Origin of the sequence: Curtobacterium sp. VKM Ac-1395, from assembly GCF_015350975.1 — a bacterium.
Taxonomy (GTDB): Bacteria; Actinomycetota; Actinomycetes; order Actinomycetales; family Microbacteriaceae; genus Curtobacterium.
The window spans coordinates 270077-326291 of record NZ_JADKRX010000004.1 but is presented as its reverse complement, the minus strand read 5'-3'; the positions used below and the strand labels follow the sequence as shown (position 1 = coordinate 326291).

The following is a 56215-nucleotide window of genomic DNA, read 5'->3' as shown; positions in this document are numbered from 1 at the left end:
GGGCTCCACGCGGTCGACGTTCGTCGTCCGGTCGCCGAGGTCACGCAGGAACCGCTGCACCTCGCCCGGCCCACGGACGCGCTCCACGAGCAGGTTCGCCGCGGTGTTGTCGCTGGAGCGGAGCATCGCGTCCAGGAGCGCCCGCACGGTCATCCCGGTGTCGACGGACTGACTCGTCACGGGGGCGTGGGCCAGCAGGTCTGCTCGGTCGTAGTGCACGACGGTGTCGAGGTCGGCGTCCGAGGACCGTGCGAGCAGTGCCGCCGCGACGAAGACCTTGTTCGTCGAGGCGAAGGCGAACCGCTCCCCCGCACGCCAGACGACCTGCCTGCCGGTGCCGGTGTCGATCGCCACGACGCCGAGCCGTGCGGCGTGGTCGCGCTCGAGCGTGCGGAAGGCACGGTCGGCCTCGGGCGACGAGGTCGCGACGGACGTCGGCGTCGCGGGTGCAGCACTCGACGTGGTCGTCACGCCGGACGTCGGCGACACCGTCGGGGACGCTGTGGTCCCACTGCACCCGGCCAGCGCGAGGACCACGGCCGCAGCGGACGTCGTCGTCATCGATCGCATCCCGCCGTCCTCCCGCGCACCGTGTGCGCTGCTCCTCCCCGTGCGGGGTTGCCCACTCGGTGCGAGCCCGTCACGCCGCACGACGTGGACGACCTCGCACTGAGCACCGAGCACCGAGCACCGCCCGGGCCTCGCCGCACCGCGCCCCACGACGTGCAACCCGCGTCAACCGCGTGACAGCCGCTCCACCGTGGCGTGTGCACCGTCGCGGACGAGCCCGTCGAGGGCGTCGCGGTACGCCGCGACGAACCGCTCGTCGTCGACGAGGTCCCCGAACACCTGCCGGTTCGCGATGAAGGCCAGCGGGTCCTCCCGCTGGGTCAGGGCGATGCGGTTGAGGGACTCGGCCAGGCGGTCGACGATCTCGATGGGCTCTCCCGACTCGTCGGTGCCCTCGGCGTAGCGCGCCCAGGACGCGACGATCCCGGCCGACAGGGCGACAGGTCCGCCCGACCGGAGGTTCTCACGGACGACCGGCAGCAGCCACTTCGGGATCCGGTCGCTCGACTCGGCGCAGAGCCTGGCCAGCGTGTCGCGGACCTCGGGGTTCTGGAAGCGCTCGATGAGCGTCGCCTTGTAGTCCTCGAGGTCGATGCCCGGCACCGGCTGCAGCGTCGGGGTGGCCTCCTCGTCCATGTACCGCCGGAGGAACGTCGCGATCGCCGGGTCCTGGGTGGCCTCGTGGGCGTAGCGATGACCGGAGAGGTACCCGAAGTAGCACAGGCCCTGGTGCGAGGCGTTGAGGAGCCGCAGCTTCATCAGCTCGTACGGCTCGACGTCCGCGACGATCTGCACGTCGACGTCCTCGTACGCCGGGCGCCCGGCGGGGTGGTCGTCCTCGAGCACCCACTGAAAGAAGGGCTCGGCGACGACGGGCCAGGCGTCCTCGATGCCGAGGTCGTCGCGCACCGCTGCCCGGTCCTCGTCGGTGGTGACGGGGGTGATCCGGTCGACCATCGAGTTCGGGAAGGAGACGTGCTCGTCCATCCACTCCGCGAACCGCGGGTCCTGCAGGCGGGCGAAGGCGGTGAACATCGCCCGGGCGACGTGGCCGTTGCCTTGGATGTTGTCGCACGACATCACCGTGAAGGGCTCGAGACCCCGGTCGCGTCGCCGACGGAGGGCCGCCACCACGAGGCCGAAGACGGTGCGCGGCGGGGTGTCCCCGTCGACGTCCGCGACCACGCCGGGCTCGTCCTCGACGAACGCGCCGGTGACGTGGTCGAAGTTGTACCCGCCCTCGGTGATGGTCAGGCTGACGATCTTCGTCTCCGGCGACGCCATCTTCTCGACGACGGCGTCCGGGTCGTCCACGGCGAGCAGGTAGTCGACGATGCTGCCGATGACCCTGGCTTCGCGGGTGCCGTCCGGGTGCTTGAGGACGAGCGTGTAGAGCCCGTCCTGTGTCCGCATCGCCTCGGCCATGCGGCGGTCCTGCTCGAGGACGCCCACGCCGCAGATGCCGTACTCCCGGGCCTCACCGCGCTGCAGGAGCCGGTCGATGACCATCGCCTGGTGCGCCCGGTGGAACCCGCCGACGCCGAAGTGGACGATGCCGGCGGTGATCCCGGTGCGGTCGTAGGTCGGGACGGCGACCCCCGCCGCGGCGATCTCGTCGAGTGTGGCCGGGGACAGGGGGACGGACATCGGTACTCCTTCGTACGGGTCGGTCGGCCGGTGACGCTGGCCGTCCCGCCAGTCTTCCACCGGCTGCGGGGGACAAGACTGAGCGTCCGCTCCGCTTCGGTGCACTGAGTGCATCGTTGCACCTAGTGTTGCCTCCGTGACCCTGTCGATCGACCGTCGTGCTGCCCTCAAGGCGAAGCACCGTGCTGCGATCCTCCAGGCCGCGCGTGACCTCGTCGACGAGCGTGGCGGACGTGGGTTCAGCGTGGACGAGCTCGCCGCCCGCGCCGACGTCGCCCGTCGCACGGTGTTCAACCACTTCTCCTCCCTCGACGAGATCCTGCTCACCGTCTGCGAGGAGGTGCTGTCGGTGATCATCGACCGGTTCCTCGGCGACATCGCCAACACCCCGGTCGGGGACGGCTCCCGCTCCTCGATGTTCGACGAACTCGAGTCCGCGGCCCGCGGCGCCGACCTGGCGCCCGCCATCGCCCGGATGGCCACCATCCTCGGTGAACCGGACGAGGAGACCGACGCCAAGGCCGCGATCCTCACCCAGACGGCCTTCGCCCGGGTGACCGACCGCCTCCGTGTCGAGGTCATCCGACGCCACCCCGCCGCCGACGAACTCGATGCGGCACTGCTCGTCGACTCGCTCATGAGCGGCATCGTGGTCATCGCGGAACACTGGCTCACGACGACCGGGCCGCGACTCGACCAGGACGCCCTCGACGACTGGGACGCCCTGCTCGCACGGCTCGTGCACAGCGTCCGCAGCGGGTACCTGCCCGCGCACTGACATCACCTCCAGGGGTCCACCGGCGTACCCCACTCCGCACGCACCACCCACTACGAAAGGAACGGGGCACCCATGGCCGGTCTGCTCTACCGCCTCGGACGATTCGCCGCCCGACGGCACTGGCTCGTGATCATCGCCTGGATCGTCATCCTGGGGATCACGGGCGGCACCTACGCCCTGTTCGCGGGGACGATCTCCTCGTCGATCACGATCCCGAACACCAAGACCAGCCAGGTGCAGGACCAGCTCGCGGACAAGTTCCCGAGTGCCAACGGCGGGAACGGCACGATCGTCTTCGAGACGACCGACGGCAAGGCCTTCACCAGCGCGCAGAAGAGCGGGGTCGACGACTTCCTCACGGACCTCGAGGACCTCAACGGCGTCAAGGGTGCGACCTCGGGGTTCAGCACGCAGGACCGGCTCGACGACCAGCGCCAGAAGATCGTCGACGGTCGCAAGCAGATCAGCGACGGCCGCCAGCAGATCACGGACGGCCAGGCGCAGCTCGACGCCCAGAAGGCCCAGCTCGAGTCCGGCAAGCAGCAGATCGCCGACGCCCAGGCGAAGCTCGACGCCCAGAAGCAGCAGCTCTCCGCAGCGTCGGCCTCCGGTGCAGCGGCGACCGGCGCAGCAGCCTCCGGCGCAGCGGCACAGGCCCAGGCAGCGCAGGCTCAGGCAGCGCAGGCGCAGCTGGCGCAGGCCCAGGCGCAGATCGACGCCCAGCAGGCCCAGCTCACGTCCGGTGAGCAGCAGCTCACCGAGGCGCAGCAGAAGATCGACGACAACACCACCAAGCTCGACGACAACGCGAAGGAGCTGGAGCAGGGGTCCGACCTGCTCGACCTGTCCAAGGACATCCGCTTCGTCTCCTCGAACGGCAGCGCCGCGATCGGCACCGTGCAGTTCACCAAGTCGACGTACGAGGTCCCGCAGAGCACCAAGACCGCGATCTCCGACAAGGCCGAGGCGGCGAAGATCGACGGCGTCCGCGTGTACGTGTCGAACGACATCGCCCAGGGCGTCCCGTCGATCCTCGGTCCGGGTGAGATCGCCGGTGTGATCGTCGCCGCGATCGTGCTGTTCCTGATGCTCCGGACGCTCGTCGGTGCCGCGGTGCCGCTCGTCAGCGCCGTGCTCGGCATCGGGGTGGCGTCGCTCGCGGCCCTGTCGTTCTCCAGCCTCGTCGAGTTCATCTCGGTCACGCCGGTGCTGGGGGTGATGCTCGGCCTGGCGGTCGGCATCGACTACTCGCTGTTCATCCTGAACCGCCACCGCACCCAGCTGAAGCAGGGCATGGGCGTGCACGAGTCCATCGGGCTCGCCAACGGCACGTCCGGCAACGCCGTCGTGTTCGCCGGCGCGACGGTCATCGTCGCCCTGCTGGCGCTCAACATCACCGGCATCCCCTTCCTCGGCCTGATGGGCACGGTGGGCGCCGTCGCGGTGTTCTTCGCCATCCTCATCGCCACGTCCTTCACCCCGGCGCTGCTGTCGATCATCGGCATGCGGATCCTCCGGGGGAAGGAACGGACGCGGATCGGCAACACCGGTTCGACCCGCGTCCCGAACAAGCCCATGTCGACCTGGCGCGCGGTCATCACGCTCGTCGCCGGCGTCGCCGTGCTCGGCACGATCGCGCTGCCCGCGACGCAGATGCGCCTCGGACTGCCGTCGGGCTCGTCGGAGGCCGTCGACTCCAGCCAGTACAAGGCGTACAAGACGCTGAGCAAGGAGTTCGGCGCCGGGCAGAACGGCCCGCTGCTCGTCGTGGCCACCCTGCCGAAGGCGGTCAGCAAGGAGGACGTCACCGCGACCGAGGTCACCATCGGCCAGGCGATCGCGAAGAACGACGACGTCGACGCCGTGCTGCCGATCGGCGCCTCGAAGGCCCGCGACATCATCGCGTTCCAGGTGAAGCCGAACGGCGGCCCGGACAGCATCTCGACCGAGGACCTCGTCAAGGACCTCCGGACGCAGAACGTGACGGTCGACGACGGGAAGGCCACGCTCGGCGTCGCGGGCAACGCGTCCGCGAACATCGACGTGTCCGAGAAGCTCTCGAACGTGCTGCCGCTCTACCTGGCGGTGGTGGTCGGACTGTCGCTCATCATCCTGATCGTCGTGTTCCGCTCCTTCCTGGTCCCGATCACGGCCACGGCGGGCTTCATCCTGTCGGTGCTCGCGGCGTTCGGTGGCCTGACGGCGATCTACCAGTGGGGGTGGCTCGGCAGCGTCTTCGGCGTGCACGACCCCGCGCCGATCCTGAGCTTCCTGCCCATCATCGAGATCGGCATCCTGTTCGGCCTGGCGATGGACTACCAGCTGTTCCTGGTGTCGGGCATGCGCGAGGCGTACGCCCACGGTGCGAGCGCGAAGGTGGCAGTCCAGCGCGGTCTGCACGCCGGTCGAGCGGTGGTCACGGCAGCGGCGATCATCATGATCTCCGTGTTCGCCGGGTTCATCTTCTCGGACTCCTCCACGATCAAGCCGATCGGGTTCGGTCTGGCGTTCGGTGTGCTGGTCGACGCGTTCGTCGTCCGCATGCTGCTCATCCCGGCCGCGATGCACCTGCTCGGCACGAGCGCCTGGTGGTTCCCGAAGTGGCTCGACCGCATCGTGCCGGACGTCGACGTCGAGGGCGCCAAGCTCGAGCGGTCGCACCCGGGCGACGGACGCAGCGCCCAGGAGTCCACGCACACGGGCACCCACGCGCTGCCGGTGGAGCCGGACGCCAACCCGCACGACTCGGGCCACGTGCCCGCCCACCGCGCGGAGTAGCACCCGCCCACCCCGAGATCGCAGTCCGTGTCGCCTCCCCCGTTCCGGAGGCGACACGGACTGCGATCTCACGTGGTGGAGGCAGGCGGACGCGCGCGGACCCCGTGCCGCAGGTCCTTCGCGCACGAACGGTATCCTGGGTGCATGGCCTCCACTGAGCTCGACCCCCTCACCCTCGACCGGCAGCTGTGCTTCGCACTCGCCGCCACGAGCCGCAGCGTGATCGGGCTCTACCGCGACCTGCTCGACCCGCTCGGTCTGACACACCCGCAGTACCTCGTGATGCTGGCCCTGTGGGAGCAGGACCCCCGCTCCGTGCGCGCCATCGCGGACGAGCTCCGCCTCGACTCGGCGACGTTGAGCCCGCTGCTGAAGCGCCTCGAGGCCGCCGGGTACCTGCGCCGCACCCGCAGCGCCGCCGACGAACGGCAGCTCGAGGTGTCGCTGACCACGGCCGGACGAGCCCTCCGCGAGCGTGCCCGAGCCGTGCCCGTCGCGGTGGCCGACCGACTCGGGTGGCCGGTCGCCCGACTCGAGGCCCTCAAGGACGAACTCACCGCCCTGCTCGACGTCGTCGACACGGTCTAGATCGTTCGTGCGACAATGATGAGTGGACGAACGAAAGGCAGGACCATGGGACGCTTCAGCGGGTGGTACCAGCGGTGGAACACGACGCTCATCGAGAAGATGGGACCGTCGCAGATCGGCGCGGGGCATGACGAAGGTGTCGACGACCGCTCCGTCGACCGCGGATGCCCCATCTGCCACAAGCCCCTGTCGCGACACCAGGTGATCCGCCCCGAGGGCCAGGTCCGGTCCTCCACGCTCGTCTGCCCCCGCGACTGACGCCGACCGACGCCCCGGCCCGCGCGACGGACGCCGGCCGGCCCCCGCGACTGAGAAGAACCTCCGAGCGGCACGAGCTGTGGAATTGCACACGGCAACAGTGCGTTGACCCGCACGTGAAGCTCTTCGAACCCACCTCCTTCGGCGCCATGCGCCTGTCGAACCGCATCGTCATGGCCCCGCTCACGCGCACCCGTGCCGGCGAGCACGGCATCCCGAACGACCTGTTGGTCGAGCACTACCGTCAGCGCGCCGGCCTCGGCATGATCATCACCGAGGGCACCTGGCCCGTGCAGGAAGGCCGCTCCTACCCCGGCCAGCCCGGCATCGAGACCGACGAGCAGATCGCTGGCTGGCGCCGCGTGGCCGACGCCGTGCACGCCGAGGGCGGCACCATCGTGATGCAGCTCATGCACGGTGGTCGCGTCTCGCACCCCGACATCTCGCAGACCCCGCGCATCGTCGGCCCGAGCGCCGTCGCCGCCCCCGGTCAGACGCACCTCGCCGACGGGTCCAAGGCCGACATGCCGGTCCCCCACGAGCTGACCACCGACGAGGTCGCCGAGGTCGTCCAGCAGTTCGCGCAGTCCGCTCGCAACGCCATCGCCGCCGGGCTCGACGGCGTCGAGGTCCACGGCGCCAACGGCTACCTGGTCCACGAGTTCATGTCCCCGGTGTCGAACACCCGCACCGACCAGTACGGCGGCTCCCCCGAGAACCGTGCCCGCTTCGCGGTCGAGGTCGCCACGGCCGTCGCCGAGGCCGTCGGCGCCGACCGCACGGGCATCCGCCTGTCACCGGAGCACGGCATCCAGGGCGTCCTCGAGGACGACGCCGTCGAGACCCGCGCCGTCTACACCGCGATCGCCGAGGGCCTCGCGCCGCTCGGACTCGCCTTCATCGACGTCCTGCACGCCGACCCGACGGGCGACCTCGTGCAGCACGTCCGTCGCACCGCGGGCGCGCCGTTCATCGTGAACTCGGGCTTCTCCTCGCTCACCACGCGTGACGAGGCCGTCGTGCTGGTCGACACCGACCAGGCGGACGCGGTGGCCGTCGGCCGTGCCGCCATCGCGAACCCGGACCTCGCGTACCGCTGGGAGCAGGACACGGAGCTCAACGAGCCCCGCCCGGAGCTCTTCTACGGCCAGGGCGCCGAGGGCTACACCGACTACCCGACGCTGGCCGACGTGCGCGCGTCCTCCGTCGCGTAGTCAGCACCACGGACGAACGGGAGGCTCGGTGCCAGCTGGCACCGAGCCTCCCGTCGTTCGTCCGGTCGCCGAGTCCGCCGCCGTCCCGCCCGCACCGGCGGAAGCGACACGCGCCGTGCGGATGCGCCGCGCGCCCCTCCGCAGCGTGTCGCCCGATGCGCGCGCATCAACGGATGCACGACACTGACCCGGCGGTCGCAACCCGACCGGCAGCACGGCGCCGGGCCCGTGACCGGCGGACAGGAAGGCGCCTGCTGCCGCCGGTGGAAGCGACAGGCGCAGTGCGGATGCGCCGCGCGCCCCTCCGCAGCGTGTCGCCCGATGCGCGCGCATCGATGGAGGCACGACACCGGCCCGGCGGTCGCGACACGTCCGGCGGCGCGGCGTCGAACGGCGCCACGGACGAACGGGAGGCTCCCTGCCAGCTGGCAGGGAGCCTCCCGTCCGTAGGGGGTCGGCGAGTCAGAGGTCGACGCTGGCGAGCGTGAGCCCGCCGTCGTGCAGGCGGACCTGGACGCCGGAGATGTCGGCGCGCCGGATGTCCGTCGTCGCGGCCAGACCGCTGGCGTCCTCCCCCGCTGCCGCCCACGTGCCGACCGTCTGCGTCCTGCCGTCCGTCCGGACCACCACGAGGTCGTACATCACCGACCCGTCAGCGGCCCAGTCCTTGCCGCCGTAGGAGCAGCCCCAGTCGAAGCGGGTGCCCCACGAGGCGTCCTGCACGGTGAGGTCCACCGTGAAGCCCTGTCGACCCGACATCGCGTACCGGTCGGCCCCGGGACCGGCGGTCGTGGTCGGTCCGGCCTGCACGGAGCCGCGGTCGGCCGCGGTCCCGACGGCGAGACCCCCCAGCACGGCGACCACGACGGCGAGGCCGGCCGTGGCGGCGACCCACACCCGACGACGGCGCCGACGGTGGCGGACGCGGTGCGCGACGGCGGCGAGGGTGCTCTCGGAGGCCGGGACGAGCCTCCAGTCCGTGTCCGCGATCTCGACCGCCTGGTCAGCGGGGAGCTTCCCGAGCAGTCCGGGCAACCCGGCGAGCTCGGCGACGGCGTCCGCACAGCGGTCGCACGTGGCGAGGTGCCGTTCGTACTCGAGCCGCTCGTCCTGCGGCAGCGCGCCGAGCACGTACGCGGCGTCCCACTCGGTGTACCGGTCCTCGTTCATCGGGTCACGCCTCGTTCCTGCAGTGCGAGCCGGAGGGCCCGGAGCCCGTAGTGCAGGCGCGACTTCGCGGTGCCCTCGGGGATGTCGTTCCGCCTGGCGATCTCCGGGACGGTGTGGCCGAGCCAGTAGGCGTCGACCACGACCCGCTGGTGTTCCGGCGACAGGGTCGTGAGCGCGTCGGCGACCACGATGCGGTCGAGGACGGCGTCGGTGCGGTCGGCCTCGACGCGGTCCACGGGGTCGTCGCTGCCGTGCTCCCGCCGGTTCCTGGCGGAGCGGGCGTCGTCGACGACCAGGTTCCGCGCCACGGTGAACAGCCACGCGCGGACGCTGTCCGGCGACCGTTCGAGCACGGCCGGGCGCTGCCAGGCGCGCACCATCGTCTCCTGGACGACGTCGTCGACGGTCGAGCCGTCCCGCGTCAGGTGCCGGACGTACCGGGTGAGCGCGTCGCCGTGCTCACGGTGGAGCGTCACGAGCAGTTCGTCCGCGGACCGGCTCGCCACGGTCACCGTGCCAGGTCGAGGGAGAACTCCACGGAGCCCTTCCCGTCCACGGTCACGAAGCCGAGCGAGGGAGCCGTCACGCCGTAGTCGGCGAAGGTGACCGGCACGGAGCCCGCGACCTGCACGGTGCCGTCCTCGCCGACGGCGACCTGGGCGTCGGCGGTCACCGGCTTCTCGACCCCGTGCAGGTCCATCGTCCCGGTCAGGGAGACGTCCTGCGTCGTCCCGGCGAGCGCCTGCGACACGTCGACCGGCTTCGTCACGGTGAAGGTGGCGGTCGGGAACTGGTCCGTCTCGAGGGCCTTCGAACGGAAGTAGGCGTCGCGGGCTGCCTCGGGCGTGCTGATCTTCGCCACCTGGACGGTCACGGTGGCCTTCCGGAGCTGCCCGCCGTCGACCGTGGCGTCCGCCTCCACCTGCTTCGTCCGTCCGACCACGTCGACATCCTGGCCCTGCAGGACCTCGTGCACCCGGTAGCCGGCGTACGACGTGTCGCGGCTGGTCCAGGTGCCGTCCGCGTCGGAGGCGTCGAGGGTGGCGGACGAGCTCGGCGCGAGGCTCGGTGCGGCGGCGGCCTCCCCGTTGACGACGTTGGCGTAGATGAGCGGGCCGCCGATCAGGGCGGCGGCGCCGACCACGACGACGCCGGTGGTGATGCCGATGATGACCTTGGTGCGAGTTCGGAGTCCCATACCTGGACGACGAGACAGGGCGGCGGATCGTTCAAGGGCGTCGGCACACAGACAACCGAGGTAGCGTGCGCAGGCAACGTCGTTGCTGGTCCCGCCTTCACGCATCTCTGCGGCGCCTCTCCCCCCTGGTGCGTAGAGGCGACAGCATCACCACAGAGCGCGACACCGAATCCCGTCCGACCGAGGACGACGTCGTCCTGACGCAGTACTGGGCGCACGTCACAGCACACGTCCGGTTCATCCTCGACACCCACCCCGTCGGCAGCACGGACGACGTCCGGAGGATCGCCACGCGGTACCTGGAGTCCGCGGCGAAGGTCGTCCCCGCCGGCCTCCGGCGCGACGTCGACGAGCACGAGGCGCCGCGCACGGTCGGCCGGGCCGTCACGTTCATCCGAGCCAACCTGCTCCAGCACGTCACGGCCGTCGACATCGCCGCGGCTGCCGGCACCTCGCCGCGTGCGCTCCAGCTCGCGTTCCGCCGCGCACTCGACCTGACGCCGATGGAGTACGTGCGTGACGCGCGGCTCACCGCGGCCCACGCGGAGCTCCTGGTCGACGGCCACACGTCGATCGGGCAGATCGCGCTGAAGTGGGGGTTCTCGAACCAGGGTCGGTTCGCGGCGGCCTACCGCCAGCGGTACGGCGAGACGCCCATCCAGACTCGTGGTCGCCTCGACCACACCCAGGACGGAGGCTCGGACGCTCGGAGGCCGCGTCCGACACGGAGGCGCTGACGGCCTGACCGGTCTGCCGCGTCATTCGGCCTGACGGCCGGTCGCTGGTGCCGGGCGTCGCTGGCTCAGCGGCGTGTGTCGGGGTCCCGCGTGCTGTCCTCGTCGACGGTGACCTCCTCGTGCCGGAGCACCGCGTCGACCGGGTGGTCCTCGGTGACGGTGTGGACCGTGAGCGTCACGCGCTCGACCGGCACGATCCGCTTGGACACGACGACCTGCTCCTCGTGCAGGACCACCACGACCGGTTCCCGGGCCGGCGCCGGGCTGTCCGCGGGCAGGGCGGGACCGTCGGCGAGGGGTTCGCGGACGAGCCGGACCTCCTCGCGGCGGACGTCGACGGTGATCGTCCGCTGCTCGGTGACGATGAAGCGTTCGAGCCGGACCCGCTCGGTGGCGTGCACCTCGGTGCCGACGAGGAGGCGTTCCTCGTGGCGGACCACGGTGGCCTCCTGGTCGTCGTCACCGGGGGCGGGCTGCGGGACGTGGTGGTCGGTCATGGTTGCTCCGATGCGCGGCGGGGTGGTGCGGGGACGCGCGACGGCCCCGCTCGTGGGAGCGGGGCCGTGGCACGGGTGTGCTGGTCAGCGGGCGCGGTGGGCGCTGCTGGTCGACGACTGACCGGCCTGCTTGGCCGTGGCAGCAGCCTGCTTGGCCTGCTCGGCGACGGACGGCGCGTTCTGCGCGTGCTGCTGGATCTTCGGCGCCTCGGCCTCGGCCTTCGTCAGGATGGACTCCCAGCGCTGCTGCATCGGCTTGATGAGCCCGCCACCGGCACCGACGATGATGACGCCGGCGACGATCGCGAGGACCGCGATGAGGATCGGGGTCGTGACCGTCGTGGCGATGCCGACCTGGTTCAGCGCGGCGGTGGCCCCGAGGAACAGGATGAAGACGGCGGCGACGTTGGCGAGGACCTTGCCGTAGGACAGGCCGCCGAGGGTGTTCTGGATCAGGCCCTTCACGCCGGCGGCGATCGCGGCGGCGATCACGATGATGATGATCGCGACGATGATCTTCGGCAGGAAGCCGATGATGCCCGCGAGCAGGTCGCTGACCGGGTTCCGTCCGAAGACACCGAACGCGAACTGGAGCACGAACAGCACCAGCGTGTAGTAGATGATCTTCGACACGATGTCGGAGGCGTCGAGCTTGGAGTTCGCGAGTGCCTTCTTGATGCCGCCGCGCTCGACGGCGCGGTCGAAGCCGACCTTCGTCAGCAGGCGCGACAGGCCCTTCTCGATGAGCTTCGCGACGATCAGGCCGACGACGAGGATGAGCAGGAACAGGAGTGCGAGCGGGACGAACGCGATGACCGCGGCGAGTCCGTTCTGCAGGGCAGCGGGGAAGTTCATGGGGATGGCCTCTCGGGCGCAGGGCGCATGGCGCGGGGCGTCGCGTGCGGGTGCAGCGAACGGGTGGTGCAGCGTGCAGGGAGGCGGGCGACCGGCCGGAGGGTGCGGGCCGGTCGCCCGCGGTCAGTGCCTAGGAGCGGGCGTCACGGTCGACGGCCGAGGTGTCGGTCGTCGTCGTGCCGTCGGTGCCGGGCTCGACGAGCTCGATCTCCTCGTGCGCGACGTCCTCGTTCACCGTCTGCTGCTCGGTGACGGTCTCGGTGCCGAGGCTGACGCGCTCGACGGGGACGGTCTCCTTCGCGGTCACGACGCGCTCCTCGGTGAGGACGACCTCGTGCTCCTCCTCGCTGAGGTCCGGACCGGCGAGGGCGTCGGCCGCGTTGGCGTCGGTGATCGGCTCGCGGGAGAGCGTGACCTCCTCGTGGCTGACCGGGACGTTCGTGGTGACGTTCTCGGTGACGATGTGCTTCCGCAGGCGTGCGCGGCCGGCCTCGACGCGCTCGGTGCCGACGTGGAGACGCTCCTCGGAGCGGGTCATCGCGTCGTCGGTGGTCGGGCCGGACGTGTCGTGGCCCTGGGTGCCGTGCTCGTTCGTGCCGTGGGCGTCCGTGCCGTGGTCGCCCACGCGCTCGGCGTCCACGCCGCGGTCGGCGTCCTGGTCGTAGAGCGGGGACTCGGTCGGGGCGCCGTGGGTGGCGACGTCGCCGTTGCCGTAGTACGAGTACAGCGCCTGCTCCTCGGACGGGTCGAGCTCCCCGTCGGCGTCGACGCGGGGCGCGTCCTTGACGAAGGCCTTGTCGTGCGTGACGTGCACGGCGCTGCCGTCGAAGGTCGCGTCGTCGAGCGGCGCGAAGGACTCCGAGGTGCCGAACAGGCCGGTGCGGATGGTGACCCAGGTCGGGGCCTGGGTGTCGTTGTCGACGTAGACCTGTCCGACGGTGCCGATCTTGGCGTCGTCGCTGCCGTACACGTCGGCGCCGACGAGCTGGTTGACGGTGCTGCTGTCGATCATGGTGGTGCTCCTTTTCCCCGGCGTGGTCGACCGGGTTCGGTGTGAGGAGAGACGAGGCGGTTGCTCGGGTGGAGCTCGATGGCGCTGTGGGGCAGAGAACACGGACGGGTCCCGCGTGCCGGCACAGGTGCCGCCTCGGTTGACTTACGGTGTAAGCCGGTTCGGAGCTTACAACGTAAGTCGGGCTATCGTGAAGGACTGCGCCCGGCGGACTTCCGGAACGCGCATCGCGGCCGGTGGACGGCAGATCTGTGAGGAACTCCCGTGGCGGAACGCACGAAGGCGAACCGGGCCGGAGCCACCGGTCCCCGACTCAGCCGCGAGCTCATCATCGCGGCGGCGCTGAGCCAGATCGACGAGTCCGGTCCCTCGGGACTGTCGATGCGGTCCCTCGCGCAGGAGCTCGGCGTCGAGGCCATGTCGCTCTACCGGTACGTGCACGGCAAGGAGGACCTGCTCGAGGGCGTCGTCGCCTCGCTCATGAGCGAGCTCACCGCGCAGCTCGACGAGGCCGAGGGCGACCACTGGCAGGCGTTCCTGCAGACCGTCGCCCACGAGGTCCGCCGCATCGCCACCGATCACCCGAAGGCCTTCCCGCTCGTGGCGACCCGCCACCCCGCCGCCCCGTGGCTCCGTCCGCCACTCCGGAGCGTCGAGGTCGTCAACACCTTCCTCACTGCGCTGACCGAGGCCGGGTTCTCGGACCCCCAGGCGGTCAACGCCTACCGCGCGTTCAGCAGCTTCCTGCTCGGCCAGCTCCTGCTGCAGTCCGTGGTCCGCGGCGCCGAGGCCGGGCCGGCCGAGGAACCCCTCGACGAGGGCGGCGCCGACGTCCCCCAGGGCGACGGCAGCATGTCCCTCGACGTCGCCCCCGAGGTCCGGCGACTCCGCACCCTGCTCAGCGAGGACCGCAGCGACGAGGAGTTCGAGGTCTCGCTCGAGGCCCTGCTCGACCGCCTCGACCGCGACGTCTCCCAGTAGCTGCGACCCCTCCGTGCGGGTGCGCGTAGCGTCCGGGCCATGAGCGACGACACCACAGGACAGTCAGCACCCGACGGCTCGACCGACGTCAGCGACGAGGAGCGTCAGCGCACCGCCGACCTCGGCGACGGATCGAGCACCGGCAACGCGACCGAGGACCCGCACCAGGACAGCGACGTGGACTCCGGCGGCGAGCCTGCCGCGCCGGAGAACGACCAGGCCTGAGCCGGTCCGACGACCAGCGGAACGACGAAGGGCCCCGGCGATGCCGGGGCCCTTCGTCTGTTCGGTTCCTCGGGTCCGACTACGGACCGGCCATTCGGTGCGACGGGGCCTCGATGATGCCGGAACAGATCTCCTCGCCGTATCGACGTCCGAAGACTGACCTGAATCGGACCACGAAGTGCCATTGAGAGCCCCCACCGCCTTCCGCCTCTGGAACGTGGTGGGGCCTTCTCTTCCTTCCGGCTTCAGCCAGAAGTTGTCGAGAATGTCGCCGACGAATGCAAGTCGTAGTCGACAGCGAACTGCATGGTCAGGTCAGCTGGGTCTGCGACGCTGAACGCGATCGGGAACGAAACGTCCTGGTTCGGAAGCAATGGCGTCCCCGGGGCGGTGTTGATCCCGCCATCGCTGTCGAAGATCGACGAAGCAGCCTTTCCTCCCGATGTCAACTGGGCGTAGTACACCGGGCTCTGAATCGTCTTCGTACTGCCGTTGTGCACGGTCACGTTGAACTTCAGATTCGTGGCCTGGTCAGCACCGGCCGCGTACTCGCCGGGGGTGAAGTTCTCCGGGGCGCTGATAGCAAGCGTGACACCGTCGTCGTAGGTGCCAGTCTCGCCGAACTTGAAGACCTTCGGGTTCTCCGGATCTGCGGTGGGCGTTGGAGACGGTTTCGTCGTTTCAGCGCTTGTCGAGGTCTTGTCGACCGCCTTTGCGGGCAAGTTCGTGGAACAGCCGGCGACGGTTAGCAGGATGCTCGCGGCGGCGAGGACGGGCAGGAGATTGCGCATGGGGGTGTCTTCCTGTGAATGCTGTGGGCCTGAGCAGCCTAGGGATCAGCAGACATCGTGAACAGATCTCACCTAGTAGTCGGCGGGATCGCGCAATTTCCGGCCACCTTCGTGAGACAAACCCGCGCTTAAGCCAGACGTGGTGTCCGTAGCATCCAGGGCCACCCAGACCTTCGCCGTTCCGGCAGTGATCACTAGGCGTGTGCTTCAACGCAAAACGCCCCGGGCCAAAGGCGCCGGGGCGGAATGCTGTTCGGTGTTCTTGCTGGACGTACCAGCCCCGTGCGCTCGAAGGGACTCGAACCCCCAACCTTCTGATCCGTAGTCAGATGCTCTATCCATTGAGCTACGAGCGCATGGCTGCCGAAGCGGCCGTGGAAGACTCTACAACAGGTGCGGCCCCCACGCCAATCGAGCCGGGCTCGACGCCGAGGTCGGCGTGTCGCCCGGCTCGGAGACCGGTCAGACGGTGGCGAGCTCCTCGCCGAACACCTCGGCCAGGAACACCTGGAGCGCCTGCCACGAGCGGCGGTCGGCGCGCTCCTGGTACTGCGCACCGTGGTCCGGAGCGTCGGTCCCGGGGACGGCGAAGGCGTGCATCGCTCCGGCGTACGTGAGGACCTGCCAGTCGACCTCGGGCGCCCCGCGCATCTCGTCCTGCCACGCGTGGACGGTCTCGTCCGGGACGACGGGGTCGGCTGCACCGGTGAGCACGAGCAGCTTCGTGCGGATCTGGGCCGCGTCGGAGGGGTCGTGCGCGATCAGGCCGCCGTGGAACGACACCGCACCGGCCAGGTCGGCACCGGTGCGGGCGAGCTCGAGCGCCGCGGAACCACCGAAGCAGTAGCCCATCACGACGATCCGGGAGTGGTCGACGTCGGGGTCCTCGCGGAGCCGGTCGAGGCCCGCCTGCACCCGCGCCCGCATGAGCGGCAGGTCCTGGTAGAACGACCCGGCGACCTCGGCAGCGGTGTCGTCGCCGGGGCGGACGCCCTCGCCGTAGACGTCGGCGCCGAAGGCCACGTAGCCCAGGCGCGCGAGCATCGTGACGCGGGCCTCGACGTGCTGGTTCACCCCGTGCCAGTCGTGGATGACGAGCACGGCCGGGCGGGGGCCGGACACGGCGTGGTCCTTCGCGAGGACGCTGGCGAGGGTCGTCCCCTCGTGGTCGTAGCGGACGGGCTCGACACGGATGTCGGCTCCGGCGGGTTCGGGAACGGTGGCGAGGACGTCGTCGGTCGTGGTCATGCCACGGACGCTACGCGCCGCCGCCACGGTGCCAGCCGAGCGGAGGAGCGCCCACGGCACCAGCCGAGCGCGGGCGGCCTCCACCGCCCGAGCCCTCAGCAGTCGATGTTGTCCCAGCCCTCGGGACCCTCGGACCCGGCGGCGTAGTCGTCCAGCGGCGTCGTGCCGGCCTTCCACGCCGTGACGAAGGGCTCGACGACCTTCCAGCCCTGCACCGCGCTGTCCCCGCGGACGGAGAGCGTCGCGTCGCCCTCGAGCACGCCGGCGAGGACCTCGCCGTAGGCGCTGAGCCGGCCGGGGTTGAACGTCGTTTCGAGCACGGTGTGGTCGATCGTGTACGGGTCGCCGGGGCCGTTGACGTTGAGCTCGAGGTCCATCTTGTCCGGGGCGATCCAGATGCGGAGCCGATCGGGTCGCTGCACCCCGGTCAGCCCGTCGGGCACGTGCGGGGAGTCCTTGAACGTGATGACGATCTCACGGCGCTGGGCACCGAGGGCCTTGCCGGACCGCAGGGTGAAGGGCACGCCGGCCCAGCGCCAGTTCGCGATCTCGAGCTGGATCTGCGCGAGGGTCTCGGTGCCGATCGACGGGTCGACGCCGTCCTCGTCGACGTAGGACGGCAGCTGCCGGTCGCCCACGGTCCCCGCCGTGTACCGCGCCCGGCGCCCGGCGGTGAGCGGGTCGCCGCCCCAGGGCCGCACGGCGCGGAGCACGAGTTCCTTCTGCGTGCGGAGGTCGTCGGCGTCGATCGAGGCGGGGGCCTCCATCGCCACGACGGCCATGACCTGCAGCAGGTGGCTCTGGATCATGTCGACCAGGGCGCCGGCCTTGTCGTAGTAGCGCGCACGGCCTTCGAGCCCGAGGGTCTCGTCGTAGACGATGTCGACGCGCTCGACGTGCACGGACGACAGCAGCGGCTCGATGATGCGGTTCGCGAAGCGCAGGCCGAGCAGGTTCAGCACGGTTGACCGGCCGAGGAAGTGGTCGACGCGGTGGATGCGGGACTCGGGCAGGAACGAGTGCAGCAGGTCGTTGAGGTGCTCGGCGCTCTCGGCGTCGGTGCCGAAGGGCTTCTCGAGCGCCAGGCGGGTGCCGGCCGGCAGGTCGAGGTCCTTGAGGACGGCGCAGCTCTTCTCGGTGACGGCCGGCGGCAGTGCGAAGTAGACGGCCGGGTCGTGGTGGCAGTCCGCGAGCAGGGCCTTCAGGTCGTCGGCGCTGGTGACGTCGGCCTTGCGGTAGCTCGAGGCGTCGACGACGTCCTGCAGCCGCTTCGAAAGGGTCGCGGTGCCGGATGCGCCCTCGTCCTCCTCGTTCTTCGACGCCTGTGCGTCTTCGAACGCGTCGTGGACGAGTCGCTTCCAGTCGGCGTCCGCGATGTCCTCCACGCCGGCCCCGACGAGCTGGATGTCCCAGTCCTCCTTGACCTCCAGCAGGGTCGCGAGGCCCGGCAGCAGCAGTCGCTTGGACAGGTCCCCGCTCGCGCCGAGGATGAGCAGTGTGGTCTGGAGGCTCGCCATGCCCCAGACCGTACCCACCGGTTCCGGTGCGTGGTCGGCTGGTTCCAATACTGTGGGCGCGACGGCGCGAGGGAGCCCCATGACGAATGACGAGACCGGACGACGCCTGCGCGTGGTCGTCGTGGGCACCGGGATGATCGCCGCGGTGCACGTGCGCGCCGCCAGGGCCGCCGGGGCCGAGGTGCTCGGGGTCCTCGGCCGGAACCCGGAGCGGTCCGTGCAGGTCGCGGCGCAGCTCGACGTCCCGACCGGCTACGCGTCCCTCGACGACGTGATCGCGGACCGGCCCGACGTCGTGCACGTGTGCACGCCGAACGACCAGCACCACCCCCAGGCGCTCGCGGTCATCCGCGCCGGCATCAACGTCGTGTGTGAGAAGCCCCTCGCGGTGTCGAGCGAGCAGGCCCTCGAACTCGAACACGCTGCGCGCACGGCCGGGGTCGTCGCGACGGTGCCGTTCGTCTACCGCTTCCACCCGATGGTGCGTGAGGTCCGGGCGAAGATCGCCGACGGTGACCTCGGCCGCGTGCTCGCGGTGCACGGCCACTACCTGCAGGACTGGATGCTCGACGAGGACTCGTCCTCGTGGCGGGTCGACGCCGGCGCCGGCGGGATGTCGCGGGCGTTCGCCGACATCGGGTCGCACTGGTGCGACCTGGTCGAGTTCGTCACCGGCGAGCGCTTCGCGTCCGTCAGCGCCGTCACCGACATCGTCTTCCCGACCCGACCGGCCGCGTCGGGGCCGTCCTTCTCCGGCTCCCCCGCCCCGGACCCGATCGCCGACGCCAGCACCCGCGCCGAGGTCACGACCGAGGACACCGCCGTCGCCACCTTCCGCACCGGGACCGGTCGCATCGGCAACGTCGTGATCTCGCAGGTGTCCGCGGGCCGGAAGAACCGGCTGTGGTTCGAGGTGGACGGCACCCGCGGCTCGGCGGCGTTCGACCAGGAGGCCCCCGAGTCCGCCTGGTTCGGCAACGAGCGCGGTGCGCAGATCCTGGTCCGCGACCCGTCGCAGGGGTCCGTCGACCAGCGCCGTCTGGCGGTCGTGCCGTCCGGACACCCGCAGGGCTACCTGGACGCCTTCGCCGCGTTCGTCGCCGACACGTACACCGCGGTCCGCACCGGCGTGGCCCCCGACGGGCTGCCGACGTTCGCCGACGGGGCACGGTCCGCGCAGATCATCGACGCCGTCGTCGCCAGCGCCGGCGACGACACCTGGAAGGAGATCGCATGAAGCTCGGGATGCTGACCGCGTGCCTGCCCGGCTGGTCGCTCGACCGGATCGCGGACTTCGCCCAGGGACAGGGCTACGAACGCCTCGAGGTCGCGGTCTGGCCCGGCACCGGCGGCCGGGACTTCGAGGCGGCACACCTGCCCGTCGCGACCCTCACCGACGAGGACGCGGCCGCGACCCGGGAGCTGCTCGACCGCACCGGGCTCGAGATCAGCGCCCTCGCCTACTACGAGAACAACCTGCACCAGGACCCCGCCCGTCGCGACGAGATCCGCACGCACCTCAAGCACGCCGTCGACGCGGCGCAGACGCTCGGTGTGCCGTACGTCGGCACGTTCATCGGCCGCGACATGACGAAGTCGGTGCGCGAGAACATGGCCGAGGGCGACCGCGTCCTGCCGGAGCTCGTGGACTACGCCGGCGAGCGCGGCGTGCAGCTCATCATCGAGAACTGCGTGATGGAGGGCTGGCACCCCGACGGCTACCCCGGCAACATCGCCTACTCCCCCGAGCTCTGGGGCTGGGTGACGGGGCTCGGCTTCGGTCTGAACTGGGACCCGTCCCACCTGACGTGGATCGGCATCGACCCCGTCGAGACGATCCTGCCGTTCGCCGAGCACATCGTGCACGCGCAGGCGAAGGACCTCGAGCTCTTCCCCGAGCGACGGAACGCGTACGGCTTCTTCGGCAAGGTGGACAAGGGCGACGACCCCTGGGACATGGGCTGGTGGCGGTTCCGCGTGCCGGGTCGCGGGGTCGTCGACTGGCCGCACGTGGTGGACCGACTGTACGAGGCCGGCTTCACCGGCACCCTCTCGGTCGAGCACGAGGACCCGCTCTGGGGCGGCACGGACGAGAAGGTCCTCGAGGGCCTGCGCATCGCGCACCGCACCCTCCGTCCGCTGATCGCGGAAGACGACTGACTGGAGGCTCGGATCTGCCGGAGGACTGCGATCCCTGGGAGCCGGTCCGCGCGCTCCCGCGCACGCTGGGTGCATGGGACAGACCGTCAGCGACTTCGTCATCGACCGCATCAAGACGTGGGGCGTCTCGCGCGTCTTCGGGTACCCGGGCGACGGGATCGGCGCCTTCGACGGCGCCCTGGGCAAGGCCGCCGGGAAGGGCGAGGGGCTGGAGTACGTCCGGCCCACGCACGAGGAGATCGCCGCGCTGATGGCGACCGCGCACGCCAAGTTCACCGGCGAGGTCGGGGTCTGTGTCGCGACGTCGAGCCCGGGCGCCTTCCACCTGCTGAACGGGCTCTACGACGCGCAGATGGACAACCAGCCCGTCGTGGCGATCGTCGGCCAGCAGGGGCTCGCGTCGATCGGGTCGTTCACGCAGCAGGAATCGAACCTGGAGCGGGTCTTCGCCGACGTCGCCTGCTACGTGCAGACCGTCGCCACCCCGGAGGCCGTCGGGGTCGTCCTCGACACCGCGTTCCGCACCGCGTCGCTCCGGAAGCAACCGGCCGTGGTGATCCTGCCCCACGACGTGCAGGCGATGTCGTACGACGCCCCGCCGCTCGAGCACTGGGCGTCGCGGTCGAGTGACGTGCCGGCCTCCACGCGGATCACGCCGCCCGCCGACGAGATCCAGAAGATGGCGGACATCATCAACGCCGGGTCGAAGGTGACGTTCCTGGTCGGTGCCGGTGCCCGCGGTGCCACGGACCAGGTGCTCGCCGCCGCCGAGAAGGTCGGCGCCGGCATCATCACGGCGCTCCGCGGCAAGGACGTGATCCCGTCCGACGTGCCGTACCACTCGCAGCAGCTCGGCCTGCTCGGGTCGCTGCCGTCGCTCCACCAGATCCGCGACTGCGACACGCTCGTGCTGCTCGGGACGAACTACCCCTACGGCGAGTACATGCCGAAGAGCGGGCAGGCGCGCGGCATCCAGGTCGACATCAAGCCGGAGCAGCTCGGCCTGCGCTACCCGACCGAGCTGAACCTGTGGGGCGACGTCGGGTCGACGCTCGACGCGGTGCTGCCGCTGCTCGAGCAGACGGACGACACCGCGTTCCAGGACACCGTCGCGTCGGAGATGCGCGAGTGGGAGTCCGAGATGCGGGCGCAGGCCGAGGTCGAGTACTCCGACGGCGTGAACCCGCGCCGGGTCATCCAGGCGGTGAACGACCGACTGCCCGAGGGCGTGACCGTCACCGCGGACGCCGGCACCACGGCGGACTGGTACGGCCACCACATCCGGCTGCGGAAGGGCATGCGCGGCGACATGTCCGGACGCCTGGCGACGATGCTCGCGGCGATGCCGTACGCCGTCGCCGCGAAGTTCGCGTTCCCCGACCGTCCCGCCGTCTGCACGATCGGCGACGGCGCGTTCCAGATGCTCGGCATGAACGAGCTCATCACCGTGAAGAAGTACATGGCAGCCTGGCCGAACCAGCAGCTCGTCGTCGTGGTCATGCACAACGACGACCTCGGGCAGGTCTCGTGGGAGATGCGCACCGAGGACGGCAACCCGATGTGGCCCGGGTCGCAGGACGTCGAGACGATGGACTACGCCGGGTACGCCACGCTGCTCGGCTTCCAGGGCATCGCGGTGCACGAGGACTCCGAGGTGGACGCCGCCGTCGAGCGCGCCTTCGCGCACCAGGGCGTGACCCTCATCGACGCGTACGTCAGCCGGAACGTGCCGCCGCTGCCGCCCCACATCACCAAGGAGTACGCGATCAACACGGCGAAGAGCCTGCTGAAGGGCGACCCGGTGGAGCTCGGCGTGGTCAAGGACTCGGCGAAGGCGATGGCGGCCGAGGTCACGGAGCGGGTGAAGGGAGCGCTCGGGCGGGACTGACGCCGTCGGGGGTGGCGCTGCCGGCCGCTGTGTGAACACCGTGTGACGGTCGCGAGGACCCCCTGGCGCGTCGGCTGTACGTCCTCGTAGGTTCGACGGCGATGAACGCACACTCCTCCCTCCGCAAGCGCGCTGCCCGTTCGGGCGCAGCACTCGTCACGGCCGGTGTCCTCGTCGCCCTGTCCGTCCCGTCGGTGGCCTCCGCCGCCGAGGGCGACACGACGATCGACGTCTACGACGTGAACGACTTCCACGGCCGCATCGCCCAGTCCCTGAGCACGCCGCCCCGCTCCGGCGACGCCGCCGGTGCCGCGGTGCTCGCCGGCGCCCTCGACCAGCTCCGGGGCGACGACCCCTCCACCTCCGCGTTCGTGAGCGCCGGCGACAACATCGGCGCCTCCACGTTCGAGTCCTTCATCCAGCAGGACCAGCCCACGATCGACGTCCTCAACGCGATGGACCTCTCGGTGAGCGCGATCGGCAACCACGAGCTCGACAAGGGCCGCGCCGACCTGCAGGACCGCGTGATCGGGCCGGACGACGCCCGCAACGCGCAGTGGGACTACGTCTCCGCGAACATCCTCGACCGGGCGACGGGCGAGCCCGCGTTCGACCCGTACTCGATCCAGGAGATCAGCGGCAAGCGCGTCGGCTTCATCGGCGCGACCGTCGACCTCACCGGACTCGTCAGCCCCGACGGCATCGCGTCGCTCGAGATGGCCGACATCACCGACTCGGTGAACGCCGTCGCGACCGACCTGCTCGACGGCGACGCGGCCAACGGCGAGGCCGACGTCCTGGTCCTCATCGTCCACGACGGTGCAGAGACCGCCGCCGCGAGCGACCTCGACGGCGACAGCGCCTTCGCGCGGGCCGTGCACGGCGTGACCCCCGACGTGTCCGCCATCCTCTCCGGGCACACGCACCAGACCTACGTGCACGACGTCGTGCCGGACGGCGGCACGGTCCCCCGCCCGGTGATCCAGACCGGGTCGTACGGCTTCAACCTCGGGCACCTCCAGCTCACCGTCGCCGCCGACGGCAGCGTCACCGCGACCGGCGAGGACATCCGCCTGGTCGACGGCACCTTCGCCCCCGACGCCGGCGTGGCCGCGACGGTCGCCGCCGCGGTGGCCGAGGCCGACGTCCTCGGCGCCGTGGAGCTCGGCACCACCGACGTCGACATGCGCCGCGCGGTGCAGACCGACGGCAGCGAGAACCGTGGCGGCGAGTCCACGCTCGGCAACTTCGTCGCCGAGGTCCAGCGCACCGCCACCGCGGACCGCCAGGGGTCCCAGATCGCGTTCATGAACCCCGGTGGGCTCCGCGCCGACCTCCTCGGTGGCACCGTCACCTACAAGGAGGCCGCCCTCGTCCAGCCGTTCGCGAACACCCTCGTCGTGCTCGACCTGACCGGCGCGCAGGTCGAGCAGGCGCTCGAGCAGCAGTGGCAGCCCCCGTCGGCCACCGGTCGTCCGTTCCTGAAGCTCGGCGTCTCCGACGGCTTCGCGTACACCTACGACCCCGCAGCCGCGACGGGCTCCCGCATCACCTCGATGACGCTCGACGGTGCCGCGATCGACCCCGCGACGACGTACAAGGTCACGGTGAACTCGTTCCTGGCATCGGGTGGCGACAACTTCACCGCCTTCGCGGGTGCCGCCGCCAAGCAGGACAGCGGCACGGTCGACCTCGAGGCGCAGGTCGAGTACTTCGAGACGAACCGCGACGTGACCGTGGCCGACGACCAGCGTTCGGTCGGTGCCACGCTCACGCCGACCCCGGCCGGTGGCTTCCAGCCCGGAGACCGCGTGTCCCTGGCGCTCTCCTCGCTGCTGTTCAGCAACGCGGCCGACCAGCCCACCTCGGTGCAGGTCAGTGCCGGCGACCAGGTGCTCGCCACGGCGGACATCGACCCGGCGGTCGTCGACACCACCGACGAGCAGGGTCGTGCGACGCTGGCGTTCGACGTGCCGACGGCCGTCGCGCCGGCGGCCCGTGCGGCTGCCGACACGACCGACGAGCCCCTCGTGGTGACCGTCGGCGCGACCCGCATCGCCCTGCCGGTCACGATCCCGCTCGCCGTGGCCGTCGACCCGACCGACCCGACCGACCCGGGGACCCCGGGCGGCCCGGGGACGGACCCGACGGACCCGGGGACCGACCCCGGCGCTCCGGGCACCCCGGCCGACCCGGGTGCTCCGGGTGCTCCGGGCGTCGACCCCGTGGTCGAGGACGGCGCCGGCCCGGGTGCCCAGGGCGCCCCGACCGCAGCCGACGGCTCGCTGGCGTACACCGGCGCCGAGCTCCTGGCGCCCGCGGCTGCCGCTGGGCTGCTGCTCCTCGCCGGCATCACCGCCATGGTGATCGCCCGCCGCCGGCGCCTGCAGCGCTGACCCGGACGGGGGTGTCTCGCTGACCCGGACTGCTCCGGTGCACAGCGGGACACCCCCGTTCGCATGACCCCGGTGTCCCCGGCGCTCGCGCCCCGACGCGTGCCGGACACCCCCTGTGTTTTCAAGGCTCCGGCGGGTAATCTCAGCCCTGTCGCACAGCGACGCGCCGCGCCGGGTCGCCTCTCACGTCGGACGGTGGTTCCGCCCGACAAGACTCCGCGGCGCGGGTGTCCTCCGTCTCCAGGGAAACGACGGAGGACACCCTTCCACTTCCTGGTCGTGACGGATCCGGTTCGTCATCGCCGCGGTCCACGAACCGGATCCGTCATCGCCCAATGCGAGAAGTCGGTCCCGGCAGGACGGCACCGCGGCAGCGCGACGACCTCAGCGGAACAGCTGCTCGCCGATGTACGACCCCTTCCGGGGCGCCGGCGGCACCGCGAACACCGCGGACCCGATGTGGGCGACGTAGTCGTTCAGCCGGTCGACCGCGCCCAGGCGTCGCTGGATCCGCGTGAAGTGGTCCGGGTCGTTGACGTACGCGGCGAAGAGCAGCCCGGCGTCGAGCTGGCCGTACCGGTTCAGCCCGTCCGTGTAGTTGTACGGGCGCCGGAGGATCTTCACCCCGTCGTTGTTCTCGTGCGCAGCGAGTGCCACGTGCGAGGTGGCGTCGATCTTCGTCGCGCCGGACGCGCCCGCCATCCGCGCGTGGAAGTCCGGCGTCGTGTGCTCCGTGCCACCGGACAGGGGCGCGCCCTCGATCTTCGTCCGCCCGAACACCCGCTGCTGGTCGCTGACCACGTCGGCGTCCCAGATCTCGATGTTCATCTGGATCTTCCGCACGACCTGGTACGTCCCGCCCGACATCCACCCCGCGGAACGGTCGAGCCACACGAAGCGGTCGTAGTCCTCATCGGTGGTGATGTTGCGGGTGCCGTCCTTGAAGCCCATCAGGTTGCGCGGGGTCGTCTGCGACGGGCCGGCCGACGCACGACCGAACCCCATCACGGTCCACCGCACGGTCGCGGTCCCCCGGGCGATGCGGGCCAGGTCGCGGACGGCGTGGTACGCCACCTGCGGGTCGTCGGCGCACGCCTGCAGGGACAGGTCGCCCCCGCTCAGCTCGTCCTGCAGCCGGTCGCTCGGCAGCGAGGGGATGTCCGCGAGCTTCGCCGGGCGCTGCGACGCCAGCCCGAACCGCTCGTCGAAGACCCCGGGGCCGAGGCCGACCGTCACGGTGAGCGACGCCGGCCCGAGGTCGAGCGCCTCGCCGGTGTCCGCACCGACGCCGTTGCCGTGTGCGGGCTCGACGGAGCCCACGGTCGCGCCGGCCTGGAGTTGCGCGATCGACGCCGACCATCGGGCGAGCAGCACCTGCAGGTCCGTGGCGACCGAGGTCGACAGGTCGAAGGTCATGAACACGCAGTACCGCTGCGGGACCGTGCGGATCCCGCCCTGCGGCTGCCGTGCCGCCGTCGCGTAGAACGGGTGGCTCGTCGACAGGTCGATGGACTCGTCGCCGTTCGTCGCCGCCGCGAACGGGTTCACGCCCGTCGCGCCGGTGGCGCCCGCGATGCCGGCGGCCGCTCCGACGCCCGCGCCCGCTGCGGCCAGCCCGACACCGATGAGTCCCCGCCGGGAGACGCCCTCGCTCACGCGGTGGCGACCTTCTCGGCCAGGCGGGACAGCGGGTCCTGCAGTGCCTGCACCCGCTGCGAGATCGCGTTGGCGTGCTCGGACTTCGTCGCGTCGGTCCAGCTGTCGAACCCACCGAGGTCGTCCGCGTTCCGGAAGCCGTCCATCATCGTGTTCGTCGTGTCGAACTGCGCCGCGATCTGCTTCGTCAGCGTCGGGTCGGTCTTCGTCAGGCCCGGCTTGAGGTAGGCGAAGGCCTGTCGTGCGCCCTCGACGTTGGCGGCCAGGTCGACGAGGTCGATGTGGCTGTAGGCCTCTTCCTCGCCGGTGATCTTGTTGGACTGGACCTCCTCGAGCAGGCCGGCGGCGCCGTTGGCGAGGTCCTCGGGCTTGTAGTCGAGCGTCGGCACGAGCTTCGCGAGGAGCTCGACGTTCGACGTCAGGTCGCCGGCCAGGTCCTTCGTCGAGGCGGTGATCGCGCCCCTGTCGAACAGGTCGCGCTCGACGGCGTGGAACCCGCTCCACCCGACGGCCGGGTCGAGGTTCGACGCCCGCATGTCGATGAGGTAGTCGAGGTTGCCGGCGTTGTCGGTGGCCTTGAAGCCCTTCTTCACGAAGCCGTCGACGTCGCTCTCGACGTGCTCGTAGTACGGCCGCGCCTCGGCGTAGTCACGCTTGGCGGCGTCGAGGTCACCGGCGTCGACGTCGGTCTGCAGCTGCTTCACCGCGGTCACCATGTCGCTGACCTGCGCGTCCACGTACTTCGAGTAGCCGGTGGCGCCGTCCTCCAGCAGCGACGCTGCACTGCTGCCCTTGGTCGAGGTGACCTTGCCGGTGACGGTGAGGTCGGTCATCTCCTGCTCGGCGCCGGGGCAGTACACCTGGTACTTCCCGCCGCCGAGGGTGCTCGTGAACGAGACCGGTGCCAGGCCCGGCGCGAGGTTCTCCTTCTCGCCGAAGATCCGCTGGTCCTGCAGCAGCTCGACCTCGGTGATCGCGGTGGACGACTCGTTCTTGACCGTGAAGGTCACGGGGCCCGCCGGCACCGTCGTGGTGGACACGGCGCACGCGTCCGAGCCGTCGTTCGTCAGGGTGATCGACACCCGGGCGACCTTGCCGGAGTCGGTGGCGTCGTCCGTCGCGGACGAGGAGGTGGACGCGCACCCGGTGAGGGCGAGTGCGGCCACGGCGCCGAGGGCGCCCAGGGTGATCAGGGGTCGTGCGGTCTGCTTACCGAACGGCATGGGCGGTGCTCCTTGTCGGGTCCCCGGCGGGCGGGCCGCGGGCGGGGACGGGTGGTGCGGGGTGGTGGGGAACAGGGGTCGCCTGGCGGCGACGGTCGCGGAGTGCAAGGGCGAGCTGGGCCGCGGCGGCGACGCCCAGGGCGATCGGCAGCCAGGCGCCCCAGAGCGCCAGCTCCGCGGACCGGGTGTCGGCTGCCGTCACTGCCGTGGCGCTCGCGCGGACGCGGGACGTCGGCACCGCGTACACGCTGCGGTCGAGCGTCGTCGTGCGAGCGGACGGGAGGCCCCCACCGCTCAGCGTGAGCACGGACCGTTCCGAGCTGGTCGCGTCCAGGACGCCTCCCCCGGCGCTCCAGAGGGTGACGGACTGCGACGTGGACCAGCGGGCCCGGAACGGCCCCGGGTTCGTCGACGGGGAGATGCCGACGGGCACGCGGCCGAACAGGCCGACCAGGTCGTCGAGCGTCAGGCTCGACGGTTCACCGCTGGTGCCGCCGCTCGTGGTGGAGCGCCAGCGGTCGGCGGTCGCACCAGCGCGGGTCACGGTGCGGTGGGTCGACGCCGGGAAGTCGACCCGGGCCTCCTGGCCGTGGCCTCGGCTGGTGAGCACGGCGCTCGCCCCGTGGACCTCTGCCGAGACGGACGTGGCGTCACCGGAGACCGGGACGGTCGAGGGCAGGTGGGCGCCACCGGTCGGGACGGCAACCGCGAGCGCCGCTGCGGCGACGGCGAGCACGGCGGCGACGCCGATGCGCACGGCCGGGACGCGCCGCGGAGCCGGATGCCAGGCGCGCGGCCAGATCGAGAGCGCCAGGACGGGCACGACGTAGCAGAACCAGGCGAGCACCTCGATGACGCGCGGGTCCGGCGGGATGCCGAGCACACCGGTGATGAGGGCGCCCTGCACCGAGCCGTTCGGGGCGAGCCAGCTGAGGTCGACGGTGCGCTGCTGGCCGATGACGACCCAGCCGGCCTCGTGCGCACGACGGAGGACCGTGAGGACCAGGCCACCGGCGACGAACACCAGGAAGACGCCCGTGCCGGTGAAGAACTTCGCGAGGTTCAACCGCACCCCGCCGGTGTAGATGCCGTAGCCGACGACGACCGCTGCGGCGATGCCGATGAGGGCGCCGAGGGCCGCGAGGCCGGTGTCGCTCGACGCCTGGAAGGTGGCGAGCAGGAAGACGGAGGTCTCGAAGCCCTCCTTGAGGACGGCGAGGAAGGCCATGCCGGCGAGGGCCCACGCGGTGCCGCGGCCGAGGGCGGCGGTGGCGCTGGCCTCGAGGTCGCTGCTCAGCGTGCGCGCGTGGGTGCGCATCCAGACGATCATCCCGGTGACGAAGACGACGGCGACGATGCCGATGACCGCCTCCATGCCCTCCTGCTGGGCCTGCGGGAGCGCCTGCTCGACGGCCTGCAGCCCGACGCCGACCCCGATGCTCATGAGCACGGCGACGCCGACCCCGAGCCACATCGGTGCGAGCGGCACCCGGTTGCGGCGCAGGAACGCGGCGATGATGCCGACGATGAGCGTGGCTTCGAGGCCTTCACGGAGACCGATGACGAGTGTGGCGAGCATGACGAAGGCAAGGTTAGCCTTACCTCACTGCTCCCGTCGAGCGCGTCGGCGTGGGGTTTGATGGTTCTCATGAACCTGCTCTCGGTCGACGGCCTCGCCGCGGTGACGAACGTGCTCGACCTCGCCGGGGTCTTCGCGTCGGCGCTGCTGGGCGGCGCGGTGGCCCGGTCGATGGACTTCGACCTGTTCGGGTTCCTCGTCGTCGGGTTCGTGTCGGGCCTCGGCGGCGGCATGCTCCGCGACGTCCTGCTGCAGAACGGCCCGCCCGTCGCGCTCACCGACCCGCTCTACGTGCCGGTCGCCGTGGCCGGGGCCCTCGTCGCGTTCCTCGTGTCGTTCTCCGAGCGAGGCTGGGACCGCCTGTTCACCTTCCTCGACGCCGCCGTCATCGGGTTCTGGGCGGTGGTCGGGGTCCAGCGCACCTTCGACGCCGGGCTGGAGTGGCCCGCCGCGATCATCATGGGGACGATCACCGCGGTCGGGGGCGGGGTCGGACGTGACCTGTTGCTGCGACGCGTGCCGGCGGTGTTCGGCGGCAACGCCCTGTACGCCTCGGTCGCGGTCGCAGCGTCCGCCGTGATGGTCGGCGCCTCCGCGCTGGGGTCCCCGACGATCGGCATCGTCGCCGCCGTCGTGCTCTCGCTGCTGCTGCGCTGGGGGGCTGTGCGGTGGGGCTGGGGCCTGCCGAACGGCCGTGACTGGCAGCCGCAGTCGACCCTGGCGTCGCTGCTCCGTCGGGGACGCGGACTGCGACCGGACGCCGTGCGGTTGTTGCGTCGCCCCGGGCGGCGGAACGGCACCGGCCGGGCGCGCACGGACGAGGACACGCCGACACCCGAACACTGAAGGCTTGTCACGTACCGCCCCGTCGGCGTACCATCGATACCGCCGGGGATCGAGTTCTCCGGCGCACCTCGCCCCGGCCACGCAGCCGTGGTCGAGTACCGGCACGACCCGAACGTGGCGGTACCGACCTCCGACTCGTCGTCCGGGGTGTGCAGCCAACGGGGGCTCCACCGCGCCGCGCGCGATCAGACGCGCGGTGCGGGAGGTCCCCGAGGGCGCACCGCTCACGCCATGATGGACGTGTTCCACCAGCAGATCGGCCCGGCCGGATCTCCGGGCTCCGTCGAACCAGGACCAGATGAGCGACGAAGACGGCCCCTCCACCACCAGGACCCCGCGCGCCGAGGTCCGTGCGCGGTTGCTCGCAGCCGGAGCGGACGCGATCGCTGAGCACGGCGTGCACGAGGCCCGGCTCGACGACGTCGCCGCCCGTGCCGGGTTCAGCAAGGGCGCGGTCTACTCGAACTTCTCCTCGAAGGAGGACCTCGTCGCGCAGGTCATGCAGCGCGCGACGAACCTGGTGCTCGGCGCCCTGGAGGACCTGGTCGACGCCGACATCCCGGCGGCGGACATCGGGGACGTCGTCCGTGCCGCGTTCGGCCGACACGACCAGAGCGCCCAGTTCGCGCTGCTGTCGGAGTTCCGCGGGTACGCCCTGCGGCACCCGGAGTCCATGCCCGAGTTCGTCCGTCAACGCCGGGTGCTGCAGGACGGCGTCGCACGGCTGGTGCGGCTGTGGTTCGGCGCGCACCCGGAGATCGACCCGGGGATGCCGCTCGACACCTTCACGACGCTGCTCATCGCGGCGAACGTCGGCACCGTGTTCGACGCCCCGGCGCTCGACGACGTGAACCCGGGCGAGGTCGTCGCCACCCTCGTCGAGGCGGTCATCCGGCGCCGTTGATCCTGGCGGCCTGCCCGCGCGGTTGTCCGCCGCGCCAGCCCCATGCCGCGCGAGCTCGCACCGTGCGCGCTCCCCCGTCCCGTGCGAGGTCGACCACGTCGTGCGGGCCGACAGCGGCGCACCGGGTGGCCGACCTCGCACCAGGCGCGAGTGCCCCGTGTGGCACCGCCTGCGCGGACGGTTTCCACTTTGCTCGGTGACGGATCCGGTTCGCGATGCCCGGGTTTCTGCGAACCGGATTCGTCATCGTCGCGAACGGGAACCGGTGTCCGACGCTGGTGAGCGCTCCGGCCCGGCGGCACCCCGCGGCGGGACGGCCGAGCACCGTGCGCTCTCCCCCGCCCGGTGCGAGGCTGATCGCCCCGTGCGGGCCGGCAGCCGCGCACCGGGTGGTCAACCTCGCACCGGGCGCCTCCGTCCGACGGCGCTGAGCCGGGCGGCGGCGCTACGCGGTGCGGCGGCGGCGCCCCTCGTGCGACCAGGTCGACGCGGGCATCAGGCTCGGCGGGAGCAGCCGCGACCGGACCCGCTGTGGGAGCCGGACCGACGCGTCGAGGGCGACCCGGGCCTCCCGGAGGGTGGCGACGAGCGCTGCCCCGTCGACCGCACCCGACGGCGCGTAGCGCTCCTGGTCGACCGCGTCGACGACCCGCTCGAGGAGCGGCAGCACCGCCCCGGGCACGCTGGACCGCAGGCGACCGAGGACGGCCCGCGCCGTCCGTGCCGCAGCCGAGGCGTCGCCGGAGTCAGCGACCCCGGGCGCGTAGCCGTGGTCGGCGACGTCGTCCAGGAGTTCGCGCCACGCGGTCACCGCCGGCGCACGGCCCGCGGCGACGGCACCGAGGCGGGAGCGTCGGCGCGCCGCCCGGACGAACCCGGGAGCGAGCAGGACGGCCGCCGCGATGAGGATCCCGAGCACGATGCCCCATGGGCCGTCCCCACCGGAGCCCGGACCGCCGGAGGCGCCGGCCTCGGCCGAGGCACTCGGGGTGGGGCTCGCCGATGCCGTCGGCGTGGCCTGGTCACTCGGTGCGGGCAGCGGGGTCTCGGGGTTCGCTGCAGTCGGGCTGGCAGAGGGCTGCGGGGCGGAGGTGGCGGCCTCGTCCGAGTCCGGCGTCGGCTCGAAGGCCACCCAGCCGGCGCCCTTGATGTACAGCTCCGGCCAGGAGTGCAGCTGCCGGTTCGACACCGTGTACTCGCCGTCGACCGCGGTGCCGCCGGCCCGGTACCCGACCGCGATGCGTGAGGGGATGCCGAGCGTGCGGGCCATCACGGCCATGGCGGAGGAGAAGTGCACGCAGTACCCCTGGCGGACCTGCAGGAACTTCGCGACGACGTCCATGCTGTCGCCGTCGTAGCCCTGCTCGACCGGGGCCGTCTCGGAGTACGTGAACAGGTCGCTGCGGAACCACTGCTCGAGCGACCGGGCCTTGTCGTAGTCCGTCGCCCCGCTGCCGGCCACCCGGTCGGCGGTGGTCCTGATGCTCTTCGGCAGGTCCTTCGGCAGCGTCCGGTCCGCGCGGAGCTCACCGCCGGACGGGGTGGGCCACCCGCGGCCGTCGAACGCTGCGAGCCGACCGGAGGCGTTCACCGCGTCGAGGTACGCGTTCGCGAAGGTCGAGGCGCCGTACACCTCGTACGTGGCACCGCGGCGGGTGGAGGGGCCGGTCGAGCGCACGGTGTTCGAGCCGTTCATCCACCGCCACTGGTCGAGCTCGAGGTTCGTCGACTTCGACTCGATCGACACCGCACCGGACGGCACCGGCAGGTAGTTGCTCGACAGGCCGGTGATCTGCACGGTGACGTCACCGCGGCTGGCGAGCCTGGGGTTCACCCCGACGGCCCACTGCTGCTGGTCGGCGGTCGGTGCGTTGCTGACGTCGGTCGCCGACGGCACCCAGTCGCCCGTCCCGAACTCGTCGAGGTCGGCGAGCTTGAGGTACTCGGGCTGTCCGTCGGAGGTGCGGTACCGGAAGACCTCGAGCTCGTTCGGCCGGCGGAGGTCCTGGCCGAGGTTGAGCAGCGTGCCGGGGCGCCCCGGCAGGATCGGCGACTGGATCGCCCCCGTGACGTTGGACAGCCAGCTCGCGTTCAGCGGCACGACAGACGGCAGGCCCACGGCAATGACGAGGGCGACCGCGCCGACCACCGTCGCCGGGAGCGCCCGCTGCACCGGACGGACCGACAGCCAGAGCAGGGCGAGGAACGCCAGCCCGACGGCCACCACCAGGCCGGTGCTCGCCGGGGTGCCGGTGACGACGCCCGGCACGATGAGGATCACGAGCGCGGGGGCAGCGGCGAGGGCGGCCGCGGGGGCGATCGTCGCCAGGAACAGCGACGTCGCCGCGACCCAGGCGATCGCCACGGTCACGACCAGGCGGATCGGGTCGGTCTGCGGCAGCGGCGCGGGGTTCAGCCGGATCGCGGCGATGGTCTGCCCGAGGGCACCGTCGCCGTCCAGCCACCCGAGCGGTTGGATGTCGTTGACCAGGGCGGCCACGCACGAGGTCGCGACGAGCGTCGTGACGAGGGCGATGAACCGGACGCCCGCGGGTCGTCGCCGCACCGAGAGCATGACGCCGACGAGCACGACGACGATGACCAGGGCGGAGGTCCACCAGGCGACGCCCTGCACGAGCGGTCGGAACGCCAGCGCGGCGATCATCACCGGCACGGGTGCCAGTGCGACGACCGCGGCAGCGGGGGCCGGGCGGTCGTCGGCGCGGTCGAGGATCGCGTGCACGTCGGCCCGTCGGTCGGAGCCCCTGGCGTCGGGGTGACCGCCCGGTCGGACGTCCTGCGCGGTCATCGGGTCGCCCCGGTCCGAGCAACAGGCACGACGATGGTGCGCCACCCGCCACGGTCGAGGATCCCGCGGACCACCGGGTCCGGCGGCACGATCGTGGCGAGGATGCCGCGGCTGGAGCCGTTCGTCGAGGCGACGAGGGCCGATGCCTGTTCCGCCGTGCAGTGCCCGGTCACGACGGCCGTCATGCCGTGGACGTCACGGCCGCGGACGTCGGGCAGCACGTCGGTGAGCGCGCGGGCGTCGCTGCGGACCCGGACGTCGGCGAGTCCGACGAGCACGTCGGTGAGCCCGCCGGCGTCCCCGGTGTGCCGGGTGACGGTGTCGTCGGTGACGAGCACGACGCGGGAGGTCCTGGCGGCGAGCGCCCGTGCGACGCTCGCCGCGACGACGACAGCGTGCTCGAAGGCGGCGTCCCCGCCCAGGTCCGACAGCTCCGCGAGGTCGTCGCGGCCGAGGTCCTGGTACGACGAACGGCGGAGGTCGAGGGCGATGACGGCCTCGGGCGGCTGCGCCTGGGCGGTCTGGCGGACGTGCAGCTCACCACGGCGGGCACTCTGCGCCCAGTGCACGCGGCGGATCGGGTCGCCCGGGCGGTACGGACGGAGTTCGCTGTCGTCCGCCGACCCGCCCTGGCCGACACGGCCCTCGTCCGCGGACACGGCACCGGCGAGCGCGCCGGTGTCCAGCGCCGAGAGCGCGGTCGACGCCGGGACGACCACCACTTCTTCCGCGGGGACGACCGGGCGGTCGATGCGGAGCAGGCCGAACGGGTCCTCGACGCGGATCGTCACCGGGCCGACCAGGCTGCGACCGCGGTGCATCGCCAGGGCCTCGACGTCGAACACGGCTGGCGGCACGGACGGGCCGACCTGCACGTAGGCCTCGGCCTCGGACACGCTCGCGAACGAGTCCTCGAGCTGTTCCCGCACCAGGAGCGTCGACCGTGGGCCGATCGGGACCGAGGTGCCGCGCAGGGTGATCCGCTCGCGGTACACCTCCCCGACCTGCACCATCGCCCGCGGCGCGGTCCGGCTCCCCCGGAGCGGTGCCGCCACCAGGAACGCCATCGCGACGCCGAGCACCACGAGGACGAGCAGCAGCAGCCCCGCGGACACCGCGACGCTCGTGGTCGCGACGAGTCCGCCGCCGATCAGCCCGATGCCGACGGCGATGACCGTCCAGCCACGGGCGGTCGGCCGCGGGAACGGGGTGCGCCGGAGCATCGACGCACCGCGCCGTGTCCACCGCGTGAGCACCGACTGTGCGGCACCCGCACGGCGAGCGAGCGGTGAGGACGCCTGGGACATCAGGACCGGACGGGCGCCGCGGTGAAGGGCACGGACGTCTCGGAGACGATGCGCACGACGATCTCGCGGGCGGTGTCCTCGGTCGAGCCGCCGAGGCCGCGGGCGACGGGGACGAGCCGGTGGGCCAGCACGACCGGTGCGAGCTCGGCGACGTCGTCCGGCGTGACGAACGGCCGGCCGAGCAGCGCCGCGTGGGCGCGGGCTGCCTGGGCGAGGTGGAGCGTGGCCCGCGGGCTCGCGCCGAGCACCAGGTCCGGATGGGTGCGCGTCGCCCGGGTGATCTCGATGATGTAGGCCTCGACGTCCGGGGAGATGTGGACCGCGTGCACCGCGGCCGTCATCGCGCGGAGGGTGTCGACGTCGACGATCGGACGCACGGACTCGAGGGGGTCGCTGCCGCCACGGTTCGAGAGCATGCGCCGTTCGGCGTCGACGCTCGGGTACCCCATCGCGATGCGCGCCATGAAGCGGTCGCGCTGGGCCTCGGGCAGCGGGTAGGTGCCCTCCATGTCCACGGGGTTCTGCGTCGCGACGATCATGAAGGGCGAGTCGAGCTGCCGGGTGACGCCGTCGACCGTGACCTGGGACTCGGCCATGGCCTCGAGCAGGGCGGACTGGGTCTTCGGGCTCGTGCGGTTGATCTCGTCACCGATGACGACGTTCGCGAAGACGGGGCCGGGCGAGAACCGGAAGGTGCCGGACGACTGGTCGAAGATGTTCACCCCGGTGACGTCGGACGGCAGCATGTCCGAGGTGAACTGGATGCGGTTCACGGACCCACCCACCGAGGCGCCGAGGGCCTTCGCCAGGACGGTCTTGCCGACGCCGGGGACGTCCTCGACCAGCAGGTGCCCCTGCGCGAGCATCACCGTCAGTGCCGTGCGGATCGCGTCCGTCTTGCCGTCGACGACGGTGGCGACGGCCGACATGATCGCGGCGCCGGCGTCACGCACCCGGTCGACAGGGAAGGCGAGGTCGGGGGAATCCGGCACGCAGGTCTCCTCGGAGTTGGGATGTCCGCGCATGCTACATCGGCCCGGTGACAGGGACCGGGGGATGTGTCACCGACTCGCGGATCGCGGATGGGTGCCGGACTGGAGGCCCGGATCACCCGCGCGGACCGGCTGCGGTGACCCGCGCCTCCCGTCCGGAGAGCGCGGTCCGCGCGCCCTCAGCGGGGCAGCGCCATCGTGTTCAGCGACCACATCGCGACGCCGTGCAGCCGGAGCTGCCGGGCCAGTGCCGTCCGCGCGTGGAAGGACCGGGCGTCCGACCAGTGCAGGACGCGCCCGTCGTCGAGTCGTGCCGACCACTCGCCGTCGCGGTCGGACCACCGCGCGCGCTCCCCCGCCGCCCGCGCGGCCGCGGCGGGTGTGAGCTGCGCGTCCGCGACACCGCCGCCCCAGCCGTAGCCGTACCCGGCGATGCCGAGGTCGATCGTCGACGACCGCACCCCCTGACGCTCCGCCGCCCGCACCACCGCTGTCGCCCACGGGAGCGCGCCGACCGTGCCCGCGCTGCTCCACGGGCCGTGCTGGTCGTAGGTCATGAGCACGAAACGGTCGACGTGCCGCGTCAGCCCGCGGAGGTCGTAGCCGGTGTCGCGGAACCCGGCGGCGTCGGTCGAGGCCATCACGGCCATCGACACCGACGCCCCCGACCCGAGCCGTTCGTGCACCGCTGACCGCACCGCCGCGGCGAACGCGACGAGCCCCGGCCGGTCGCGGGCCCGCAGCGACTCGAGGTCGATCTGCACGCCGTCCATCCCGGTGCGTGCCGCCAGGCGTGCGACGCCGTCCGCGACCCGCTCCCGGTTGTCCGCCGAGCCGAGCAGCGCCGTCCCGATGCGCGGCGAGAAGTCCCCGATCGCCGAGGAGTAGTTGCTCACCAGGAGCTCCGTGGTGGCCCCGCGACCGGACGCCGTCCTCGCCAGTGCCGCGGTGCCCTCGGGCGGTGGGTTCAGCCCCCGACCGTCCTCGGCGATCGTGACGCCGTCGATGCCGATCGTCGTGACGTGCGGCGCCGCGGCCGACACCCGCGACGTCGCAGCTCCGCCGGGTTCGGCGTAGGCCTCGACCGCGAGCGCGTGACCGGTCCGGGCATGGGCGACCAGGGTGCCGCCGAGCACGACGGCGACGAGGACGACGGCGGAGGACACCAGGACAGCGCGGCGGGACACGTCGTCACGGTAGCGGTGCCCGCGCGGTGTCTGTCGGCTGGCGCGATGTCGGTCGCCTGTGTGTCGTGGATGTGCGGCGACTACCGTCAGTGCCAGGTGACCCAGGACCTCGGCCGCCGGAACGATCTCATCGTCCGCAGCCCGACCGGAAGCCCCTCATGCAGTCACCGTGCACACGCACTCGCAGGCACGTCGTCCCCGTCGGGACCATGACGGCACCGATGTGCTGCGGTCGCTCCTCCTGGTCCTCGCCGAGGTACACCCGATGAGCCTCCGCGACGGCATCCTGTGGACCGAGACCGACGACGGCCGCTGGGAGGGTTCCTCGGGGCCGGACCTGGTCGGCGTGGTGTCGTGGTCGGACCGGTACTCGGTGCACTCCACGGGTGGCGAGGTCAACGGCCAGCACAGCACCCTCGACAGTGCGAAGGCGCAGCTCGAGGGCTGGATGCGCTGGATCGACTCGACCGCGGGCTGAGCTGCCCCTCGGACACGGAAACGCCCCCGTCATCGTGACGGGGGCGTTTCGTCGTGCGGGTCTTGCTCAAGTGCGGAGACGGAGGGATTTGAACCCTCGGTCCCCTAAGGGGGACTCCACCTTAGCAGGGTGGTGCACTCGGCCGAACTATGCGACGTCTCCATGCGCCCTCACGGACGCACACACCACCATACAGGAGGACGCGGGCCCGCTCGACCCCACGTGCTGAGCCGGAATCCGCACCGCAACCGCCGGTCCCCCGAAGTGGGGACGCACTGGGCTTGTCGGGCCGTACCCCGGTGGTTAGTCTCGACCCGACGCGGCATCACATTCCGGGGCTCGTCCCCGTCGTCGCGACACAGCACGCAGCATCACCCCTCGACCCGGCACGGCTCGCCCGTGTCCGGCACCCGTCGGGGCGTGACCGGAGCGGGGACGTGGCCCAGGCCGTGTCCCCGCTTCCGCGTTCCGGAGCGGGTACGCGCTACGAGCCGAAGGCCTTCGAGCAGGTCTGCTCCGCGGCGGACTGCCCCTGCAGGCCGTCGAGGGTGTCGGTCGTGGCGGGAGCTGACGGCGTGCCGGTCGCCGCCGGGGCCCCGGTTGCTGCCGGGGTCGACGCCGCAGGAGTCTGACCGGTCGGAGGCTGCGCGGCCGGGGTCTGGGTCGCCGGAGCCGGAGTGGCCGGAGTCGGGGTGTCCGGGGCCGACTCGGAGCCGATCCCGGTGCTGCCCGCCCCGAGGGAGAACGACTCGTCCGCTTTGATCCGGGCGAAGAGCTCGTCGGCCAGCTCGGTCGTCGGCTGCACCTTGCCCTCGTAGACGCCCGTGCCGCCGGTCGTCCCCGGGTACTGCACGAAGTTGACCCGGTCGAGCGGCAGGTCCTGCAGCGCCCGACCCATGCCGACCAGGGTGCGCGGGTCGTTCAGGCTCTCCGAGAGCTGCATGTTCGACGCCGCGGCGCGGGCGAGCTTGTAGAGCGTCGTCGGCGAGGTCAGGGTGCTGTTCGCCTTCACGGTGCGGAGCAGCGAGGACAGGAAGACCTGTTGGCTCGAGATGCGCCCGAGGTCCGACCCGTCGCCGACGCCGTGACGGGTGCGAAGGAACTCGAGCGCCTGCGACCCCTGCAGCGTCGTCGTCCCCGCCGGCAGGTCGAGGCCGGTGTAGCGGTCGTGGATCGGCGAGGCGACACAGACCGGCACGCCGCCGATGGCGTTCGACATCTCGATGACGCCGTTGAACGACACGGCCGCCGAGTACTGCACGTCGAGGCCGGTGAGCCCCTGCACGGTCTGCACCACGCAATTCAGGCCGCCCTCGCCCCATGCCTCGTTGACGGGCTCCGCCGTCATGGCCGGCGTCGAACCGGACCCGTCGGGCTTCGCGCAGGCCGGGATCGGCGTGACCAGGTCCCGCGGGATGCTGACGGCGGTGGCGTTCGTGTGGTCCGCGGACACGTGCAGCAGGATGTTGACGTCGTTGAGGGTCGCGTCACGCTCCCCGTACTGGGTGCCCTGCTCGGGGTCGTTGTCGGTGCCGACGACGAGCATCGTGAACCCGCCGTCGAAGGCACTGAGCGTCGGACCGTCCTGCTGCTGCGGCCGGGGCACCGCGGACTGCCCTTGGATGCGCACACCCTCACCGAAGTCGTCGGTGACCTGCTTCGCCGCGATCGCCGCGACGGACGCCGTGCTGACGAGTGCGACGGCCACGACTCCGGCGAGCACCTTGACGGCGGTGCCGACCGGCTGGTGGCGACGGAGGCGTCCGTGTCGGGCGATCCCGGCCACCCGGTTGAGGCGGTGGGATCGGTCGCGGAGGTCGTTCACGGGCACTCCTGTCGTCGGCGGACTCGGCAACCGGGACAGCCTGGCACAGGCCAGCCTTGCGGTTCCGTGAGCGTCGGCCTCGTCCGCGACGGTGCTCCGTCCTGCCGGGTCACCCGCCGGCGGCCACCGCGCAGGTCTTCTGGGCCGCGGTCTGTCCGGTGACGCCGGACATCTCGCGCGGCGTCGCCGAGGGGGTCGATGCGGCACGGGGAGCCGTCGCGGTGCGCTCCGACGGCGCCGGCGCAGAAGCCTTGGCGTCCGTCTCGGCGGCAGGGGTCTCCTCGGTCGCACCGCGTCCCGTGGCACCGGCGTCCAGGCTGAACGGACGGTCAGCACGCACCGCGCGGATCAGGCGGTCGGCGGTCGCCCGGTCGGGGACGACCTTGCCCGGGAAGGCGGGGTCGTCCACGCTGCCCGGGTACTGCACGAAGGTGATGTCACCGAGGTCGATGCCCTCGAAGGCGCGGGCGATGTCGACCATCGTCGAGGGCTTCGCGAGCGAGGTCGACAGGGTGATGTTCTGCGACGCGGCCTTCGCCAGGCCGTAGAGCTTCGCCGGGTCGCCGAGCGTGCCCTCGTGCTTGACCTTGCGGAGCAACGAGGACAGGAACTGCTGCAGGCTCGAGATCCGCGAGAGGTCACTGCCGTCGCCGACACCGTGTCGGTCCCGGAGGAACGCGAGCGCGGTCTTCCCGGAGACGGTGTGCTCCCCCGCAGCGAGCTGCAGCCCGGTGTACGGGTCGTCGACCGCGTCGGTGACGCAGACCGGCACGCCGCCGACGGCGTCCGACATCCGGATCACCCCGGCGAAGCTGACCTGGGCCGCGTAGGGCACGTCCATGCCGGTCGCGTGCTCGATCGTCGAGACGACGCAGTCCGTCCCGCCGCGGCCGTACGCCTGGTTGAGCGGGGTGTCCTGCACCGCTGGCGCACCGCTGCACGCCGGCTGGTCGAGGACCAGGTCGCGCGGGAAGCTGATCGCGACCGCGTGGGTGTGGTCGGCGGAGACGTGCAGCAGCACGTTCGAGTCGTTGAGCGTGGCACCGCGGTCGCCGTACGCGGTTCCCTGGGTCGGGTCGTTGTCCGCGCCGATCGCCAGCACGTTGAAGGCGCCCTCGGTCGACGCCGCACCGCTGCCGACGTCGACCGCACGCTGCTGGAACCCGTGGCCCACGTCGTAGGCCGCGTAGGCGGACAGGGACGTGGCGCTCATCACGGCGACCGCTGCCGCGATGCCGACGCCGCTGACCAGCCGACTGACGCCGAGGTCACGTCGACCCCGGCCGTGGCGGGCTCCGCTGACGCGGAAACCGGGGCCGGAGACGACGGACGGGCGGCGTCTCGGGTCGAGGACGTCGTCGAAGGCGGACTGTGGACCGTCGGGATCGGTCACGGGTGGGCTCCCTCCGAGCGGCCCCGGGCACGGCCACTCGCCGGGGGACGATACCCGAGCGGGTGCTCGCGGCCAGGGACCCGGGTCGGCTCGGCGTGCCTCGTTCGGGGGCCACGGCGGATGCCCGCCGGTCACGACCTGCGGCGACCCCACCAGGGCCTTCCGCCGGGGATCACGGCGTCATGCGGACTCCGCTGCTCGGAACCGGTCCGGGAGGGCGATCAGGCACTCCCCGAGCGCTCGGACCGCCTTGGCGCAGTCGTCGAGGTCGTCCCGCACGGCCGCCGCCCGCGCACGCTCCACCAGGTCGAGGCGGTGGCGTCGGTCGACCACGGCGTCGATGCCGTTCGCCGCGGCGACGTCGTCCGTGTAGAACATGTCGAGCACCGGACGCTGCGTCGCCAGCCAGTCGGCACTGACCGTGGCGCCGGACCGCCGGAGCAGCCAGGACCCGAGCTCGACGAAGGCCCCTGCCTCGGTCATGCAGTCGCGGATCCAGAACGGATCGAAGCGTTCGGCGGACCGCGAGCCGGGCATCGGCGGAGCCGTGAGCATCGTGCACCCGAGCCGGATGCGCTCCTGCATCTGGTCGAGCGACCAGTGCGCGATGACCACCCCGACGTACCGCTGCACCGACACGAGCCGGAGCGACTCGAGCGGGACCAGGGCTTCCCGCACGGGCGTCCGGGAGACCCGCATGTCGTCCGCGATGGCGTCGAGGCGGAGGCGCTGCCCCCGCCGGTACTCCCCCCGGAGGATCCGGTCGAGCAGCCAGGTGAAGACCGCGTCCCGCAGCAGACTGCGCCGCACCCCGAGCGGATCGGGGCCGCCCAGCCCCGACATCGCTGCGCGGTCCGTCTGCGGCCCCCGCGGGTGCGGTCGCGGGGAGGGCGCAGTCACCGTGTCGTCGTACCCCATGGAGCCACCATCACGCACGGCGGCCACCGCCGGGGGTGGTCCGTCGTGACCGGTGGACGAGTCCGCCGATCGTCGCCCTGTGGAGGGCACGGTGTCCGTCCTGCATCACTGCACTCCCGCCGTCGTGGACCCCCGTCGGGGGTCGATGAGGAGAGCGTTGCAGGATCGATCGTCAGCCGCTAAACATTCCGGATATCGCCGGTCAGCGCTTCGCGTCCTCCTTCTTCACGATGACCGAGAGCGGCTGCGTGACGTCCTCGAGGCCCTTGCGGGCGGCGTCCACGCCGAAGATCAACGCGACGACGCCGCCGATGATCATGATCCCCGCGCCGAGCAGGTAGCCCCAGAAGAGCGGCTCGCGGGACGACCCGTCACCGATGAGTGCGCCGTAGATGAGCGGTGCGATCGCGCCGAAGACCTGGGCCAGCGCGAAGAAGTACGAGATCGCCTGCGACCGGAGCTCGAGCGGGAAGATCTCGCTGACGGTGAGGTACGCGCTCGACGCACCCGCCGAGGCGAAGAAGAACGAGATGCACCAGAAGACGACCTGCACGGTGGCGGTGATGGCGTCGGCCTGGAACAGGAACGCCGACACGGCGAGCACCAGACCGGAGATCAGGTACGTGCTGAAGATCATCTGCCGACGACCCCACGTGTCGAACAGCCGCCCGAGCAGGATCGGTCCGAGCAGGTTGCCGATCGCGAAGGGGAAGAAGTACACGGCCGTCTCCGACGTCTTCAGCCCGAAGAAGTTCGTCAGCACCAGTGCGTACGTGAAGAAGATCGCGTTGTAGAGGAACGCCTGCGTGATCATCATCGTGGCGCCGACCAGCGTGCGCGTCGGGTACTGCTGGAACAGCACCTTGACGATCGTCGTGAAGCTGACCTTGTCCATCGGCGTGACGGTCATGGCCTTGGAGTCGTCCACCTTCTCCAGCGGCTTGCCGGACTCCCGCTCGACCTCGGCCTCGATCCGGGAGACCGTCGCGTCGGCCTCCTCCTCGCGACCGTGGGTCATCAGCCACCGCGGACTCTCGGGGATGTGCCGGCGCAGGAAGATGATCGCGATGCCGAGCACCGGGCCGAGGAAGAACCCGATCCGCCACCCGATGTTCTCCGCGAAGTGCGCGGTGTCGAGCAGGTAGATGTTCGCGAACGCGCCCAGTGCGGCGCCGCCCCAGTAGGTGCCGTTGATCGCGATGTCGACGTGCCCGCGGTACTTCGCGGGGATCAGCTCGTCGATCGCCGAGTTGATCGCCGCGTACTCGCCACCGATGCCGAGGCCCGCGACGAAGCGGAAGACGGCGAGGAACCACCAGTCCTGCGCGAAGCCGGCGATGCCCGAGCCGATCAGGTAGATGGCGAGCGTCAGGATGAAGAGCTTGCGACGACCGAGCCGGTCCGACAACCGCCCGAAGACGACCGCGCCGACGACCTGCCCGATCAGGTACACGGTGCCGAGCGACGTCACCTGCTGGGTGGAGAGGTTCAGGTCCGCCTGGAACCCGGCGTTCGAGACGATCTGGATCTCCAGGCCGTCGAGGATCCAGGAGATGCCGAGTCCCACCACGACGCTCCAGTGGAACCGTGTCCACGGCAGTCGGTCCATCCGTGCCGGGACCAGGCTCCTGACCTGGCCGTCCTGCAGTCCGCTCGCGCTCGTCATCGCGGTTGCTCCTCACCCGCCGGGCCCCCACGGCCCGGCACAGATGGAGAACCTACGCCCGGATCGCCGATGTGGTTCGGGTCCGGAACGGCACGGCACGGCGCACGCGGCGGACACCAGCGGCCGCACCGGTCCACCCACAAGTAGCGTTGCAGCGTGCCGCTCCAGAACTCGACCGACCGCATCCTGACCACCCACACCGGATCGCTCCCCCGGACGCCGGAACTCAGCGCCCTGCTGGTGGCCCGCGACCAGGGCGCGCCCTACGACGAGGCCGCGCTCCGCGAGGAGACGGCAGCCGTCCTCGCCCGCACCGTCGACGCGCAGCTCGACGCCGGGCTCGACGTGGTGAACGACGGCGAGGTCCCACGCGTGGGCTTCTCGACCTACATCCGCGAGCGCCTGACCGGGTTCGGCGGGACCGGCCACCGCAAGCCGACGCTCGACTCGGTCAGGTTCCCGGGGTACGCCGCGTTCCAGGCGAAGCAGATCGACGAGGGCGCCGAGGTCGCCCGGGTCTGGGACACGCCCCTCGCGCAGGGCCTGCTGCAGTACGACGAGGAACGCGCCGGCATCCGCGAGGACCTCGACGGCTTCGAGCGGGAGCTCGCCAGGAACGCGGCGGCCGGTCGGACCCCCACCGGCACCTTCATCTCGGCGGCGACGCCCGGCATCGTCGCGACGACGATGCTCCTCGACGAGGCGAACCCGAACTACGCCGACCACGGCGAGTACGTCTTCGCCCTGGCCGAGCAGCTCCGCGTGGAGTACGAGGAGATCGTCGCCCGCGGGCACATCCTCCAACTGGACGCTCCTGACCTCGCGATGGAGCGGGTCATCCACTTCGGCGATGCGAGCACCGAGGAGTTCCTCCAGGCGGTCGACCTGCACGTCGACGCGCTCAACCACGCGCTCCGCAACATCCCGAAGGAGCGGACCCGCCTGCACGTCTGCTACGGCAACTGGCAGGGCCCGCACCAGGACGACGTGCCCGTCGACGTGCTGCTCCCGCACCTGTACCGCGCCGAGGTCGGGTCCTTCAGCATCCCGTTCGGCAACCCGCGCCACGCGCACGAGTTCCCCGCCTTCCGCGACCTGCCGCTGCCCGACGGGGCCGTCCTGGTGCCAGGGGTCATCGACGTGACGACGAACTACCTGGAGCACCCGCAGCTCGTCGCGAACCGCATCGTCGAGGCAGCCGAGGCCGTCGGCGACCCGACCCGCATCGTCGCCGGGACCGACTGCGGGCTCGCCACGTTCGCCAGCTACGAGTTCGTCGCGACGGACGTCGCGTGGGCGAAGCTCCGCTCATTGACCGAGGGCGCCGAGATCGCGAGCAAGCGGCTCTTCGGCTGACGCCGACGACGGACGGGAGGCTCGGTGCCAGCTGGCACCGAGCCTCCCGTCCGTCAGTGGGGCGGCGTAACGTCGACGACGTGACCCGACCCACCATGAGAACGGTCGGCGAGCTCCGCACCTCTGGTCACGTCCAGAAGACGGTCCGCGCCGAGATCCGCGACAACCTGCTCACCGCCCTCCGAGAGGGCACCGATCCGTGGCCCGGCCTGCACGGCTTCGCGACCACCGTCGTCCCCCAGCTCGAACGTGCCCTGATCGCCGGGCACGACGTCGTCCTGCTCGGCGAACGCGGCCAGGGCAAGACCCGACTGCTCCGCACCCTGCAGGGCCTGCTCGACGAGTGGACCCCGGTGATCGCCGGGTCCGAGCTCGGCGAGCACCCCTTCGAACCGATCACCACGGCCAGCATCCGCCGTGCCGAGGAACTCGGCGACGCCCTCCCCATCGACTGGTGGCACCGCGACGGCCGCTACGTCGAGAAGCTCGCGACCCCGGACACCTCCGTGGCCGACCTGATCGGCGACGTCGACCCGATGAAGGTGGCCGAGGGCCGCAGCCTCGGCGACCCCGAGACCATCCACTTCGGGCTGATCCCCCGGGCGCACCGCGGCATCGTCGCGATCAACGAGCTGCCCGACCTCGCCGAGCGCATCCAGGTCGCGATGCTCAACGTGATGGAGGAGCGCGACGTGCAGATCCGCGGCTACGTGCTGCGGCTGCCGCTCGACGTCCTCGTCGTGGCGAGCGCGAACCCCGAGGACTACACCAACCGCGGCCGGATCATCACGCCGCTGAAGGACCGTTTCGGCGCCGAGATCCGCACGCACTACCCGATCGAGCTCGAGGACGAGATCGCCGTCATCCGGCAAGAGGCCGAGCTCACGGCCGACGTGCCGGACGCCCTGATCGAGATCCTCGCCCGCTTCACCCGGGCACTGCGGGCATCGAGCGCCGTCGACCAGCGCAGCGGTGTCAGCGCCCGGTTCTCCATCGCCGGTGCCGAGACCGTCTCCGCCGCCGCCGTGCACCGGGCTGCCCGTCAGGGCGAGTCCGAACCGGTCGCCCGGCCGATCGACCTCGAGACCGCCGTCGACGTCCTCGGCGGCAAGATCGAGTTCGAGTCCGGGGAAGAGGACCGCGCGGACGAGGTCCTCGAGCACCTGCTCCGCACCGCCACCGCCGAGACGGTCCGGTCGCGGCTGCGCGGGCTCGACCTCGCGCAGCTCATCGAGGCCCTCGACGGCGGCACGATGGTGACCACCGGCGAGCAGGTCTCGGCTCGCGCGTTCCTCGAGGGGCTGCCGTCCCTCGGCGAGTCCGACCTCTACGACCGGATCTGCGAGCGACTCGGCGCCACGAACGACGGCGAGCGGGCCGGCGCGATCGAGCTCGCGCTCGAGGGCCTGTTCCTCGCGCGGAAGATCAGCAAGGAGTCCGGCGGGGGCGAAGCCGTCTATGGCTAGTCGGCAGAACCGCCGGCTGTCACGGGACACCCGGTACGGACGGTACGAGGGCGGTCCCGACCCCCTCGCCCCGCCCGCCGACCTGTCCGAGGCGCTCGACGCCATCGGTCAGGACGTCATGGCCGGGTACTCCCCCGAGCGCGCGATGCGGGAGTTCCTGCGTCGCGGCGGCCGTGACCAGCGGGGCCTCGACGACCTCGCGCGCCGCGTGGCCGAGAAGCGTCGCGAGCTGACGAGCAGGAACAACCTCGACGGCACGCTGCAGCAGGTCAAGCAGCTGCTCGACGAGGCGCTGCTCGCCGAACGTGGCGAGCTGGCGCGCAACGTCGGCCTCGAGGACGGCGACCGGGCGCTGGCCGAGATGCAGCTCGACAGCCTGCCGCCCTCGCCCGCCGCCGCGGTGACCGAGCTCGCCGGCTACGACTGGACGAGCCCCACGGCCCGCCAGAAGTACGAGGAGATCAAGGACCTGCTCGGGCGGGAGATGCTCGACCAGCGCTTCGCCGGCATGAAGCAGGCGCTCGAGAACGCCGACGACGACGACCGCGCCGACGTACAGGCGATGATGCAGGACCTCAACCAGCTGCTCGAGGACCATCGCGCTGGCACCGACTCGCAGGAGCAGTTCGACGAGTTCATGGCGAAGCACGGGGAGTACTTCCCGTCGGACCCGAAGAACGTCGACGAGCTCCTCGACGACCTCGCCGCCCGGGCCGCCGCCGCCCAGCGGATGCGCAACTCCATGACCCAGGAGCAGCGCGACGAACTCGACGCCCTCGCCCAACAGGCCTTCGGCAGCCCCGACCTGATGGGTGCGCTGTCGCAGCTCGACGGCAACCTCCGTGCGCTCCGCCCCGGCGAGGACTGGGGCGGCTCCGAGCGGATGGACGGCGAGCAGGGACTCGGGCTCGGTGACGGCACCGGCGCGTTCCAGGACATCGCCGACCTCGACGCCCTCGCCGAGCAGCTGGCGCAGTCGGGTCCCGGCTCGGACCTCGACGACCTGGACCTCGAGTCGCTGGCCCGTCAGCTCGGGTCCGAGGCCGCGGTCGACGCTCGCACCCTGCAGCAGCTCGAGAAGGCCCTGCGGAACTCGGGCACGATGCGCCGCGGTGCCGACGGCCAGTACAAGCTGACCCCGAAGGCCATGCGGCAGCTCGGCAAGAGCCTGCTGAAGGACGTCGCCCAGAAGATGTCCGGACGCCAGGGCGCGCGGGACCTCCGCCGGTCCGGGGCCGCTGGTGAACCGTCCGGAGCGACCCGGCAGTGGGCGTTCGGCGACACCGAGCCCTGGGACATCCCCCGCACCATCACGAACGCCGTGACCCGCACTGCGGCGCCGGGGCGCGACGGAGCTGCCGTCCGCCTGACGATCGACGACGTCGAGGTCCAGGAGACCGAGGCCCGCACGCAGGCCGTCGTCGCCCTGCTCGTCGACACCTCGTTCTCGATGGCGATGGAGGACCGCTGGGTCCCGATGAAGCGCACGGCCCTGGCGCTGCACACGCTCATCTCCACCCGGTTCCGCGGCGACGACCTGCAGCTCATCGCCTTCGGTCGCGAAGCCGAGGTGATGGACGTCGAGCAGCTCGTCGGCCTCGACGCCGAGTGGGACAAGGGCACGAACCTGCACCACGCCCTGCTGCTGGCGAACCGGCACTTCCGGAAGCACCCGACCGCGCAGCCGGTGTTGCTCATCGTCACCGACGGGGAGCCGACCTCGCACCTCGAGCCGAACGGGCAGGTGTACTTCAGCTACCCGCCCGACCCGATGACGATCGCGCTGAGCGTCCGCGAGCTCGAGAACGCGCACCGGCTGGGAGCGCAGACGACGTTCTTCCGCCTCGGCGACGACCCGGGGCTCGCCCGGTTCATCGACGGCATGGCACGGCGCGTCGACGGCACCGTCACGGCGCCGGAGAACGACGACCTCGGCGTGGCCGTGGTCGGGTCGTACCTCGGGTCACGGCACGGAGGTGCGCTCTTCCGCGACGACGACTGGGGCGGTGGCGGCGCGTTCAGCCGCTTCGGCTGACCGGCGGCGACCGCGGACGGGTGGCTCGGTGCCAGCTGGCACCGAGCCTCCCGTCCGTCATACGGCTGGTCCGCGCGCCGAGACTCGGCCCGGCCCGCAGCGCGTCAGAACAGCGGCCAGGGAACCGCCGGGCCGTAGCCGGCCGGCGGGGGGAAGCGGCCGACGGCGGCCAGCGCCGCGCACCGGGCCTCGAGGTTGTCGATCTCGTCGACGGTCAGGTGCTCGGTGAGCTGCTCACCGAGGTCGCCGTGCAGTGCCGTGGTGACGCGCTCCAGCCCGGCGAGCTCGTCCGCGTCGAGGGGCTCGTCGACCCAGCCCCAGAGCACCGTGCGGAGCTTGTGCTCGACGTGGAAGGTGAGCCCGTGGTCGACACCGTGGCGGTGCCCGTCGGGCATCGCGAGGACGTGTCCGCCCTTGCGGTCCGCGTTGTTGACGACGACGTCGAAGACGGCCATCCGCCGGAGTGCCGCGGTGTCCTCGTGCACCAGGGTCACGGGGCGGTCGTGTTCGTCGATGGCCTCGAGCACGGTCTTCATGCCGGATGCCTCGGCCTCGTCCGTCGGGACCACGTCGACGGCGTCCTGCTCCGGGTCGACGTCCTGCCAGCGCTGGACCATGCCGAGCCCGAGGGGTCCGGTCCCGAGCCAGGTCGGCGGGACGACCCGCCAACCGAAGGCCTCCGACACCAGGAACGCCGAGTACTCACGGCCGGCCAGGGTGCCGTCCGGGAAGTCCCAGAGCGGCTTCTCACCGGCGATCGGCTTGTAGACGATCTCGTGGCCGTCGAGCTCTGCGAGGAACGTGGCGTTCGAGGCCTCACGGATGCGGGCCGTGAGCGTCATGCCGGAGGGGTCCGGCGCCTCGCTCATGCCTCGCCGGGCAGCCGTCCCGCGGCCACCACTTCGCGCGTCCGTTCGACGAAGGCCCGGGCGGTGCCGACCGGGATCTTCACCTGGAGCAGTTCGGCGGGCTCCGGCATCTCGACGACGGCCTCGAGCTCGCCGTCCTCGCCGGGTTCCTCGCTGACGATCTCGAGCTCGTCCTCGATCGGGTAGGCCTCGATGACGACCTGTGCCGTCGCCGGGTCGAACCCCAGGCTCAGGGCACCGGCGCGGAACTCGGGCTCGACGGGCTGGTCGAGCGGGTCCACGTCGTGGAGCTCGCGCGGGACGGTGGGCGGGACGCTGAAGCGGTTCTCCTCCACCGTGGCGACCTCGTCGAGGAGCTCGTCGAGCTTCTCGGCCAGGACCGCCGACTGTTCCTTCTCGAGGGCGACGCTCACCACCCGGCGGCCGTCGCGGGCCTGCAGGTAGAAGCTCCGCTCACCGGGGCGCCCGATGGTGCCGACGACGAGACGATCCGGCCAGTCGAATCCGTGGACGATGGTGGGCATACCGGCATTGTAGGAGCGCCAGCCTGCGCCCGTTCAGGGTCTGGCGGAACCCGTCTCCGAACGCAGGGCTCCGTCGGGGTCCGTCAGGCGCTCGCGGCGCCGTCCTCCGGCGCCGGGTTCCCTGCTCCGCCGCCGATCGCGGCGTCGCCGGTCGGGGCAGGGGCCTTCGCCAGCCAGGACAGGTCACCCGACTCGGTGTTCGTCGCGACGACCTCGGGACGGTGCTCGCCGTAGCGGACGACGGACACCGACGCGGGTCCGACCGTGATCCGCTGGAACAGGTCGAGGTGCATGCCGAGGGCGTCGGCGAGCACGGACTTGATGATGTCGCCGTGGCTCACCGCGACCCAGACCGCGTTCGGGCCGTGCTCGGCCTCGACCTGCGCGTCGAGCCGCCGGATCGCGGCCACCGCCCGCGACTGCATGGTCTGCATCGACTCACCGCCGGGGAACACCACCGCACTGGGGTTGGCCTGCACCACGCGCCACAGCGGTTCCTTCGCCAGGTCGCTGATCTTCCGGTTCTGCCAGTCGCCGTAGTCCGCCTCGATGATGCCGCGCTCGACGAGCTGCTGCGGCTCGCCCGGCTGGAACGCCGTGATCGCCCTGGCCGTCTGCCGGCACCGCTCGAGCGGGCTCGACACCACCGCCGCCAGCGGCACGGCGCCGATGCGTTCCGCCGTCGTGGCCGCCTGTCGCTTGCCGACCGAGTCGAGCGCGACGCCGGCGGTCCGGCCGGCCAGGAGCCCGGTCGCGTTGGCGGTGGTGCGTCCGTGCCGGACGAGGAGGACGGTGGCCATGCGCACGATCCTATTCACGCGGGGGCGGGGCGGATTCGCTCGACGGGGCCTGGCATGGTCATACTGATCCTGATGGATGCACTGCTCCGGTTGTTCCGCCGGTACCCCTCAGCGGGACGGTTCCTGGTCGTGGGTGGCATCGGCTTCCTGATCACGATGGTGATCAACTACGGCCTGAAGCTCTTCGTCATCCCCCAGCACCCCGTCACCGCGCTCGTGATCGGCACCGTCGTCGCGACCGTCGTGTCGTACTGGCTCAACAAGAAGTGGTCGTTCGGCGACCGCGGGAGCCGGCACACCGGGCTGGAGATGCTCTACTTCGTGATCGTCAGCGCCATCGGCATCGGGCTGAACTCAGCGCCGCTGTACCTGTCGCGGTACGCCTTCGGCCTCGAGGTCCCCAACGTGACCCGGGCGACCCAGGAGATCGCGGACTTCGTCAGCGGACCCGTCATCGGCACCGCGATCGCGATGGTCTTCCGGTACTGGGCGATGAGCCGCTGGGTGTTCGTCCGTCGCGCGGACGTCTGAGCGACTTCGTTCGTTTCCCGTCCTGCGTGGGCCCTTTCCGACTCGGACACGGCAAGATGGAGTCGTGCTGGTCTCCATCGTCTACATGAGTCGCGCTGCCGACGACTTCGGTGACGACGACCTCGCGGAACTCCTCACGGGATCGCGGCTCCGGAACGAGGCCATGGGGATCTCCGGGCTGCTCGTGGCCAAGGGCGGCCGGTTCATGCAGCTGCTCGAGGGACCGGCCTGGAGCGTCGACGACCGTTTCGCCGCGATCTCGCGCGACGCCCGGCACCTGGAGATCACGTCGCTCATCCGCGAGGACATCGAACAGCGCCGGTTCGACGGCTGGTCGATGGCGTTCCGCGGACTCGACGACACGGACCTGCACGAGGTCGAGGGCTTCAGCCCGTTCCTGTCCGGGTCGATGGACTTCCCGCGCTCCTTCGACCGCACGAGCGCCGCGTGGCTGCTCAAGTGGTTCCGGGACCGCGAGCTCCACGACGTCTGACCCAGAGCTCCCGGCAGACCGCTAGCGAGTCCTGACATCGGAGTGGGCGAACGCGCGGCTCCGTTCGAAGGCGTCGACCGTTGCCGTTCCTGTGTCGAGGGCGGCGATCGTCGAACGGAGTGAGCTGATCGACATGCTGAGCCACAACGACGATCCGACGCAACGGACGAAACCGTCGGCTTCGTACCAGGACGCGCGGTACTCGTCCGAGGCCTCGACCACGAAGTGCTTGGCTGGAAGGACGCTTGCGACGACCAGAGCCGCACGGCTCGCGTCGAGCAGGAGCCGTGTCCCGTGTCCTCGGCCTTGGTGTGCCCGGTGCACGGCCAGCCGTTGGAGCTGAACGGCTCGGAGCTCCTGGCGCCCCCCTGCCACCTCGATCGACCCGTGGTTCAGCGCGTAGACCGCGACCACGGCGCCGACGGAGTTCAGCGCGACGTGCACGGCGGTCCGACCTGCTCGGTCGTCCTTGAGCGCCCGTTCACGGACCCAGCAGTTCATCCACTCGTCACCACAGTCGAACAGCTGGAGGTGATGCGTGTGGCTGAGCCGTTCGATGGTCACCCAGGGCGTCACGCCCGGTCCTGCCCACGCAGCACCGCCGCCGCGAACCGGGCATTCACGGAGTCGTCGTCAGCGGCCGACGCGAGGGTGTCGAACTGATCGCCCGTCACGTACCGGATGCTCGACCGCGGAAGGTCTGGAACCGGCCCGTCCCCCGCAAGGAGCTTCGAGTAGTACGAGCGCATCGCGTCCGTGGTGATCGGGTTGTTCCTGCCCGGGACGTAGACCGAACGCCACGGTTCCTCGGCGTGGGTGAGATCCACGAGCGCGTGGGACTCGAACTGTCCGTAGTACTGCACCACGCTCCGGAGGACCGCGAGAGCGTAGTCATCCAGCCCAGTGCCGCCACCAGGACCGACCATCGCGGACGTGACACGGAAGTGACCCTTGTGGAACGGCCACAGGTCCACAGCGACTGGCCCGTGCCTCCATGCCTGGATCACGCCGTCGAACATCGGACGTTTGGTCTGCGTGACGTGCCAGGCCTGGCAGTAGTAGACGAGCTTCTGCAACTTGTAGGTGTCCGCGGATCCCCCCAGCGCATCGAGGACCAGGGACGCGACTGCCGGTGCGGTGCTCATGGTGCTCCCTTCCACCGACGACCCTACGCGAACCGGGACATCAGTGTCAGGAGTTGGTATGCAACATGTGGATTGGTCAGCGCGCGGAACCGCTCCACACGCCGACGTCACCGGCGTCCCACCGAGGCGTGGAGGTCGTCGTCGCCGCCATCGTGCCGCGCCGCCCGACGCCGCTCTCCCGGTACAACCACCCGTAGGCGACGGCCTCCGGCTCGACCTCCGACCGGATGAGGGCGCAGTACCGGGCGCTCCCCCGCTCGTTCAGCGCCTTGGTGAGCGTCGCCCGGTCGACGACACACGCGTCGGGGGCAGTGGCGTCCCGGGTCGGCGCGACGTCCTGCGCCCGGCCGTCCTCACCGTGCCGCCCGGTCCAGGCGAACAGGTCCCAGTCGTCCTCGGTGATCGTCGCGTCCGGCGGAATGGCGACGTCGACGACGGCGACGTAGGGTTCGCCCTCCGCCGGGGTGTTCGCGTCCACGATGCCGGCGTGCCCCCACGCGTCCGCCTGCGCCTCGGTCGCGCGGTCGAGCGAGCGGAACGTCATGGTCACGTCGACGTCGACCGCACGGCCGATCCGCCCCGTCAACGGCGTCCCGGGTGCCGCGTCCGACGTCGCGCGGGTCACGAGGACGAACGCGGTCAACCCGATGCCCAGCACCAGGACCACCGCCGCGACCCCGACCAGGCACCCGAGCGGCCCGCGCAGACGGCCCCGGCGCGGGCCCCTCGCTGCCCCGGCACGACGAGCGGCACCACGCCCAGCCCCCGACGCCCCGCTCACGCGAACACGTCGTCGACGACCCGCAGCAGCCGCTCCCGGTGGGCCCGATCGACGACCGCGTGGACCAGGACCCGCCACATGGTCGCCACCACGGGCAGCAGGTCCGCGCGCCCGGAGCGCACGTTCGACACGAGCTGCACGCCGGTGAAGTACGGCACGACGGTCCCGCCGAGCGCCTCGGGCGTCAAGTCGGTGCTGACCTCGCCGCTGGCGATGGCGAGCCGGAAGACGTCGACCACGCCCGCGATCCACTGCTCGTAGAAGCTCGCCGTCTGCTGGGCGAGGACACCGTGCTCCAACGAGATCCGGATCCCGGCACGGACGACGACGTCGCGCATCAGCAGGTCGGCGATCCCTCGCGACGCCCGGACCAGCGTGCCGATCGGCGACGGGTCACCGGCACTCATCGCGGCGAAGGTCCGTGCGTTCTGCTCGTCGATGACAGCGAGCGCCACGGCGTGCTTGGTCGGGAACGACCGGTGCAGGGATCCTTGGCTGACGCCGGCGGCCCGCGCGATGCCGGCGATGCTCGCCGTCGCGTAGCCGTCGCGGTCGAACTCGACGGCCGCCGCCTCGACGATCACGTCGCGTCGCCCTGCTCCACCCACCTCATGCACGCGGCAACGCTACCGGCACGGGACAGCGGGCACCCCCGGAGTCCCGTGCCGGCGCGGCTCAGGCCTGGTCGGCGCGGAGGAACTCGGCGATCGGGGTGCTCCCGGCGTTGAACCGGTAGGTGCTGCCAGCGGTGCCACCGGTCTCGAGCACGTCGGCGACCACGTGGGCGACGTCGCCGCGGGACACGTTCGTGCCCTCGCCGGCCCAGTCGACCTGCCCGGTGGGCTCGTCGTCGGTCAGGGTGCTCGGGGCGACGATCGTCCACTCGAGCCCGGAGTCGCGCACGACCGCGTCGGCCGTCATCTTGGACTGGGCGTAGGCGAAGAAGTCGTCGTCCTGGGGCACCCCGTGGTCGAGCTGCGAGCCGGACCACGACACCATGACGTACCGCTCGACACCCGCGCGCGCGGCTGCCTGCACCGACAGCACGGCGGCGTCGCGGTCGATCGCCCAGGTCCGGTCCACGGACCCCCCGCCGGCGCCGGCGGACCACACGACGGCGTCCTGGCCGCGGACCAGGTCCTCGAACCCGGAGATCGTCTGCTCCTGGATGTCGGCGACCTTCGGGTCGCCCCCGTGGTCACGGACCTCGTCGGCCTGCTCGGCCTTCCGGATGACGGACGTGACGTGGTGGCCCCGGTCGCTGAGGATGCGCGTCGCGAGGAGTGCGACCTTGCCGTGGCCGCCGAAGATGATGATGTCGCTCATGGCCTCGACGCTACGCGGGGCTCCTCAGCAGCAGATGACCGCTCGGCCCCTCGGGAGCGTCGGGCGAACATCGAGCGCGTCACCGTGTCGAACCCGAATCGACACGGCGACGCACTCAGCGTGGTCACCGTGTCGAACCCGAATCGACATGGCAACGCACTCGCAGACGCCGGTACCAACGGCTCCTGCTGTCACGGCCGACCAAGGTCGTCGTGGGCTGCGGCAGCCGGTCACCCGGCCACATGAAGAGCAAACCAGGCCCGGGGTGTCGGGCAGAACCCCCCGAATGGGAACGCGCGTTCTCTGGCTAGTCAGTTCGCTTCGTGTCCACTGTGGAGGGGCGCTCGGGGTGGGGCGTGTTGCATCGTCGGCATGAAGTACCTCGTCTACGGCAACGACCGCGTCATGACCGGTGACTCCATCGCCGACGCGGTGCTCGCCTACTCGGTCGTGTTGGCACAGCACAGCACCACCGACCTCGTCGACGTCCCGACCGCCGATGCACACGGAGCCGCGGCCAGCGTCGGGCTGCTGCTCGGTCCGGCGATCGCGGTGATGAGCGAACCCGCTCCGGACGACGAGCTCGAACCCGAGGACGCCGCGTTCCTCGCCGAGATCACCCGACGCATCAACCGCTTCGAGCGACACCTCGACGCGACACGGCACCCCGACCGCTTCGACGGGCTGGCCGCGGAGCTCGAGGCGGTGCTCGACCCGTCCCTCGACGTGCTCGACGCGATGGACCGCGTGATCGACACCTGTGTCCGGTGCACGTCGGCGACCGAGGCCGGCATCGTGCTGGCCGACCGGTCCGGGACCCTGCACGTCATCGCGTCCACCAGCGAGCGGTCGACGGACGCCGAGGAGGCCCAGCTCGGCACGAACGAGGGCTCCTGCATGGACTGCTTCCGCACCGGGCAGACGATCGACGTGCCGGACGTCAGGACCCGCGCAGCCGACTGGCCCGCGTTCGTCGAGACGATGCGCGAGCGCGGCATGGTGGGCACCTTCGCCGAACCCATCCGGCTCCGTCGCACCACGATCGGCTCGCTCTGCGTCTTCGCCACGCACGACCAGGGCCACGACGACCGTGACGTCGTGCTCATGCAGCTGCTCGCCGACGCCGCGTCCGCCGCGCTCGTGCGACAGCGCGACCAGGGGCGCTTGCAGAGCCTCGACGCCCAGGTCCAGGACGCCCTGGAGGCCCTGATCACGCTCGAGCAGGCCAAGGGTGCGCTCGCCCACCGTCAGGGCATCGGGATCGACGAGGCGTTCCAGGCGCTCCGGACGAGCGCTCGCGGCGCCGGACGTGGCCTCCGCGAACTCGCCGAGGACGTGATCCACCGGGGCGAGCGCCTCGACGGGGTCATCTGACCACCGAACCGTGCGGCGCGGCGGCCAGCCACCTGGCGGAGAGTGTGGGATTCGAACCCACGAGACATCACTGCCCACCTGTTTTCAAGACAGGCTCCATCGGCCACTCGGACAACTCTCCACGACCCGGCCACGTGGCGAGACGTGACCGGGTCCCTGGAAGTGTACCGGGCCTCCCGGCCGCGCAGCGTGTGCAGACCGGCCAGGACCAGGCAAGGACCAGC

The 56215-nt window shown here is 71.5% G+C and carries 51 protein-coding genes and 3 tRNA genes (1 of these 54 only partly in view); 21 read left to right on the top strand and 33 right to left on the bottom strand.

Annotation, left to right across the window (positions count from 1 at the left end):
* On the bottom strand, positions 1-561 hold the 5' portion of the coding sequence (gene bla, locus ITJ68_RS13175; RefSeq protein ID WP_194661709.1) for a class A beta-lactamase. 387 nt of this gene lie to the left of the window's left edge; only the first 561 of its 948 coding nucleotides appear in the window; the start codon lies at positions 559-561; its stop codon lies off the left edge, out of view.
* A gap of 174 nt (positions 562-735) precedes the next feature.
* On the bottom strand, positions 736-2217 hold the full coding sequence (locus tag ITJ68_RS13170; RefSeq protein ID WP_194661708.1) for a mannitol dehydrogenase family protein: 1482 nt from the start codon (positions 2215-2217) through the stop codon (positions 736-738).
* A gap of 136 nt (positions 2218-2353) precedes the next feature.
* Between ITJ68_RS13170 and ITJ68_RS13165 the strand changes: the two genes are divergently transcribed.
* The 5 genes from ITJ68_RS13165 to ITJ68_RS13145 all read left to right on the top strand — a co-directional run bounded on the left by ITJ68_RS13165 (position 2354) and on the right by ITJ68_RS13145 (position 7833).
* The gene (locus tag ITJ68_RS13165) at positions 2354-2995 is read left to right on the top strand and encodes a TetR/AcrR family transcriptional regulator (protein WP_194661707.1); all 642 of its coding nucleotides are present in this window, start codon (positions 2354-2356) and stop codon (positions 2993-2995) included.
* A 72-nt stretch (positions 2996-3067) separates the two neighbouring features.
* Positions 3068-5773, top strand: a complete 2706-nt coding sequence (locus ITJ68_RS13160; RefSeq protein ID WP_194661706.1) for an MMPL family transporter — start codon at positions 3068-3070, stop codon at positions 5771-5773.
* A 144-nt stretch (positions 5774-5917) separates the two neighbouring features.
* Positions 5918-6361, top strand: coding sequence for a MarR family winged helix-turn-helix transcriptional regulator (locus tag ITJ68_RS13155; RefSeq protein ID WP_194661705.1), 444 nt, complete (start codon positions 5918-5920; stop codon positions 6359-6361).
* 45 nt (positions 6362-6406) lie between these two features.
* On the top strand, positions 6407-6619 hold the full coding sequence (locus ITJ68_RS13150; protein WP_071269526.1) for a hypothetical protein: 213 nt from the start codon (positions 6407-6409) through the stop codon (positions 6617-6619).
* 116 nt (positions 6620-6735) lie between these two features.
* Positions 6736-7833, top strand: a complete 1098-nt coding sequence (locus tag ITJ68_RS13145) for an alkene reductase (RefSeq protein ID WP_194661704.1) — start codon at positions 6736-6738, stop codon at positions 7831-7833.
* 462 nt (positions 7834-8295) lie between these two features.
* Here ITJ68_RS13145 and ITJ68_RS13140 read toward each other — a convergent pair whose 3' ends face one another.
* Genes ITJ68_RS13140 through ITJ68_RS13130 form a run of 3 tightly spaced genes read right to left on the bottom strand, consistent with a single transcriptional unit; the run spans position 8296 to position 10201 of the window.
* The gene (locus ITJ68_RS13140) at positions 8296-9003 is read right to left on the bottom strand and encodes an anti-sigma factor family protein (RefSeq protein WP_194661703.1); all 708 of its coding nucleotides are present in this window, start codon (positions 9001-9003) and stop codon (positions 8296-8298) included.
* A complete protein-coding gene (locus tag ITJ68_RS13135) occupies positions 9000-9479 on the bottom strand; it encodes a sigma-70 family RNA polymerase sigma factor (RefSeq protein ID WP_323743317.1) in 480 nt (159 codons plus the stop codon). The genes ITJ68_RS13140 and ITJ68_RS13135 overlap by 4 nt, the downstream gene beginning before the upstream one ends.
* Before the next feature lie 32 nt (positions 9480-9511).
* A complete protein-coding gene (locus tag ITJ68_RS13130) occupies positions 9512-10201 on the bottom strand; it encodes a YceI family protein (RefSeq protein WP_194661701.1) in 690 nt (229 codons plus the stop codon).
* A gap of 128 nt (positions 10202-10329) precedes the next feature.
* On the opposite strand from ITJ68_RS13130, the gene ITJ68_RS19595 reads away from it, so the two are divergent.
* Complete coding sequence (locus ITJ68_RS19595; RefSeq protein ID WP_194661700.1) at positions 10330-10938, top strand: helix-turn-helix transcriptional regulator; 609 nt, start codon at positions 10330-10332, stop codon at positions 10936-10938.
* 65 nt (positions 10939-11003) lie between these two features.
* On the opposite strand, the gene ITJ68_RS13120 is transcribed toward ITJ68_RS19595, so the two are convergent.
* The 3 genes from ITJ68_RS13120 to ITJ68_RS13110 form a co-directional block, all read right to left on the bottom strand.
* Complete coding sequence (locus tag ITJ68_RS13120) at positions 11004-11435, bottom strand: YsnF/AvaK domain-containing protein (protein WP_194661699.1); 432 nt, start codon at positions 11433-11435, stop codon at positions 11004-11006.
* Positions 11436-11519: 84 nt separating this feature from the next.
* Complete coding sequence (locus tag ITJ68_RS13115) at positions 11520-12290, bottom strand: mechanosensitive ion channel family protein (RefSeq protein ID WP_194661698.1); 771 nt, start codon at positions 12288-12290, stop codon at positions 11520-11522.
* A 130-nt stretch (positions 12291-12420) separates the two neighbouring features.
* Entirely contained in the window at positions 12421-13302 is an 882-nt protein-coding gene (locus ITJ68_RS13110) for a PRC and DUF2382 domain-containing protein (RefSeq protein ID WP_194661697.1), read from the bottom strand.
* A 264-nt stretch (positions 13303-13566) separates the two neighbouring features.
* On the opposite strand from ITJ68_RS13110, the gene ITJ68_RS13105 reads away from it, so the two are divergent.
* Together ITJ68_RS13105 and ITJ68_RS13100 are read left to right on the top strand one after the other, a co-directional pair.
* A complete protein-coding gene (locus ITJ68_RS13105) occupies positions 13567-14283 on the top strand; it encodes a TetR/AcrR family transcriptional regulator C-terminal domain-containing protein (RefSeq protein ID WP_194661696.1) in 717 nt (238 codons plus the stop codon).
* 39 nt (positions 14284-14322) lie between these two features.
* The gene (locus tag ITJ68_RS13100) at positions 14323-14508 is read left to right on the top strand and encodes a hypothetical protein (protein ID WP_194661695.1); all 186 of its coding nucleotides are present in this window, start codon (positions 14323-14325) and stop codon (positions 14506-14508) included.
* 245 nt (positions 14509-14753) lie between these two features.
* Here ITJ68_RS13100 and ITJ68_RS13095 read toward each other — a convergent pair whose 3' ends face one another.
* The 4 genes from ITJ68_RS13095 to ITJ68_RS13080 all read right to left on the bottom strand — a co-directional run bounded on the left by ITJ68_RS13095 (position 14754) and on the right by ITJ68_RS13080 (position 18064).
* Positions 14754-15299 (bottom strand): hypothetical protein, encoded by a 546-nt coding sequence (locus ITJ68_RS13095; RefSeq protein WP_194661694.1) that lies wholly within the window; start codon positions 15297-15299, stop codon positions 14754-14756.
* A 283-nt stretch (positions 15300-15582) separates the two neighbouring features.
* A tRNA-Arg gene (locus ITJ68_RS13090) sits at positions 15583-15655 on the bottom strand.
* Positions 15656-15761: 106 nt separating this feature from the next.
* On the bottom strand, positions 15762-16547 hold the full coding sequence (locus ITJ68_RS13085) for a dienelactone hydrolase family protein (RefSeq protein ID WP_194661693.1): 786 nt from the start codon (positions 16545-16547) through the stop codon (positions 15762-15764).
* Positions 16548-16642: 95 nt separating this feature from the next.
* Positions 16643-18064 carry a glucose-6-phosphate dehydrogenase gene (locus ITJ68_RS13080; protein ID WP_194661692.1) on the bottom strand — a complete coding sequence of 474 codons (1422 nt, stop codon included), beginning with the start codon at positions 18062-18064 and terminating at the stop codon, positions 16643-16645.
* 79 nt (positions 18065-18143) lie between these two features.
* Here ITJ68_RS13080 and ITJ68_RS13075 point away from each other — a divergent pair, with 79 nt between their 5' ends.
* The 4 genes from ITJ68_RS13075 to ITJ68_RS13060 all read left to right on the top strand — a co-directional run bounded on the left by ITJ68_RS13075 (position 18144) and on the right by ITJ68_RS13060 (position 24508).
* Complete coding sequence (locus ITJ68_RS13075) at positions 18144-19301, top strand: Gfo/Idh/MocA family protein (RefSeq protein WP_194661691.1); 1158 nt, start codon at positions 18144-18146, stop codon at positions 19299-19301.
* A complete protein-coding gene (locus tag ITJ68_RS13070) occupies positions 19298-20224 on the top strand; it encodes a sugar phosphate isomerase/epimerase family protein (RefSeq protein ID WP_194661690.1) in 927 nt (308 codons plus the stop codon). The genes ITJ68_RS13075 and ITJ68_RS13070 overlap by 4 nt, the downstream gene beginning before the upstream one ends.
* 73 nt (positions 20225-20297) lie before the next feature.
* Positions 20298-22112 (top strand): thiamine pyrophosphate-requiring protein, encoded by a 1815-nt coding sequence (locus ITJ68_RS13065; protein WP_194661689.1) that lies wholly within the window; start codon positions 20298-20300, stop codon positions 22110-22112.
* Positions 22113-22213: 101 nt separating this feature from the next.
* Positions 22214-24508, top strand: a complete 2295-nt coding sequence (locus tag ITJ68_RS13060) for a bifunctional metallophosphatase/5'-nucleotidase (RefSeq protein WP_194661688.1) — start codon at positions 22214-22216, stop codon at positions 24506-24508.
* Positions 24509-24892: 384 nt separating this feature from the next.
* On the opposite strand, the gene ITJ68_RS13055 is transcribed toward ITJ68_RS13060, so the two are convergent.
* The 3 genes from ITJ68_RS13055 to efeU are packed head-to-tail and all read right to left on the bottom strand — an operon-like array spanning position 24893 to position 28966.
* Complete coding sequence (locus tag ITJ68_RS13055) at positions 24893-26164, bottom strand: Dyp-type peroxidase (RefSeq protein WP_194661687.1); 1272 nt, start codon at positions 26162-26164, stop codon at positions 24893-24895.
* Positions 26161-27387: an iron uptake system protein EfeO gene (efeO, locus tag ITJ68_RS13050; protein ID WP_194661686.1), complete on the bottom strand. Its 1227-nt coding sequence runs from the start codon at positions 27385-27387 to the stop codon at positions 26161-26163. Before efeO ends, ITJ68_RS13055 begins: the two co-directional genes overlap by 4 nt.
* Positions 27374-28966: an iron uptake transporter permease EfeU gene (efeU, locus tag ITJ68_RS13045; RefSeq protein WP_194661685.1), complete on the bottom strand. Its 1593-nt coding sequence runs from the start codon at positions 28964-28966 to the stop codon at positions 27374-27376. The genes efeO and efeU overlap by 14 nt, the downstream gene beginning before the upstream one ends.
* Before the next feature lie 69 nt (positions 28967-29035).
* Between efeU and ITJ68_RS13040 the strand changes: the two genes are divergently transcribed.
* Both ITJ68_RS13040 and ITJ68_RS13035 read left to right on the top strand, forming a co-directional pair.
* A complete protein-coding gene (locus ITJ68_RS13040; RefSeq protein WP_194661684.1) occupies positions 29036-29812 on the top strand; it encodes a trimeric intracellular cation channel family protein in 777 nt (258 codons plus the stop codon).
* A gap of 298 nt (positions 29813-30110) precedes the next feature.
* Positions 30111-30716 (top strand): TetR/AcrR family transcriptional regulator, encoded by a 606-nt coding sequence (locus ITJ68_RS13035; protein WP_194661683.1) that lies wholly within the window; start codon positions 30111-30113, stop codon positions 30714-30716.
* Positions 30717-31161: 445 nt separating this feature from the next.
* On the opposite strand, the gene ITJ68_RS13030 is transcribed toward ITJ68_RS13035, so the two are convergent.
* From ITJ68_RS13030 to ITJ68_RS13015, 4 genes are all read right to left on the bottom strand, one after another.
* Positions 31162-33525: a transglutaminaseTgpA domain-containing protein gene (locus ITJ68_RS13030; RefSeq protein WP_194661682.1), complete on the bottom strand. Its 2364-nt coding sequence runs from the start codon at positions 33523-33525 to the stop codon at positions 31162-31164.
* Entirely contained in the window at positions 33522-34748 is a 1227-nt protein-coding gene (locus ITJ68_RS13025; protein WP_194661681.1) for a DUF58 domain-containing protein, read from the bottom strand. The genes ITJ68_RS13030 and ITJ68_RS13025 overlap by 4 nt, the downstream gene beginning before the upstream one ends.
* Positions 34749-34831: 83 nt before the next feature.
* Positions 34832-35857, bottom strand: a complete 1026-nt coding sequence (locus ITJ68_RS13020) for an AAA family ATPase (protein ID WP_194661680.1) — start codon at positions 35855-35857, stop codon at positions 34832-34834.
* A 146-nt stretch (positions 35858-36003) separates the two neighbouring features.
* Positions 36004-37011 carry a glycosyl hydrolase family 18 protein gene (locus ITJ68_RS13015; protein WP_194661679.1) on the bottom strand — a complete coding sequence of 336 codons (1008 nt, stop codon included), beginning with the start codon at positions 37009-37011 and terminating at the stop codon, positions 36004-36006.
* Positions 37012-37276: 265 nt separating this feature from the next.
* On the opposite strand from ITJ68_RS13015, the gene ITJ68_RS13010 reads away from it, so the two are divergent.
* Positions 37277-37489, top strand: a complete 213-nt coding sequence (locus ITJ68_RS13010) for a hypothetical protein (RefSeq protein ID WP_194661678.1) — start codon at positions 37277-37279, stop codon at positions 37487-37489.
* Between the two features lie 73 nt (positions 37490-37562).
* Here the strand turns inward: ITJ68_RS13010 and ITJ68_RS13005 are convergent.
* From ITJ68_RS13005 to ITJ68_RS12985, 5 genes are all read right to left on the bottom strand, one after another.
* A tRNA-Ser gene (locus ITJ68_RS13005) sits at positions 37563-37651 on the bottom strand.
* Positions 37652-37973: 322 nt separating this feature from the next.
* The gene (locus ITJ68_RS13000; protein ID WP_194661677.1) at positions 37974-39314 is read right to left on the bottom strand and encodes an LCP family protein; all 1341 of its coding nucleotides are present in this window, start codon (positions 39312-39314) and stop codon (positions 37974-37976) included.
* A 109-nt stretch (positions 39315-39423) separates the two neighbouring features.
* On the bottom strand, positions 39424-40707 hold the full coding sequence (locus ITJ68_RS12995; protein WP_194661676.1) for an LCP family protein: 1284 nt from the start codon (positions 40705-40707) through the stop codon (positions 39424-39426).
* Positions 40708-40887: 180 nt separating this feature from the next.
* Positions 40888-41625, bottom strand: coding sequence for a GntR family transcriptional regulator (locus tag ITJ68_RS12990; protein ID WP_194661675.1), 738 nt, complete (start codon positions 41623-41625; stop codon positions 40888-40890).
* A gap of 202 nt (positions 41626-41827) precedes the next feature.
* On the bottom strand, positions 41828-43291 hold the full coding sequence (locus ITJ68_RS12985) for an MFS transporter (protein ID WP_194661674.1): 1464 nt from the start codon (positions 43289-43291) through the stop codon (positions 41828-41830).
* A gap of 156 nt (positions 43292-43447) precedes the next feature.
* Here ITJ68_RS12985 and ITJ68_RS12980 point away from each other — a divergent pair, with 156 nt between their 5' ends.
* From ITJ68_RS12980 to ITJ68_RS12970, 3 genes are all read left to right on the top strand, one after another.
* Positions 43448-44647: a cobalamin-independent methionine synthase II family protein gene (locus ITJ68_RS12980; RefSeq protein WP_194661673.1), complete on the top strand. Its 1200-nt coding sequence runs from the start codon at positions 43448-43450 to the stop codon at positions 44645-44647.
* Between the two features lie 95 nt (positions 44648-44742).
* Positions 44743-46113, top strand: a complete 1371-nt coding sequence (locus tag ITJ68_RS12975; RefSeq protein WP_194661845.1) for an ATP-binding protein — start codon at positions 44743-44745, stop codon at positions 46111-46113.
* Positions 46106-48148 (top strand): vWA domain-containing protein, encoded by a 2043-nt coding sequence (locus ITJ68_RS12970; protein ID WP_194661672.1) that lies wholly within the window; start codon positions 46106-46108, stop codon positions 48146-48148. Before ITJ68_RS12975 ends, ITJ68_RS12970 begins: the two co-directional genes overlap by 8 nt.
* 104 nt (positions 48149-48252) lie before the next feature.
* Here ITJ68_RS12970 and ITJ68_RS12965 read toward each other — a convergent pair whose 3' ends face one another.
* The 3 genes from ITJ68_RS12965 to ITJ68_RS12955 all read right to left on the bottom strand — a co-directional run bounded on the left by ITJ68_RS12965 (position 48253) and on the right by ITJ68_RS12955 (position 50341).
* Positions 48253-49017: an SCO1664 family protein gene (locus tag ITJ68_RS12965; RefSeq protein WP_194661671.1), complete on the bottom strand. Its 765-nt coding sequence runs from the start codon at positions 49015-49017 to the stop codon at positions 48253-48255.
* On the bottom strand, positions 49014-49541 hold the full coding sequence (locus ITJ68_RS12960; protein ID WP_194661670.1) for a DUF3090 domain-containing protein: 528 nt from the start codon (positions 49539-49541) through the stop codon (positions 49014-49016). The genes ITJ68_RS12965 and ITJ68_RS12960 overlap by 4 nt, the downstream gene beginning before the upstream one ends.
* Before the next feature lie 83 nt (positions 49542-49624).
* On the bottom strand, positions 49625-50341 hold the full coding sequence (locus tag ITJ68_RS12955) for a histidine phosphatase family protein (RefSeq protein WP_194661669.1): 717 nt from the start codon (positions 50339-50341) through the stop codon (positions 49625-49627).
* A gap of 72 nt (positions 50342-50413) precedes the next feature.
* Between ITJ68_RS12955 and ITJ68_RS12950 the strand changes: the two genes are divergently transcribed.
* Both ITJ68_RS12950 and ITJ68_RS12945 read left to right on the top strand, forming a co-directional pair.
* Positions 50414-50872, top strand: a complete 459-nt coding sequence (locus ITJ68_RS12950; protein ID WP_194661668.1) for a GtrA family protein — start codon at positions 50414-50416, stop codon at positions 50870-50872.
* Between the two features lie 64 nt (positions 50873-50936).
* A complete protein-coding gene (locus tag ITJ68_RS12945; protein ID WP_194661667.1) occupies positions 50937-51365 on the top strand; it encodes a BLUF domain-containing protein in 429 nt (142 codons plus the stop codon).
* 21 nt (positions 51366-51386) lie between these two features.
* On the opposite strand, the gene ITJ68_RS12940 is transcribed toward ITJ68_RS12945, so the two are convergent.
* The 5 genes from ITJ68_RS12940 to ITJ68_RS12920 all read right to left on the bottom strand — a co-directional run bounded on the left by ITJ68_RS12940 (position 51387) and on the right by ITJ68_RS12920 (position 54617).
* The gene (locus ITJ68_RS12940; RefSeq protein ID WP_194661666.1) at positions 51387-51941 is read right to left on the bottom strand and encodes a GNAT family N-acetyltransferase; all 555 of its coding nucleotides are present in this window, start codon (positions 51939-51941) and stop codon (positions 51387-51389) included.
* Positions 51938-52510 (bottom strand): Panacea domain-containing protein, encoded by a 573-nt coding sequence (locus ITJ68_RS12935; protein ID WP_194661665.1) that lies wholly within the window; start codon positions 52508-52510, stop codon positions 51938-51940. The genes ITJ68_RS12940 and ITJ68_RS12935 overlap by 4 nt, the downstream gene beginning before the upstream one ends.
* A 76-nt stretch (positions 52511-52586) precedes the next feature.
* Entirely contained in the window at positions 52587-53177 is a 591-nt protein-coding gene (locus ITJ68_RS12930; protein WP_194661664.1) for a hypothetical protein, read from the bottom strand.
* A 110-nt stretch (positions 53178-53287) separates the two neighbouring features.
* Complete coding sequence (locus ITJ68_RS12925) at positions 53288-53908, bottom strand: TetR family transcriptional regulator (protein WP_194661663.1); 621 nt, start codon at positions 53906-53908, stop codon at positions 53288-53290.
* 58 nt (positions 53909-53966) lie between these two features.
* Complete coding sequence (locus ITJ68_RS12920; RefSeq protein ID WP_194661662.1) at positions 53967-54617, bottom strand: SDR family oxidoreductase; 651 nt, start codon at positions 54615-54617, stop codon at positions 53967-53969.
* Between the two features lie 372 nt (positions 54618-54989).
* Here ITJ68_RS12920 and ITJ68_RS12915 point away from each other — a divergent pair, with 372 nt between their 5' ends.
* Positions 54990-55991 (top strand): GAF and ANTAR domain-containing protein, encoded by a 1002-nt coding sequence (locus ITJ68_RS12915; protein ID WP_194661661.1) that lies wholly within the window; start codon positions 54990-54992, stop codon positions 55989-55991.
* Between the two features lie 33 nt (positions 55992-56024).
* On the opposite strand, the gene ITJ68_RS12910 is transcribed toward ITJ68_RS12915, so the two are convergent.
* Positions 56025-56112 (bottom strand) — tRNA-Ser (locus ITJ68_RS12910).
* Positions 56113-56215: the final 103 nt, after the last annotated feature.

Bases quoted from the DNA above. Each gene is read 5' to 3' on its own strand.
- ITJ68_RS13170 (WP_194661708.1), bottom strand. From the start codon at position 2,217: ATGTCCGTCCCCCTGTCCCCGGCCACACTCGACGAGATCGCCGCGGCG.
- ITJ68_RS13160 (WP_194661706.1), top strand. From the start codon at position 3,068: ATGGCCGGTCTGCTCTACCGCCTCGGACGATTCGCCGCCCGACGGCAC.
- ITJ68_RS13155 (WP_194661705.1), top strand. From the start codon at position 5,918: ATGGCCTCCACTGAGCTCGACCCCCTCACCCTCGACCGGCAGCTGTGC.
- ITJ68_RS13150 (WP_071269526.1), top strand. From the start codon at position 6,407: ATGGGACGCTTCAGCGGGTGGTACCAGCGGTGGAACACGACGCTCATC.
- ITJ68_RS13140 (WP_194661703.1), bottom strand. From the start codon at position 9,003: ATGAACGAGGACCGGTACACCGAGTGGGACGCCGCGTACGTGCTCGGC.
- ITJ68_RS13130 (WP_194661701.1), bottom strand. From the start codon at position 10,201: ATGGGACTCCGAACTCGCACCAAGGTCATCATCGGCATCACCACCGGC.
- ITJ68_RS13120 (WP_194661699.1), bottom strand. From the start codon at position 11,435: ATGACCGACCACCACGTCCCGCAGCCCGCCCCCGGTGACGACGACCAG.
- ITJ68_RS13115 (WP_194661698.1), bottom strand. From the start codon at position 12,290: ATGAACTTCCCCGCTGCCCTGCAGAACGGACTCGCCGCGGTCATCGCG.
- ITJ68_RS13110 (WP_194661697.1), bottom strand. From the start codon at position 13,302: ATGATCGACAGCAGCACCGTCAACCAGCTCGTCGGCGCCGACGTGTAC.
- ITJ68_RS13100 (WP_194661695.1), top strand. From the start codon at position 14,323: ATGAGCGACGACACCACAGGACAGTCAGCACCCGACGGCTCGACCGAC.
- ITJ68_RS13095 (WP_194661694.1), bottom strand. From the start codon at position 15,299: ATGCGCAATCTCCTGCCCGTCCTCGCCGCCGCGAGCATCCTGCTAACC.
- ITJ68_RS13085 (WP_194661693.1), bottom strand. From the start codon at position 16,547: ATGACCACGACCGACGACGTCCTCGCCACCGTTCCCGAACCCGCCGGA.
- ITJ68_RS13080 (WP_194661692.1), bottom strand. From the start codon at position 18,064: ATGGCGAGCCTCCAGACCACACTGCTCATCCTCGGCGCGAGCGGGGAC.
- ITJ68_RS13075 (WP_194661691.1), top strand. From the start codon at position 18,144: ATGACGAATGACGAGACCGGACGACGCCTGCGCGTGGTCGTCGTGGGC.
- ITJ68_RS13070 (WP_194661690.1), top strand. From the start codon at position 19,298: ATGAAGCTCGGGATGCTGACCGCGTGCCTGCCCGGCTGGTCGCTCGAC.
- ITJ68_RS13065 (WP_194661689.1), top strand. From the start codon at position 20,298: ATGGGACAGACCGTCAGCGACTTCGTCATCGACCGCATCAAGACGTGG.
- ITJ68_RS13060 (WP_194661688.1), top strand. From the start codon at position 22,214: ATGAACGCACACTCCTCCCTCCGCAAGCGCGCTGCCCGTTCGGGCGCA.
- efeO (WP_194661686.1), bottom strand. From the start codon at position 27,387: ATGCCGTTCGGTAAGCAGACCGCACGACCCCTGATCACCCTGGGCGCC.
- efeU (WP_194661685.1), bottom strand. From the start codon at position 28,966: ATGCTCGCCACACTCGTCATCGGTCTCCGTGAAGGCCTCGAAGCCACG.
- ITJ68_RS13040 (WP_194661684.1), top strand. From the start codon at position 29,036: ATGAACCTGCTCTCGGTCGACGGCCTCGCCGCGGTGACGAACGTGCTC.
- ITJ68_RS13035 (WP_194661683.1), top strand. From the start codon at position 30,111: ATGAGCGACGAAGACGGCCCCTCCACCACCAGGACCCCGCGCGCCGAG.
- ITJ68_RS13030 (WP_194661682.1), bottom strand. From the start codon at position 33,525: ATGACCGCGCAGGACGTCCGACCGGGCGGTCACCCCGACGCCAGGGGC.
- ITJ68_RS13025 (WP_194661681.1), bottom strand. From the start codon at position 34,748: ATGCTCCGGCGCACCCCGTTCCCGCGGCCGACCGCCCGTGGCTGGACG.
- ITJ68_RS13020 (WP_194661680.1), bottom strand. From the start codon at position 35,857: ATGCGCGGACATCCCAACTCCGAGGAGACCTGCGTGCCGGATTCCCCC.
- ITJ68_RS13010 (WP_194661678.1), top strand. From the start codon at position 37,277: ATGAGCCTCCGCGACGGCATCCTGTGGACCGAGACCGACGACGGCCGC.
- ITJ68_RS12990 (WP_194661675.1), bottom strand. From the start codon at position 41,625: ATGGGGTACGACGACACGGTGACTGCGCCCTCCCCGCGACCGCACCCG.
- ITJ68_RS12985 (WP_194661674.1), bottom strand. From the start codon at position 43,291: ATGACGAGCGCGAGCGGACTGCAGGACGGCCAGGTCAGGAGCCTGGTC.
- ITJ68_RS12975 (WP_194661845.1), top strand. From the start codon at position 44,743: ATGAGAACGGTCGGCGAGCTCCGCACCTCTGGTCACGTCCAGAAGACG.
- ITJ68_RS12970 (WP_194661672.1), top strand. From the start codon at position 46,106: ATGGCTAGTCGGCAGAACCGCCGGCTGTCACGGGACACCCGGTACGGA.
- ITJ68_RS12965 (WP_194661671.1), bottom strand. From the start codon at position 49,017: ATGAGCGAGGCGCCGGACCCCTCCGGCATGACGCTCACGGCCCGCATC.
- ITJ68_RS12960 (WP_194661670.1), bottom strand. From the start codon at position 49,541: ATGCCCACCATCGTCCACGGATTCGACTGGCCGGATCGTCTCGTCGTC.
- ITJ68_RS12955 (WP_194661669.1), bottom strand. From the start codon at position 50,341: ATGGCCACCGTCCTCCTCGTCCGGCACGGACGCACCACCGCCAACGCG.
- ITJ68_RS12950 (WP_194661668.1), top strand. From the start codon at position 50,414: ATGGATGCACTGCTCCGGTTGTTCCGCCGGTACCCCTCAGCGGGACGG.
- ITJ68_RS12935 (WP_194661665.1), bottom strand. From the start codon at position 52,510: ATGAGCACCGCACCGGCAGTCGCGTCCCTGGTCCTCGATGCGCTGGGG.
- ITJ68_RS12920 (WP_194661662.1), bottom strand. From the start codon at position 54,617: ATGAGCGACATCATCATCTTCGGCGGCCACGGCAAGGTCGCACTCCTC.
- ITJ68_RS12915 (WP_194661661.1), top strand. From the start codon at position 54,990: ATGAAGTACCTCGTCTACGGCAACGACCGCGTCATGACCGGTGACTCC.